Here is a 45,847-nt window from a genome sequence, read left to right as displayed (position 1 = left end):
CGGATAATTAATTTTTATCGCAAACAGAAGGATCAAGGATCAAGACGGATCAAGACATAAATCTGTGGAGTAGCAAAATTCATTTTATCGCTAACAGAGTCTTTGCGAATCATGCCATAAATCTGGATCATGCCATAAATCTGGGATCAAGACATAAATCGGTGCAATCCCAAAACTTGTGGGATGATAAATTTAAGCATAAATATTAGTTAGCCTAAAAGGAAAAAATCTATATTTCTGCTCTCTTGGAGAATAGAATCATATGTTATTCGGTTTTATTTTATGCTTTAAAGTTAAGTTTCTGTTCTTAACTAGAATTTAATATTAGTTTATGTGTCTTATTTTTAGGTAGTTAATTTATATGTAGCTTTTTTTAAGTTATTTAGTAAGTTAACAGTCTGACTTTTTAATTTCCAATTTATACTTTTTAATCTAACAGATGCGACAGAACTTTATGTTGCATATGTAATGAAAAACAAGTAAAAACACCTATTTATTTATCAGAATTAAACTTTATTATTGTACAGCAAAATTTTAAAAAAAGGTAAAGCATTAAAATATATAATTTTAAATCAGTAAATAAATCTGGAATGTTTTTAAATGTAAATTTTTATAGCTGTTAGTAATTGAAAAATAAGCTTTTGGTAAAATTCATGCTTTCTTTTTATTTATTAAATGTTTGAAAATTATAAAAATGAATTAAAAAACTTGATTCATTCACCTATTAATCAAAAAGACAATAGCATAAGTTTATTTAAAAAAAATACCATATGGAAACAAAAAAACTTTTTACACTTTCGAATGATGTAACAAAAGAGAATATCGAAGAAGTAATGCAACAAGTAATTACATTAGAACTTGCTACTATTCCTACGTATTTATCTACCTATTATTCGATAAATAGAGCACAAGATCAAGACAAATTATACGCTAAAATTCATACTCAACTTTCACAATTTAGCGAGCTTACTAAGGCTGAAATTGATGAATTAGCGCAAGAATTGAAACTAGATGTATTGGTTTATTCAAATAAATCAGCAGCTTTAATTATGAGTGTGGTTATCGAAGAAATGCTACATTTAGCACTTGCGTGTAATGTGAAACAGGCAGTTTGTCCAGCCCCACCGGATCTCATGGGGATTGGAAAAGTATTATCGTTTCCAACACAATTAGATGGTCATATTCCAGAATTTCAAATAGATGCTGCGAAATTATCCTTAAAGCAATTGACTACTTTTTTACAAATAGAAAGCCCGGAAAAGTTTGAAGATCCTTATGCCGAAAAACTATTACAAAATACAATTAAATATCACACGATTGGAGGTTTGTATAAAATGATTATAAAGTTTTTAGAAGAGGACTTCCCTGGGCCATACTTAAATAAGCCACAATTGCTTCCTCCAGATAATTTAAGCCCTCCTAGACCATACTATTCTCAAAATTCGATGAATACGGTGCATTATGACAGAGAACACAATCCTCAATTTGCAAATAATGATGCTAGTGGGGGACTAGTTGGTGTACATGATACTCCATCGGCAGTTGATGCTTTAGAACGCATTGTCGATCAGGGAGAAGGGAGAAGTAAAGATAAACCACAACATATTTTAGAATGGGGCGCAAATAAGATGCCAATACCTATGGAAGTTGTAGATGGAAAGGTAGAATTTTGGAAAGGCGATTATGATGAATATGAAAAAGAACTTGCTCATTTTGCTAAATTTCTGGAAGTCTATAGTTTTGGTGTTCATTATCAAAAAAAGTTTCGAAACATTCGGGGCTTAGATGATTTCTTTAGCTATTTTGTATATGATACTGATGCTAATCCTACAGTAGCAGATTACAAAGCTTCGAGTAATGCAGCACTAGTGCTTTGTTCAGAATTAGGGAATGCAGTTTTTGCTTATATTCTTTTAATGATTGAAACCTGTTACCATAAAGACGAAAGTACCCAATATGATTTGTTCATGTATGGCATTCATAAATCTATGATCTGGCTTTTGAGTGGGGTAGGAAATCAGATAAACCAGTACACCTATACCAAAGGAAATCAGGCATACAAAGGAGCTTTAACATTTGAGCCTTTTTTGTTCGAAAAAAGTTTTTTAAGACCCAAAGAGCAGATTATGAACCTAGTTAATAAATTAGCTACTGCAGACCCTACCAATTGGGGTTGGGCAACAAACAGCGAAAACGAAAATTATTTTCCGTCTTTACCAGATGTAGGGTTGGATTATAGTATTGTGACCGATATGCCTAAAGTTCCAAATACACCTTATAGACATTCTCACTAATAAAAATAAAAAATATGTCAGAATTAGTAACTAGAGAGCTTCATGTGTGCATGGGGCTTAATTCATGCAAAAATGCTGGATATTCAGGAAATAATGGTTGTGCAGGCAAAGGCGATTGTTCAACAGCTGTAGGTCATCCTTGCCACACTTTAAATGCTTGCAAAGGACAAGGAGGTTGCGGGATTTTTGGAACCACCGAAGAACTTTGTCATCCCGGAGAAAATGAGTGTCGTTATCAAGGGAGTTGTGGTGTGCCTATTTTGAATTCTCGTTTTATAGCACAAGGTCCCAATAAGGGACTTAGTGTTTGGCAATTGGCAAGAGCACGCTTCGAAGAAAAAAGAAAATCAAGTGATAAGTCATTTGGCGATTCTCCACAAAAATACGGACCAACCGATGAATCTATAAACCTACTTCGCGGTACTACAGGTAAAGATTATTCTTCTTGCGGGCAAAGTGGTTCCAGATCTTGTTCCTATATAAACAATCCAGCAGATAGAAAAGTTGCTGCCGAGTTAAGAGTTTTGAAGATGGAGCAAGAAAGTGCAGAAAAACTACCTGTGACTATTACAAATTGTTCATCAAAAAAGAATGGTCACTAGACTAGGATTACCCAATTTAGGATTGGGTTTAGGACTCAGGAGTCAGCATTTTGAGCATATTCTAGAAAAGAAACCTGCAGTAGATTGGTTCGAGGTAATATCTGAGAATTTTATGGATTCTCATGGACGACCAAGAAATATTTTACATCAAATAGCAGAACAATACCCCGTGGTAATGCATGGGGTATCGCTGTCTATAGGAAGCACTGATCCGTTAAATTTTGATTACCTAAAGAGTTTAAAGCAACTGGCAAGCGAGGTTCAACCAGCTTGGATTAGTGATCATTTATGCTGGACAGGAGTTTTAACAACCAATTCGCACGATTTACTTCCGCTTCCGCTAAATGAGGATTCATTAAAACACGTTTGTAATCGAATCATTCAGGTGCAGGATTATTTAGAACGACCGCTAATTATAGAAAATCCAAGTACGTATGCATCCTTCAATAATTCGACCCTTCAAGAATGGGACTTTTTACGGATAATGACCGAAGAAACAGGTTGCGGATTACTTCTGGATGTAAACAATGTCTATGTATCCTCTTTTAATAATGATTTTGATCCTGTAGAATATATCAACGGGATTCCGCATGATAGAGTAGTGCAAATGCATTTAGCAGGTCATCAAAATTGTGGAAATTATATTATAGACACACATGATAGAGAAGTAACTAATCAGGTATGGAAATTGTTTCAGTTGGCTTATCAATTAGCAAATGAAGCATCAGTTTTATTGGAGTGGGATGGTAATATCCCAGCCTTTGATGTGTATCATTCCGAATTACTTAAATCAAAGCAATATATGGACGCAACATTTGTAGGAACTGAAAATGAGGTTCAATCTATTGATAAAGAACAGGTTTCGAATCCATTGAATATGTTTGCTATGAACAAATTTTTATAGGTGCCAAAGATGGAAAAAAAGGTAAAAATACCATTGAAAGATTTTCAACAATGGATGCAACAGCTTCTACTAGATCCTTACCAACAAACGGGAGTAGATCCTGATAATTTGCTCTCGAATGTATCAAATGCTTCTTCAATAGAAGACGTGATTTGTCATTCTAAAAAACTTACCGCACAAGAACATTTGGCTATTTACCAACGAAGTTATATTGCACGTTTGCGAAATTGTATGTCGCAGCAATTTAGCGCTTTGGAATATGCCTTAGGCGAGGATATTTTTTGTGCTTTCGCTGATGATTATCTTGCTTCAAAACCATCTAATAATTACAATTTATCTTTTTTAGGAGCTCATTTTTCAGACTATCTCGAAAATAATAGACCTGATGCAGAAGAAGAGATTAAAGAAGATTGGATTGATTTCATGATAGAGTTGGCTCAATTTGAATATGCTATTGGTGTTCTTTTTGAAGCTAAAGCCGAAGAGAATTACCAATTAGCTACGATTGATACACCCGAAGACAAATTAAAATTGGTTCCCATATTTTCCTTATTTAGGTTCCAATTTCCTGTGAGAAAGTATTATTCCGAATTTAAAAATGATGGACAACCCGATTTATCTCTTGAAAATGAAAGTTATTGTGTGGTTTTGCGACACAAATTTAAATTAGCGGTTTATGATTTACACAAAGAGCAATATGTTTTTTTAAGTTTTTTGAAAGAACAAACAGATATTGCTATAGCAAAAGAATTGTTTAAAACCCAGTATAAAGAAAATGGTGTTCTATTTGAAGAAGTGTGGAGCAGCTGGAAAAAACGGTGGATAGCAGCTAATTTTTTTCGAGTTTAGATTGACATGTAAAAAAGTTAAATGAATAAATCGGGTAGGAGCTGACTTTAATTTTTTCACTATATTATTGAGATATAGATAAAAAAGGGCAAATTAAGAGTTGATATTAGAATTAAAAAAGAATTCCATTTCATAAATGAAAAGATATTTTTGTGAACCTTGAGATACAATTTAAAAACACGTATTTATACTGATGTCCATATATTAAAATTTTTGTAAATTTAATCTACTGTGAATTAATGACTTTTTGTTTTTTGTTGAAATTTATTTAGCTTATTTCTTATTTAGACAAAAAAATTTAGTTGCATGTTCACAAATATTCTAAGGGCATTAGAAGTGATATACGCAAAAGTATTAAATATCATATGGGTGGTAAGAAAGTTTAAATACATATTATTTTTTGCTTTGGCATTTTTTTGTATTTGTCAAATAAAGGCTCAAATTATTAGGGAAATACCTTCTTATTCTTTGAATGATATTGCTTGTGCTTCTTTTGACAATTATGGTCCTGTTATTTATTTTAACCCTACAATTTGTCAGCAAGCAGGTGAGTTAACTACCCTTTTTTTTAAAGCCCATGAATACGGTCATCATAATTTAGGGCATGTTATACAAAAGATTTGGAACTCCCAAAATCCATATGTGCAACAATGGCTTGATATTACAATGGAGAACGAAGCCGATGCGTATGCTGTTAGATATTGGGTAACTCAAAATAACATAACCATTATTCAAGCATGGGTAAATACGATGTGGATGTATAATAATATAGGTGACTCAACTCATTTACCTTCAAAAGTTAGAGCTGAAAATGTTGTTCAGTATTACTATCAATTAACAGGTCTAAGACTATTTTAAGAACCCTTAACAAATTATAATATGAAACGATTTATTATTACGCTATTTATTATAAATAGCTTTAGCTTAATGTATGGACAGGAATTTAAATTATCGGATTCTTATGTGTTTAAGCCTCAGGATAAAAAGATAAAATTATTAGAGAATTCAAAAAACGCAAAAATCATTGTATTCAAAACGAATATGGCAATTAACACAGATGGAACGCCATTATCGTACCATCCATATGATTTAAGAGCAGACTCATTGGCCCTAAACTTTATAACTAATGCAGTCGCAATTTATCGATTATCTGACAGTAGATGTATCAGTATTCCAAAGAAGGATTTAAGTGAATACCCAAAAAAATATAGAGTCAAAGTAAAATTTGATCCAAGCAAAATTACCGATAAAGAAAAGAAAGAATATACTAAACTTGCCTACAAAGTTTTTGAGGAATGGCGAGATGCAGGTTTTCCTGAAAAGCAAATTGATGGTTATGAAATAATATGGCAAAATGTATTGGTAAATAAAAATGGTAAGCCCTGTATATTCGAAGAAAACAAACAATTTAAAGGCTATTTTGCATCTATGACAGCAGAAGATAATGGTATAAAAAATGACATAAGTGAGTGTTCTTTTGCAAACCAATTAGACCCATTTATAATTCCTTCAATTGTATTAAATAATGGAATAAAGTATGGAGCTTCAAAGGGAGACTTAGTTGTAGCGTATAACCCAGTTACAAAAATTATTGTTTATGGTATTGTTGGAGATAAAGGACCAGGGAATAATCTAGGAGAAGGCTCAATTTTATTAAATATGAAGCTCAAAGGAATAACAGAAATTCCTAAAGGAAAGAATGCAGTTAAAACTCTTGCTATTAGCGAAAATATAATGATAGGTATTATTCCTAAATCTAAGGAATTTAAATTGCTTAGACCTTATACAGAAACTAGTATTACAGATAGAGTTAAACAATGGTTTAATATGCAAGGATATAGTAATCAAGATGGAATAATAAAGCTACTTACTGATAATTGTAAATAAAACTCCATCAACATACAACAGAATTGCAACATTTGAATGATAATCAAAAGAAGGAACCTTAGGTTACATCATTTTTCCTTCTTTCGCATATTCTTTTTTTATTCCCTGGAGTAGGTGATGGAGGTTAATACTTTCGTTTCCGTCTTCCAATGTTCTCAGGCAGGCGTATTGAATGATGTTGACAATATTAGCACCAGTAATGTCATATTTTTTCGAAAGTTCGTTAAGATTTACATCCTCAGAAATTTTAATTCCTTTGGGTAGGTTGTTCTTCCAGAGCTGTAAGCGTTCGCCATAGGAGGGAACCTCAAACTCAATTATAGATTGGAACCTTCTAGTAAATGCCATATCAATATTCGTTTTAAAATTGGAAGCCAGAATAACCAATCCCGGATGATTTTCGATACGCTGTAGCAAATACGAAACTTCCTGATTGGCATATTTATCGTGTGCATCCCTAACATTGGTTCTTTTTCCGAAAACGGCATCGGCTTCATCAAAAAACAGAATCCAGTCTTTATCGGTCGCTTTGTCAAAAAGAGAGGAAAGATTTTTTTCGGTTTCGCCAATGTATTTCGAAATCACCATAGACAGATCAATTCGGTATACGTCTCTTTTAGTGTATTTCCCCAAGAGTGAAGCCGTAAGTGTTTTTCCTGTTCCGGGCGCACCATAAAACATGACTCTGAAGCCTGGTTTTATCTTGGCTTTCATATCCCATTCGTGAAGTAAAATATCATTGAATTTAAGCCAGGTTCCTATTTCATTAATCTGATTGAAAGTAGTAGGATTGAGTACTAAATCATCCCATTCCAATTGGGTTTCGATCAATTGAGCAGGGAAAATACTGCTGAGTTGTGGTTTTAGGATTTTTCCGGTTATGAATTTTTCGATGTATTCATCTTCCAAAATAATTAAACCGCTCAGTTTGGGTTCACCAGCGGGAACCATATCTATTTTAATGATTCTTTTTTGATAAAGAAAGGATAAATTGTGGAGGTAATTATAGAATGAAATTCGGGCATCAAGATCATTTCCTGCAATTAAAAACTGAGCCGTTTCACCTGTTGGTAAGATTCCGCGATGGTTCTTCGTTTTAATTCCGCCAAACTCGGGTAACTCACCGCCATTGGGTAAATATTCGGCAATAATTGAACTTAAAAAATCTGGTTTTATATGCGGAACAAATGCTAATCCCAATAAGAGAATATCGATTTCTGCTAGGTTATTTTCGATAATAAATTCGTTGATAAACCCATTCGAATCGAGTTGATTCAAAATGGGTTTTTCCATTGGATTTTCGACTTGAAAAAGAGTGTCAAGCTGAAATATGAATTGATTTTTTAAGTATGTGAATACATTTTCCATCTTTATACGACTAATGATTCGATTGAGAAAAAATCTATTTTTGATTGCTTATAGTTTCTAATTCTGTTCATGACCGAGTTCCCGTTACTCGAACCATCAGCATTGGTGTTCCCTTCGATAGTTTCAATTACATCGTCATGAACGGCAGTTACAATTCCGGTATGAACCCAATCGTTTGGTGTTTTTTGAATCAGAAATATATCAGCAGGTTTTATTAATGCTGGATTAGTTTTTGCTACTTGATAACGGGTCAATATTTTTTTCTGAATACCAACTGTACCAACAGTATCACAGCTATAGGTTAATGGCATCAGGGTTTTGAAGTTTTCTCCCTTAATGGAAGCTGCCTGATCAATAATTGCCTGAACAAATCCCATACACCAAAACCAAGGAGTTCCTTCATTACCATCCATATAACTTCGCACCCAAGGTCCGGAATTACTTTGATTGTTGATTACAAGTTCAAATGGATGATTTTTAAGATGGTTTTTGGCGGTATTTAGAACTAATTCTCTCAAACTACTGCCAGATACGGGATCTTCAAAAGCTTTCTTGAGCGGAGATACCAGTATATCGAATACGTTTTGATCTACAACTCCTGTTTGAGGTAAGCTTTTGAATTTTTGAAAATTAAACACTGCTTTTTCAGTCGCAGGACCAAAATCACCGTCGATACCCGCTGCGGCTCCTGAGTTTGGATTTTGCATAGCAAATAAATTAAGCCAAGACTGAATTTTCTCAACGTCTTTCTTGTTGTTATTTGCACCTTTTCTCTGTTGAGTCGCTTTAATAAGCAACTCTTTTTGGTAGAATGTTTTTTGCATGATTATTGGGATTTAAGGTTTATAAAATAATTAGTTATAGAGTTTTTCTTAGAGCCTGAAAAAATGTGTTGTGCTAAAATATGAATTGGTTTTATAGATGATTGAATATAAAATCCTTGTGTTTATCTTTTTAAGCATTCAATTAAGTAATCTATGATTTCATTGTTTCCTACTCTTTTAGCAAAGGTTATGGTATCTTCTCCAGATTTATTTTTATACCCTTTTATTTTTGCTCCCTTGCTAATCAGAAATTTTACAAGAGGAATATTCTCGTACGATATGGCAGACATTAAAGATGTTCCATTACCATTGCCATAATTTATATCGGCTCCATAATTTAAAAGCATTTCTATTAAGTCAAAGTTTGTATTTGAATCAATAGCCTTGATTAATGGAGTTTGTAGATTACCATTATCAGAGTTAATTTCTGCCTTGTTTTCAATTAATATTTTTGCTATAATAATATTGTTTCCAGAGCAAGCTATATGTAAGGGAGTGTTCAAGTCAATATTATATAAAGACAGATCGGCATTATACTTGATTAAGGTTTTTATATTATTTGGGCAATTGTAATTTGCAGCATATATAACAGGAGTATTACCATTACTATCTTTTATATTAATATTGCTTCCCAGTTTAATCAAGTTTTTTATAATAATATCTGAATCCTCTACTAAGGCTGCAAGATGTAGTAAAGAGATATCCGTACTATTAAATTCGTCAATATTTATTTTTATATCTTTAATTTTACTTAAAAAAATATCTTCTTTCTTTTGGTAAATTAGCTCTGATAATTCGTCGATACTATTTTTCATAATTTTTATGGGATTATAAACCTACCTTTAGAATGGAGGCTGTTTATTAATTGCATTGATTTGTCATAATCGAACGGGGCAGTCACCACAGTTTTAGATCTGTCTATCATTCTTTTTTTAAAAGATTCATAGTTTCCAAAAAGTTCTTTTCTTCTCTCATCATTTATAAATCTTGCCATTGTTTGTGAAATATGAAAGTCTGGGAATAAATCAAAATCTTCCATAGCCATGAGAATATTCCAACCTTCTTTGTTTGGGTTGAATTTACGATCTTCTGCTTTTCCAAAATCTGGAATTTGAATATCAATGTTGCTGAATTTTTTTGAATCGGCAGGACCTTCACCCCATTTTTTTGTTTTTTCATTATAAACCATATCTCCATATTCGGCTACAACAGATTTTGGATAGCCGTCATATTCTATGTTTTCTACGCCTTTTTCTAGGAATTTCGGATAAAATGATACTTTAACATCATACCATAATACTTTTTTTCCTTTTGACCTAACATCTGAAACAGCTTTGGATTCCATTAGATTATAAAAATTTGTATTTACAGAAGATTTTGCAGGTACAAGATTAGAATCAGTTGCTTTTCCGCCTAGTCCATCATGTAATAAATGCATTTTGACATAGTTTCCAATTTCTCTAACAGAAGCATTAACTTTTACCATTTTTCCAAATTTATCCTTAATGGTTTTTCCTCCTGAAATAATGAAATTTTGTAAATTGGACCAACCTTTCAATGTGGCACCATTGTTTGCGCTTGCATCTTCTCCTTTTGGAGTTTGTTTCGGATCGTTTGTAATATATTTTGCATGAAAGGATCTCCCTAGAACTCCGTTTTGGAAACTTGGAAGCTCAGCAGCTGGAGGTTTAGGTGATGATTTAGTTTTAGCAGTACTTTTTTTATTCATTTGTACATAATTATAATCCCAAGTGTCTCCACCATCAGTTACTGATGAAATATTTATAACAGATTTCTGATCTGTATTGACTTTGTTTTTAATGGCTTTTGCTTCATCAAGGCTAACTTCTCCTTCATCTTTTTCAGTTTCAGTATCAATTTCAGCCAAAGCTCCTGCAACCGGACCAGATGGAGTTGCTTTTTTCGGGTCGCTTTTTCCCATCATCTTATCCAGCATATTCATTCCTGTATCCACAGCTTTATTCACTAACCATGTCAGGGCTTCATCAACCATTTTGCGTACAGAAATAATCATTTCTCCGACGCTTTTTCCAATTCCGGAAAGTCCGGCTTGATTAGCGAGGAATCCAATCACAATAGGCATCGCATCACCCATAGTACGTTCAAGATAATTGGCTGCTGTGGCCACATTCCCTTTTGCGATATCTGCTACACCACTTACAAACGAATTGACTATTTCGAGCATTTCACGCAAGTATTTTATAAAACTTTGGATAGCACTGTATAAAGCTATTGCTCCATTAATAACAGCCATAATTCCTGTTGGGTCTAACATACTCAACAGTTTGGTGGTCATTTTTTTAACAATACGTTCCATGACAAAGTTTTTCACGGCATCAAGAACGGTATTCCATAAATTGCTGAGTTGCTCCTGAATTTTATCCCAAATGGCTGCTATGCCACGTTCCTGAACGTCTTTTATAAATGTCCAGATTCCTTCAAGGGTATTAATCATTCCACGGATTTTGGCTACACGTGCAGGACCAATTCTGGGATGTGCCGCTAGTTTCTCCCATATTTTCTCCATCGATATACCGAGTACTTCAAGCACCCATGAAATCACCCCTTTTAAAGAGAAATCGGTCAGGACAGGAACATTGGCATCCTTCAATTCACTCATTAGCCAGCCGGTAAGACCACCGATTAAATGGGTTACAATGTTATCAAAGAATTGAACAAATCCTTGTTTAATCGCGCGTAGTATATTTTTTAGGAAACCAATAGGATCTTTTTTGATATCTTCAATTGCCTGCATTGCCTTGTTTATGATATTTCCAATGAGGTCAAATGGGAAATTCATGATTTCGAGTATGGCAACAATGACAATCCTTATAATTTCTGCAACAAATACGATAAGACGTCCGATTGGTTCTCCAAATTTTGCAATAATCCGGGTGAAAGCATCAAGAGGATGTATAAGATCATTAATTGTAAACGAGTTCCAGATATCGGTAAAAAGCTGAATAATAGCGGCAGGAGTCATGTTTAAAGAAGCAACAGCCGCTTCAATCTGACCTACAATTCGGGCTATAGCACCCGTTTCAACCATTTGGGTATATTGCTCTTCACCACCTTCCATCAGGCTCATAAAACCTCTGATTAGATTTGGGATTGTGCGTTCAACTTTTTGGTTGGTAAAAGGATCCTTTCCTATGATTACTTTTATCAATGAGTAACCTCTTACGGTAGCGGCTTGAGAAGACAGCCATGCTAATAATGAATCCTTAACAAGTTCCAATACCTTGCGTGCCACACCTGATGCAAAATCCCAAACTTTTTTCAGGAATCCTCCTGCCTGAGTTGCAAGTGTCGAAAGATTACTGGCAATATTTACCAGATTCGAAGGTTTAATAGCATCCCATGCCGCAGTTATGAGTCTGCGAAGTTCGCCTAATAAATAAGTGAAAGTTCCCACCTGAGTGTCGAGCCAATCTGCAGTTTTTTTAAGCGTGCCTTTTTCACGCATTTGCTCAAGTTCTGTTTCTTTCCCTATCAGGATAAGGAAGTCCTCAAGAATTTCTACCGTTGTCGCACTAACTGCCTTATCGCGTAACGGATCGTATTTGATTAATTTTTTGATTAATGACCAAGCCTTATTTTCTGCCAGTAGAGGTTCGGCTACACCAATCAATGCCTCTTTTACCCAGGTGATTACCTGATCTACTGTTGCAGTTACAAAAGATTTTATTTTAGCAATTAACTTTTCAAAATCCTTAGTTATTAAATCAATGATATCGGAGTAAGGAAAGGTTACTTTTTTCCAAATTTCTTCAACCATATTTAAAATACTTTTGGTTGTTAACCCGAGTTCGCTTAATTTTCCATTTACCCAGTCAAAAACCTGTTGTAATATTTTGTATTCCTGAAGTTTGTCGAATATTGCTGTTCCAAAAGGAATAAGCCCCATTAATCCTTCTATTAGGTTAATTGGGGTTCGTTCTATCTTAGTGTCTCGTAATGGATCGTAAGCGATAATAACTGTGAAAAGAGTATAACCGGGTATATACCGTGCCTTATCGATTATCCAGTTGGGAACTAAATCGAGGAACGAACCCTGAATCATCTCCGGAGCAGGAGTTATTTGCTCTGGTTTTTTTCGGATACTTGCTCCTTGTTGAACAGTATGTGTTAATTCATGCGCCAGTAAATACTTGCCATCCTGTGAATTTGGATTGTATTTCCCTTCGTTAAAATAAATATTGTTTCCGGTTGCAAAAGCTTGCGCTCCCAGTTGCTTGTTCATTTGAACAGCAGTTGCGTTATTGTGTATACGTACATTGCCGAAATCGGCTCCAAAACCAGATTCCATTTCGTTTTTTACTTTTCCCGATAGAGGAGAACCACCACCTTTACTACTGTTTAAGGTACTTTCAAGATTAGAGGAATCAGATGGACTTGCATCTGCACTTGCGTTCATTTGCAATTCTTTTTCATCTTCTTTGGCTTGGATTTCCTCTTCTTCTTTGGCTTGAATTTCCTCTTCTTTCTTCTGTATCAGTGATTTTGGAATAAAGCCTTTGTCCTTGGTTTTCGGATTTTCGGCTTTGACAGAATCGGTTTTATTTTGAATGCTATCGACTTTTTCAACTGCATTTTTTTTCTGAATATCTTCTTCTTTTTTTGGTTGTACCAAAGATTTAGAAGTACTTATTTTCTCTTTCGGTTTAGGAGATTCAATTTTGTTTTGTAAAGCTTCGTCTTTTTCTAATTTTAATTGAATAACAGGAATAACTTTCTTGGCTGAAGTTTCTTTTTGAACCTCTTTTTGTAGATTATTCTTTTTCTGAACCTCATTGGTTCGTTTGTTTTGGATAACGGGCGAAGCATGGAAAAAAGTTTCAGGAGCTGCAGTTTGTTTGTTATGGACTACTTTTAATTTTGGCTGACGAACTGGAGAGATTCCTTCTACAGCCATTTTATTCTGTACAGTGGGCGAACCTGTAAAGAAAGGATCAGAAGCAACATTTTTTTTATTAGAAACGACAGTATCCGCCATTCTATCGGCTTCAACTTCATATTTATCATTCGATTTACCAATGTTGAGTTTTGCCTGTATACCAAAAAAATCCTCGCCCTTTCTCGAATTAAAAGAGGAAGAGTTTGAAGAAGTGGATTTTGATTTTGTACTGAATACTGACATTTAATAAAAAATAAACTTATGAATGACGTCGAATAGTTCCACTAACAGTGAATGAATCGTTCATTCCTTTACAATCCCCTGGCATAGTGAAAAATAATTTATGTATATCTTTATGATTCTGCATTGTAAATGTGCCGATAAAATGTCCATTTCCATTGCGATCTATCTGTATCGTTTTTTTTGTTCTTTGAACATGATCGATACTAATTTCCAAAGAGGAACAATTATGAGATTGAACTATCTGGGCAGTAGCATCTATCGTGATTGTAACGTTGGGACATTGTGGAGTACTGAAAAAACCAGCGCTTGCTTCACTCGTAAAAGGTCCTTCATGGAAAGGAACTGTTTCGTCACAGGAGACTTTTTTTTCACCTCCCTTTTGTTCCTCCAGCGTATTGTCTAAAGGACCTATTGTTTCCGGACCAGCAATTTTATCAATGCCATCCGGATTATTTTCTAGTGTTGATTTTTGTACCATTCCAGTTTGCTGAACAGTATGCGTTAATTCATGTGCCAGTAAGTGTTTTCCTTCTTTGGAATTGGGATTGTATTTACCTTCATTAAAATAGACATCATTGCCACTGGTAAAAGCCTGAGCACCCAATTCCTGACTCATTTGGACAGCATTACTATCTGTATGAATTTTTACATTACTGAAATCGTTACCAAAGCCAGATTCCATTTCTCCTTTAGTTCTTTTGTCCAAGCTAGTTCCGCCTCCTTTTGAGTTATCCAGTTTACCTTCAATATCCTTATCGTGAACTTCACTTTCGGTATTTTTTTCTTTTTTCTGAATAGGTTTTTCTTTCTCTTTTTCTTTTTCCTCTTTTTTCTGAACCTTATCTTCTTTTTCACAATCTTTACACTTCGCCTGAACGGGTTTTTCTTCTTCTTTTTTATCAGTTTTTTTTTGAACAGGTTCTTCTTCCTTCATTTCTTTACGCTGTACAGATGAAATTGTTTCCGAAATAGGTTTTTGTTGCACTTCTTCTTTCGACTGTAGAAGCCCGCCTCCTGAAAAATCTTTATTCACCACTTTATCGGCAACTTTGTCTGCTTCAACTTCATAGTGATCCCCAACTGTACCAGTTTTTAGTTTTTTCTGAATCTTAGGGCTAAAAAAACTAGTGTTGGCAGGACTGTCTTTTTTTCGTTGTTCAAATGCTCTCATAACTATAAATTTTTACCATTGGGTATAGATTAATTTTTCTATCCATGGAATTTTAACGATGGTAATATTCCACGGAATTTTTTCTAATAATAAATCTTGTGTTTTTCTTTCGATAGTTAGTTTTGGATTGGATTCACTCCAATCCAATTTGCCTTCTCTTTGAAGAAATTCACTCCTTAAAACTCCTGTTGAAGTATTCTTTAAAGCTGACCAATGGAGCAGGGCAGAAGCTAACATTTCTTCTACTTGTTGTTTGTGTAGTTCCTCAATTTTGACTTCTCTTTGTATGGATTGATGCAATGGTATTCCGCATAAAAACTTCTCAAAAAGCATGGTGTGTTCATAATCATTTTCTCTTTTTGTAGCAGCATAATGTAAAATATGTGCTGCTAGTTCTTTGTTTAAAAGAGTATTGCTATCACCCATTAAACCACAGCTTTTAAGTAGTTCTTTAAAAAATGGATGCAAAATGATTAACCCTGCATTTTGTACATAACACGATTCCGAATTGATTTTTTCTGCTTCAATTTTAGGATTTTCGATTGTAGATTCGGGTTTTACAGCTGATTTTACTTTTTCTGAATTCAGATAATTGTCGTTCATTTTCGTTAATTCATCAGCACTTGCATTAAGAGGGAAAAATGCTTTCAGGTTTTGGATAAAAAGCTCAAAAGACATTTTTACAGATGAGAATTCAGCTCGTTTTTGATGATAAAAGAAGACAAGATCCATCGGTTTTTTTTCATTCGAAACATCAAAAATCAATTGCCAGAAAAGGGATTTAAATTCATACGATTTTTTGTTCAGTAATTGTAATAAAGGGGTTTTAGACAGCATTTTTTGTTGTGCTTCTGAATCTAAGAGGACAGAAGTAAAAAGTACAATTTCCTTATTTGCAAATTGATCTATAATTCGTTTCTGAACTTTTTTCTGTTGAATTAAATTGCGAAACTGAATTTTGAAAACATCGTTTTTAAGATTTTCAAAATTAATTTTTTTGAAAAAGTCTATTTCATCTTCCTTGGAAACCCACCAGGGCATACTTCCATTTTCTATAAAATAGAGCAGCGTTTTCAACTCTTTATCTTCGGGTGATATAGTTTCAATTTTTGATTCTTTTTCCTCTTTATTCGTAGTTGTCTTTTGCAACTCATTTAAAGCTTTTTGAATCTCTTTTTCGATTTGATTTTTTATATCGTTTTTAGAAAAGATACTATCATTTTCCCAGGTATTGGACTGAATAGAAATTTCTAATTTTTCTATTTGAACTATCTTATTTCCGATACTCTCAATAAGGTCAAATTGTTTTTCTAAAACAGGAACGACTTCATCTTGTAGGAACACAGCAAGGCTATTTTTGAAAGAATTAGCCATCAGCATTGAATGGGTATCTATTTCAAAAAGAACTCTTTGGATACTATGTAAATTTCTAGCCATTTTGTTTGGTAGTAAAATTTTTATTCTTAAATTTGTAGTAGACCGAATGGTTATACTGGGAAAAAAGAGTTACCGTACTGCGGTTGCATCTCCCCATTAAAGCTTGAGACGTACCTTGGTATTAGTCTCAAGCTTTTTTATTTGAGGTCATTCGGTTTTCTGATATTTTTCTCGGTAACGGGTGTGATTATTTTTTTTGTTTTGTCTTCACGTGCCGCTTCACGATTTCTTCCTATCAAAATAAAGTAACCATTGGCAGGTTTGTAAAAATAAAATTCTGCTTTTTTAGCATATCTGGTAAATAAGTCTTGAAAATCCGAAAGTTTTATATTTCTTGGAGTATCAATATGAATCATGTATTTACTCACTTTGTCTTCATTATGAATCTTTTTTCTTAAATTCATAAATAATACTAAGGCATCGTCTGTATTGGTACTATTGTCTAAATAATAAGATTGCATTATAGGATTAACCCAGTTTCCGCTTGTCCAGTCTCCACCAATATAGATATGTGTAAGTTTATTATCTATTTCATTGATTTGATTAGCAATTTCTATTAGTTCTTGAGCTACTGTTATTGTTTGTTCATATTGAGTATACACTGGGATTCTATAAAAATCATTAAATACTTTTGGAAATCTTGGGAATTTTTCTGTAACAGGATGGAATCGTAATTTACGTTTTAAATATTCCCATTTACTCCAATCTTGATTAAAGCGACCAAAATCATCATCGTCTTTGTTAATAGGATCGTAATAAGAATGAATTTTTCTATATATATCCGCTTTATGGGAATTAATAATAGAGCAAGTTATTTTATTTGAAGTGTAAATTTTGTCATTTTTGGTTACTCCAGTTTCGGTAAATTTATAGGTAGGAGTATCCCTTGAGAGTGTAATATCTTGGACTTCAAATTCAAATACATCTTTTTCAAGTCTCATAATTCTTAGTTTTTTTTCTTCTTCAATAAAATCAAATAAAAGACCAGTTGGGAATTGAGTATTGAGTGTTTCCATTACCACATGTAAACGACGGGCAAGAATTTGATCTAATGGAATGTTTACTAGAACTCTGTCATTAATTAAATTAACGCCATTTATAGAATATTTTTTTATGCTTAGCCTATAATGTGTTGGCATATCAATTCTCTTACTTTTGGTGCCTCTTGTACTTCTGGATAAATTATTAATATATCGCAATGAACTAATCCAAGGATATAAGCAGCCCATGATTGTACAACATCCCAATCCGCTGTCTGGTTTTATTTTTCCTTCAATGGCAAAATCGGTTATGAATGTATTTCCTGACTTTAACAGCAATAAAGTTCCCCCTTTTTTAACACCAGCTTTGTGCTCGAAGGAATAATTAGTGTTGAATAAGATTTTTAAATCGGCTGCATTTTCGATAATATCCAGAATATAAAAGTCAAAATCCAATCCGTATTCTATTCTCTTGGAATTTAAAAACGTTTTTGCATCGTCGACACTACCGTTTAGATACCCTTCTATTCGATAAAAATCGTAATCATCTGTACAATAAAGGAGTGGAGATTTAATGTAATCGTTGTTCACCAGATTTGTGGTATGATAGCCAAAATTGGTTAGATGTATATAAAGACTACTTTTTTCAAAATCCCAGGCATGCAATAAATTGTCGTCGACATTATAGTAATAGGGAACCGATTTAGCACCTAATTTTCCCATTGCTTTAGAGGGCGTAATTTTAATAGTATTGGCAGTTACCTCATAATTATCCAAAATACTTTTGAGCCTTCTTACTAAAGAGTCAAAATTGCTGAATGTTTTATTTTGATCTAAAGCGGACGCTTTGTAAAATTGATGTCTGTAGTTTTTAAAACGATTGGGATCTTCTACAAGTCCTAATAATAAATGTTTTGGAAATGAATTTATTGGTGGATTACACTCAGATTTAAGTTGGATGAAAAGATCTTTCAATTCTTTGTAAGTCGCCACGATATCTTTTAATAAATCGTATCGATAATGAATATCTGTTGGGACATTGTTTGGGTCAATTGTAAATAATGTATTAATGCGGTTGATGATATCTAAAAGCTGTGTAGAATAACCAAAAGAGGAGAGTAGCGTAGTTAAATTGGCAATTAAATCTGTTTGAAATGTTGTGTCGTTGACAACAGTATTAAAAAGTTGTTTGATTTGATTGGTAGTTGAAGTGCTATTGAATGTAGGAATTACTTTTTTTACACCCAATTCGTCAAGTAAACTGTATTTTTGATAAACATCGTATTTATTGTAAATAGGATCCCTTTCTACAGAGCCGTTTTTGCTAATAATAATGTTAGCATTTGCTTGGCTAACTACCAATACTCTTATATTAAAAACTTCTTCACCCCCTTTGTTAGAACAATCGACGTCATCACACAAGGAAGCGTCTTTAGTATAGTTTTCAAGATATAATATAACAACCTGATCTTTTAAATTAGCGAAATTAGTCAATAGTGATTCGCCACTATCCAAAGGAGTTCCGCTTGGTTTTTCAGGCAGTAATTCCCACATAGGTAAGATCACATTACTAGCGTCTTTAAAAGGAGGGTAATTGGCTTTATCATTATTAAATAATCGGTAGGATTTATAATCAATTTTAGGAAAATCAATCGTGAACAGTTTTTGTTTAATTGCAATTGCCAATGGCTTATTGGTTTCTTTTTTTAATTTCATCAAATCCCCGTCAGTAGTAATTCCATTTCCCTGCATTATCGTTACAGTAGTGTAGCCGGAATCGACTGAAACCTGAAAACCACAAAATATTCCTGTACCGGTAAGAAATATTCTGTTCATTCGATTTTGGTCATCAAAATAATCAATAGTTTCATTGAGTTGATAGTGTGTTAACACTTGATCTTCTACATAACTATGATAATTCCCTGTAATGGTGGTAAGTTTTGTTGCCATGACCTTGTATTTTTATAATGTTCCTAAATTTGTTTTTCCTAATATTATTTTTCCCGAAATATCTTCTTCTTCATCTACACAATTGTACAATGTACCTGTAGGATAAACAGAATTTAATTTGGACAATGATTCGATGAATTTTGGTAAGGCATTTTGTTTGTTATGCGTTTTATCCATCAGAAATTTTTTGAAATCTCTTTCAAAATCGAGCAAGTCATTATCTTTTGGGATGATTTGATCTTTTCGATATCCAATCCAGCAGATTTTACCTAAAATGTGAGATGGAATTTCTTGCCGAATTACGTTTTCGGCAAAATTTCTAAAGTCAATATCCATAAAACGATATGTATATCCAGGTAAAACCACACTAATTTTAAACGAATACGGATTGGGGATACAACAATCACCCGAGCAATCGTCTACGCATATCGGCATGTAATAACTTGCATCAATTACTTTGTTTGGGTCGGGAACTAGCAGGATATGCTCTACCAGAAAAATACCTTCGTCGCTGAATTCTTTTTTAAAGAAAATTAGTAAATCCAGCATTGCCGCTTTTACTTCTTCTAATGTTGGATAGAGTTTGTATTGGCGCGCAATGATTCTGTCTGGATTACTAAGGTCATTAACATGTTCGGGGTTGATGATGTGAAACGAATATTTATGAGTATTCGATTCTATTACTTCAAACGTGTTGATAACAGTATCTTTAAAAGCAATCCCATTATCTCTGTTTTTAAAAAGATCTTTAAACGACTGTTCAATTTCTTTTTTACTGGTTTCGTAAATTTTCAGGATTGAAAAGTACATTTCTTTAATCGCATTCGATTGGTTGTCATAATCTTCGGTTGCAGTTAGTATTATTTTATTGACACTATTTCTTATTCTCCATCTAAAATGATTGGGAAGCATGCCTGGACTGGGATCATAAAGTTGAACAAACAAACCGGATATGTCTTTCCTTTTGATTCCTCTTTTGCCTGTATTCGGATTTTCATCTCCTCTGATTCCTAATAAACCTGCAATTCGGTTTTCCAATCCTGTCACATTAAATGTATTCCACAAATTAGGTATAGGTTGATTAAAATAATTAAACCCACTGCCTCGTTTGCTGCTTATGGTATCGTAATTGATTAAAAAATCGGATTTGTTTTGTAGTACGATTTCATCAGAAGAGGTACTATACAATGATTTCATTAAAAAGGCATATTCTGCAAATCGTTCTGCAAATCGTGCAATAAGATGGTCTTTTATTTGGTTTTGTCTTTTAACGGCATCGTCGAGATTGTCAAATAGTAATTCGTCTAGTTTTTCTTCATTGGAAGATAAATATGCCTCATTTACAATTTCATCAAAACCTGTCATATCCGAAATAGCCTGAGTGAAATAGGTATTTGACAAATTATCGTTGATGGAAAGCAATTCTTTAATCTTGCTTAATTGTTTGAAATAACTAGCCAAAATTTGATCAAAAAAAAGCAAATATCCTTTTAATTGTTTGGCTTTGGCCTTTCGTTCAATGCCAGCAGATTCTGATAAGCCAATTTCGCCAATACCATAATTTTCAGGAAAATTATTTGTAATACTGGTATAAAAATCAGAAGCTGTAATTTTACCTTGAGGTATTTTTAGTTCCCTGTTTTTAGCCGCATCTTGTTGTGAATAAGAAAGGTCTTCTTTTAATTCATTTAAATATTTTTTTGCTTTTACTTTATTAACTGTAACCGGCAAAACTCCTTTGCTAAAATTCAGTACACTTTTATTACAAAGGATTGGTTTTTTGTTAGGCTGGATGCAAATGTTCCAAACGCTTCCTTCCGTTTCTATGGCTTCACAATTGTTTAAAGAGATGTCCTTGATTACGATTACGCCTTCTATATTCATGATAATTTGCATAATGTCAGAAAGACGGACCTCAGTTCTCAACGAAGAATTTTCTAATTCGGTAGTATCAATAAATCCTTTATCCAAAAAAGGCCCTTCAAAAATCTGATCACTTGAATAGCCTTTTTCAAACATTTCGGCTAGCGAATAATATTTAATGGTTGGCGATAAGTATTTTTCAAGTTCCAAAGTGATTAATGCATGAACATATTCTTCGTTGGCTTCGGGCTCGATTTCAATTAATGCACAAACGGCAATAGGCTGAATTTCTACTTCCCGCACTTCCAAAAGATCTTCACAAAGGTTTCTGTTCTCGTGAAATTTTTTGATTATTTTAGTTTTAAGCAGGTCTTTCTGAGCTGGATTAATTTCATCAAAATCAACTAATATGTTATAATATCCTTTAATTTCAGATTCTTTGATAAAGCTATCTAAGGTTGTAATGAAATCTTTTTTGTTAAGCGAAATTTTTGCTTCTTTACAGTTGACATATAATTTTTTGGTTGTTTGCTGAAGCCAGCAATTTTTGATTCCAGGGTCGATATCAATTAAAATTTTTCGGTAATCCAGAGCTGTTACAGCTTGCATTGGTAATATTTTAGAAGCTGTAAAAAACTGTTGATCAATAGGATTGGATTTATTACTTAATAAATTTTCAATAGGCAAATTGATTCTCATACCCAAATCGGTAATCGCATAAGAAAGTACTTCCATGATCGTAATCCCAGGATCATGGGTATTATAATCGGTCCAAAACTGGCTTCCTAATGATTCGATGTACTCGATTCCTTTTTTTCGAAGGAAGTCAAAACTCATGTCATCATTAGAACTGACGTTTTTTGGGATGCTGATATGTTGATTTAAAGTTGACATTCTTCTTTTGGTTCTATGGTTTTAACAGTACATTGTTTGATATCGGTGCTGATTAAATGGCTTTTTGCCGAAACTAAAATCGATTTCGGATTGGATGGAACCACAACTTTATCTGATAAGGCTCCATTTTTCAATAGTTTTACATCTTGCAGAAAATCAACATAGCCCAATTTTTCGATATAATTAATCAGCAAACTTGAGTGAATCGTGACTCCAAATGTGACTGGGATATTCTTATCGAGTGCCCAAGGCGATAAAAACTTGATAATATCTGTATTGAGTTCTTGCGAGTAGAAATTTTCATCATAACCTAACTTGAATTTTACTTTTAAATCAACTTTAACTTCTTCATAATTTGGATTAATGACATAAGTGGTTACGTGCATCGAATTCAATTGATCAATATGGCTTTTTACTTTGTTAAGCGTCGCTGTACTTACTCGTGGTTGGTAAATGTCGAACACGTTTTTGTTTACCGTGTCCGGAATTACAACCAGAGTCACATTTCCAGGTGATTGATAAGATGTATTGCAGGTATGATTCAGGCATTTAACTTTGTATAATTCCGGAAACTTCTGCAACACGATATGTTCGTAATCCCACATTGTGATTGCTCTGTTTTTATGTCTGAGGCGTTCACTAATTCTTCTGTAGTACTCTTCGTTGGACTCTTCTGGTTTATGATCAAAACTGTTGTAAGGCTGCGTAACCGATTTTACATTGCTCATCCTTTGAAGCAATTTGGAAATGGTTCCAGCTTCTAATCCATTTTTTAGATACGATAAATCATTGGAGTTATTTTGAAAAGTTGCCAAAACTGCTTGCGAATGAATCCCGATTATTTTACAAACTACATCGTATTTTTTATGCATTTTGGCTTTAAGCCAAATATATTTTTTAGGGAGACGAGAGTTGTTTTGAGTGGCTTCTTTAGGTAAATTGAATTTCAGGATTCCTGATTGTAATAAGTTGTCGGTTTCATTCAGTAAAATATCCGAATAGTTAAGAATGCGCCATTCGTTATTGCCCAAAACCGACCATTCTATTTTCTGTTTTCCGATAAAAGAAGGTGTTTGAGGATTTTCACTTCCTTCCGATACCTGAAAAAGCAATGTGATTTGTTGCAATTCCAGTACATTTTCTAATCCTATAAATAATTCTCCTCCTTTACAATAGGTAGGAATCAAATACGAATTTTTATTGTCTACATAGTCCAATATCGATTTTAAATAACTGTGTTCTTCAGTGTATCCAAAAGGATGAATGTGGAATAATTTGGCCTGGTTATTATCATAAATAGTTTTTAATGTATCCAATCCAGTTGCTATGAATTTGGTAGTTTCAGAAGCGGTATAATTAAGGACGAGACTTTCAGCCAGCGGTGTATAAGGTTCATTTGGGATTACTACATTTTCGTCTTTGGTAGAAAACGCAAGTACATAAATTTTGGAATATAAATTATGCAGAAAAGATTTGTTCAATGTTAATTTTAACTGACCATTTTTCTTAGTATTATAATCGGTATTACTAATGTCAAAGGTTGTTTTAAACGCGGGAGTGCCATTAAACAAGGTTCTGACAGGACTGTTATCCTTCCAGATATTATTGGTTATAATGGACAATATATATTCAAAATAAGTATTTAATCCTACGATTGCGTCGTCAGGTTTAAACGTGCTATTATCAGAACTATTTAACACACTATTCTTAAAAGTCTGTGTAGTAATTGTATTTAGAGCTGAATTTTTGTAAGCTTTATAGTGCTCTACAAAACTAGTTGGAGTGTTTTTCCAGGTGATATCAACATTGATATTATTCCAGTTTTTAGCAAAAGCTTCACTGTATTTGATGTAAAAATTAGAACCTTTTACGGGCTGGGTAGAAAAAGGATAAAATGGTTTTGAAGAATTAATACTGCCATTATCATTCTCCAAAACTGTATTTTGAACATTTTGAACATCTATATTTATAGTGATACTTTCTAATATGTTTTGAGCTAATGATTTGTATAAATCATATGCATTGTCTTTTGTAGTATCCAAATAGAATTTTGCAACAGGTAAATCGGTGGTAAATTCTTCGCCATATACTTTGGGATCATAAGCTGTGATTGCGTCTACATTTTCATCAAGGAGAAACGCAATTTTCATAATTTTTCCGTTAGCGGAAGTTGTATAGGGACCACCTGACTTTATCGGTAATGATTCTGGAATTTTGGCGGCTTGAAACCATTTTTTGGCAGTGGTTAACTGAAGGCTTAAACAATCTGTTATAGCAACCGAAGTAATAGGAGTGATATTATTTTGAAAAGAAAAGCTTATTTGAACACTACGTTTTCCTTCCGCCAAAGATAGAATAGGAGAGGCAACGGCAAAACCCAGGGTTGCATTTGGTAATTCAGGCAATAGGCCTTTGTCGTTGATATAACCAAAAGGCCACCATTGCGTATTGTTTTTATCTGGAAATGCTTTTCCTAAACCGTCATAAGAATTAGCCATTGGACTGGCGATTATTTTTTTTGTAGCTTCGTCATTATATACATTTTTCAATAAAGAAACGATCGTTTTATTGGCTATCAATTCGTTGTTTGAATAATAGGCTCTGGTTTTTCCAGAAGTATCTTTACCACCGTCAAAACCAGTTTTGGCTTCAATTTTTTCCTGAATAGCATTTTTTGCTAATTCAAAAATAAGATATACTTTATCTGGAGTAGGAGGTAACTTGTCTATATTTAAGACCTGATTATAATAAAAATCAAGATGACGTTTTGTGAGGTCGTTGAATCTTTTCTTGCTGTTTTCTAACAACATTAAAAAAGTAAGGAACAGAGTTAAATGCGGTGTAATAGCATACTCTTTTTTGTTTTCTGCAATTAGATCAACAAGCTCTTTTTTAACCCGATCCAGTTTCAATTGATTTTCTATGGATGGGTTTTTACCATTTAATTCAAAAAAATCAAAAAATGCCTTCCAATCGCTTGAAGATTTTTCAGAATTAGAAGTTTCGAAATAGTTTACATATTCAGAAAAATTATAGGCAAATAAAATCCAGTCACTTAGCTCAAAATCATTAAGGCGAATGTTTTCAGGTTGTAATGCGTTGAGATAGCGTTGCTTTTGGTCGCTGCCATTAGAAGTCAAAACACTCAATATAGTTGTACAATTACTCATCTTTTAACAATTTATAAATCGGTTCCTTCTTGTTTGTAAAATGGATAAACCATATTTATTCTCGAATTGGTAGCCCGTACTATAAAATCAATTAGTACTAATAGTTCTCCACTCAAATCGTCACCTTGTGTAATGTCAATTTTTTCTACATCAATTCTTGGTTCGTGATACAGGATGGCTGTTTTAATGAGCTCAGAAACATAGGTTTTTAATGTTAAATCCAATGAGGTAAACAATAGTTCGTCTGTATTGCAGCCGAATTCGGGATGCATGATACGTTCACCAATTTTAGTCGAAAGTAAAATCTCCAAGCTGCTTTTAATGTCGTTTTCATCCGTTAGCATTGTTACAGCTTTGGTACTTGCTTTAAATTCAGGAGGAAAACTCCATCCGATACCTAAAAAATCTTGTTCTATTTCCATAATTAACCAATTAATACAGTTGCTAATCCGGCTACTATTGTGCCACCATGTGCGGTTGGATCACCCATTCGTGCTGCAGGTTTACCTCCAATTAAAACCGTTATCGAACCTGCAGCGATGATATCTGGTGGCCCCGTACAAGTAGCCATGTCGCCTACACATGCAGCAGGAATTCCGCCAATTAATACAGTCGGCGCACCAGCAGGCAAAATAGGACCTCCTACATGTGGAACCGATCCGGTAAACATTGGGCATACGTGCATATCTGTAATCCTGGCGGCTGGAGCTCCCATAATTTTAATTTATTTGTACTATACTTCCTTTTACAATAGTGAGTGCGCTTGATGATAGTTGTGCGCCTGCACTTCCCTCTGCTTTCAATTGAGCTTTAGCCTTTAATGAAACATTAGCCCCTTCAATTGTTACATCACCCGATGCAGTTAACGCTATGTTTCCGGCACTTTTCATTTTTATTCCATTGCTGTCAATGGTGATTATGTTCGAATTTTCATCTTCGATTATAATAACACCTTGGTCTTCATCAAGTGTTATTTTTTTTCCGGCAGGAGTTTCAATTCCAATAGATTTTTTTTTATCATCAAACAAAACTTTCATCTTGCTTCGGGTTACAATTCCTTTTTGATTATTATCGTCAGAAGCTACAATTGGAGCAGGTTTTCCGCTGCTGTGAAGCATTCCCAAAATGATAGCATTATTAGGATCTTCATTGACAAAACCAATAATTACTTCATCTTCTATTTCAGGTCTAAAAAAAATACCTCTGTTATCTCCTGCATCGGGAGAAGCTACACGACACCAAATACCTTGTTCTTTATTGTTGATAATAGGAATTTTAACCAAAATGCGATCTTCACTATTTGGATCTTTTTCTAGTTGAGTGACAATTCCAATATGAAGTCCTTTTATAGCAGGGTTGATTCCCGAACCTGTTGGTGTGTGAATGTCGAACGTTTCAGAAAACCACTGAGGATTTAATCCGAATTGTGCATCAATAGTCCAATTTCCTTCGGTTAGTTCATGAAAAACACCAGTGACATAAGCATTTCCGTTAAATCGATTACCAACGCCTTCGAGAGTGATTATAGTGTTGGGCTTCACAGTAGATATACCTTGAAATTTGACTCTCCCACGGACTTTGGATAATTGCTGAAACAGTAATTTGGCGTCGGCCCAATCTTGAAGTTCTACTTCGGTAATGGTACCGCCGTGGCGTAATTCTAGATTTTCAAGTTCGATAATTTCAGATAAATCAGAAGTAGAAAGGTTGCCGTTTAATTTCACGCTTGGATCGTTGGCTTCTATTTCGACTAACTCTTGATTGGTGTAATCCCAACTGTAGGAAGAGACTTTGGCAAATTGATTTCGAGCATCAATTTCGGCATCAAAATCAAGCAAAGTGGCTCCAAAAGTAACCGTTTCAACAGATGATGAGGTTAAGTTGGGTTTACGGATTGTAATTTTCCCATTCTCTACAAAACAAAGTTTCCCATTGGCTTGTGCTCTCGAAACTATGAAATCCCAATCGGAAGTATTGTATTGAATTAGTTCTTTGTGGCTAAAATTGGTAGCCTCGATGTCTTTTATTAATCCGTACGCTTTAATAATTTCTTCAAATGCTTCGCTGTCTTTTACATCATAAAAATACTTGCTTTTTCTCCCGATGGTAAGTTTTACAGCTTCGTCTTTACATTCGATAATGAGCAAAGAAAAACTGCTTTTTATTTTAATCGAATGCTTGATAATGATTCCTTTATAAATGGTTTCTTCATCACTGTGATAACCAGCTTTTATTTCAATTTTTTTACCTGGAATCAATAGATCTTCGTTACTCAGTTTAAAATCTCTTTGAGAAGCTTCCCCGTCTATCAGGACAATTTGGGCCATAGGAATCCTGTTGACTTCATTTTGTACCACAATGCTTTTTACTTGATAGGTTTTGGATAATTCTTCCCCTTCAATTAAAATTTTAAGCGTTACTAAATCGGTGCTTTTACTGGTTTGTATGACTCCGCTATTGTTCATTAGGATTGTTTTTGTAATGGTGGAAAAAATAGTTTTTTCCCTGTTTTTAATTTTCTGAAATCGATAATGTTATTAACTTTTGCAACTTCTAGATAATACTTGGAATCGCCGTAGATATTGTAGGACATCAAGGGCAATGTATCGCCTTCTTTTACGGTTCTGTAATGGGTTAAATCGGGCGATTTATTATTTTCTTTTGCCGCTCTTAAATTGTCTTCAACAAAACCTTGAAATTTTGCTTTTGCAATTGCTCTAATTGGAGTTCCGTCGGGTTTAAAGAGTTTAAATTCTATATCCATTTCTGTCAATGAACCTTTAAAAAGCAATGTTCCCCAAGAAATAATGAGGTAATTGGGTTTATGTTTGTCACCATTGTAATCCAAAATAACTTTTTTGAATTTCTCAATGTCTCCAATGATACCATCAATGGAACTTTCGTAACCAGTGATTACTCCGGATCGATCAAAAACAAAATCGAGTTCGAGATTTTCAGGTAACTGTTTGTTGAATTTTGGAGGAACACTACTTGTGCCGGAAGCTTGGGTTTTATCCGATTCAATTTTATAGTGAAACGTGTATTTTTCCGGATTCATCAGCGTAGAAAATTGACCATCAGCAATCAAGTGGTTAAATCCAGGGTCACTAAAAGCAACAATTTTTAGTTTTTTTAATTCTCCTACCATGATTTAGCGTTCTTTTTTACGTTGGATGATTTTCATTACTTGCTCTACACATTCGGCTATTGCATCATCATCCTTGCTTTCTGAAGAACTTGGAGAAGCTGCCGATTTAGATCCTTCGTTCACGTTTATTTTAATGTGAAGCTCTTTTATTTCTATGGGCATAACTAAGTTTTAATTAGGGTGAAATAATTGTAGGTAAGCTCAAAGCTTTCAACAACGAGCTTGCTTTCTTGGGCATTAAAATCTTCAACTGCCCACTTTACAGGATAGGCATGAACAACATTCCATGAAATCAAAGGTTTGTGTTCTTCATTGAGTAATTTAATTGTTAGGTTTACGGGTTTGAAAGAAAAGTTTTCAATGGCGTCCCTGCACCAACCGATAACGACAGAATCAATGAGGATTCCTCTTTTTAAAGTGAGATTTGGATATTTTGTCTTTACAGGAAGTTTATGTTTGAATCTATTTTCTCCACCTTCGGATATTTCTTCGGTTTCAAGATCAACAGACAAGCCAGAAACGGATTGAAACTGATGGTCTTTTTCTTTCGTACCAAGACCTTCAAATTCAACTAAAAAATGAAAACCAACAGGCGGATAATAGTTAGCCATGACTAATCATTTTGAATGGATAAACCTTCGTGAACCAATTCCATAGATTCGATAGCGATTTCATTTCCATCGGCTTTTAAATCAGATGATTGAATCTTAGCAGGCCAAGCATTTTTTACTTTCCAGGTAATCACGGGTTGGTGTTCTTCGTTAAGTAATTTTATCGTAATATCCCTTCTTTGTATGGTGTTTAGTTTTACTGTGTTCCACCACTTGTAATACTCATTATCGTTTGCAAACGTTCCTCTTTTTAGTGTGATGTTGGAGAATTTTTGCATGCCGGGCATTTTAATCTTGCTGTATTCGGGACTTGCTCCTTGGCGGTATTCTATAACTTCAGTTTCTACATCTAATCCAGAAACTTCTGTAAATCCTATTTTTGTTCCACCCCAGTTAACTGAGAAATGAAACTTTGGTAGCGGATAACTCATGATTTATATATTTTTAAATGTTGATATTTAGTTAAGATTCCTGCATTTTGTGAGAGAAACGCAGAAGGATAAATTCTGCCGGACGAACTACTGCCATTCCTATTTCGACTATCATTAATCCATCTAGAATATCCATAGCCGACATGGTTTGTCCCAATCCAATCTTAACATAAAAAGCATCTTCATATTTAGCTCCTGCCAATGCTCCTGCTCTCCATTGAAGAATTAGAAAATTCTCTATCATGGCTCTCACTCTTATCCAGGTATTGGCATCGTTAGACTCAAAAATAAACTGTTCGGTCGCTTTTTTTATGGATTCTTCGGCCATAATAAAGAAACGTCGAACCTGTACATAACGCCATTCTTTATCGTTTCCTGCCAAGGTTCTAGCTCCCCAGACCAAAGTTCCATTACCAGTAGAACTTTTGATAGCATTGATAGATTTACCGCCAATGGTATCAATATTTAGGTTGCCTAGGTCATCATTGGTTATTTTTAGCGTTGGTTTTATCACATAATTAATCCCCACATTGGCAGGCGCTTTCCAAACACCTCTGTCGGAATCGACACGTGCGTAAATTCCAGCCACAGAACTACTAGGAGGAAGGGTAAGAGGAAGGGCCAAAATCTCTGCTTTTATGGCATTATATGATTTGTTGTCTAAACCTTCAATGTCACCTAGGAAACGACCATTCATTGCGCCGTTGTTAGTGTCTTTAGAGATAACAGTAGTAATTTCGGTTTTGATATCTTTAATCAATTGAATCATGGTTTTGGCAGGCAATGGTTTATTAAAGACATCAGTTCCAATGGTCAGGGTATCATCCGGTAATTTAGTAATAGAACTTGGGACAGAAATTGTAAATAAATTTGCAATCTCACTGGCGATATTACCTACAATTGTACCTAGTGCTGAGCTTGTTTTTGAGGCAAGCATCTTTGCAGTCAAGTCTTCTAGGTTTGTTTTTACACTTTCAATTTTATCGGAACCTTCAAATAAGTTTACAAATCTTCCTAAAGCTTGCCCAAGAGGAATTTCAGAACCGGAATTTTCATCTTTAACAGATGCAGTTACTGAATTGGCTGCATTTTTAATTTTTTGTTTTTCAGAAATTAATGAAGTTAAATCGGTAGTTAATGCAATCAACGTTTTTGCGAATTCATCTTTTAAATTAAGGTCATAATCAGCAGCAGGAGGTATGGCAGCAAGATTAAAACCATTTGGGTTAGGAGAATCTATAAATAAAAGTACATTAGCTATTTTTCCTTTGACGGTGTCATCATTTGCAGGTATTGAAATTTCATTACTAATGCTAAGAATACTTGAAATGGTTGGTGAAATTTTTAGTAAAGAATTGTCAATATCGTTTGATGCTGTGCTTATCGCATCGGGAACATTGGTAAAATGGTTGATTAAAATATCATCTTCATTATATCGGTAGTTTAATATAGTCTCCAAGTATGGATAATAAGCTGCACCATATTTAAGGTAATCTTTCTCTAGAGATAATCCGTCTCTTAGTGCTTTTGAATCCGCGCCAATATTTGTAGAACTTTGAGTATCAATAATGGTGAACCGGTCCTGCATATCATGGCATTGTATTAAGGCATTTGCATATAAAGGACAGAATTTATCTGGAGGCAATGCTTTTGCATCAGGAAATAATATCAATGTTGGTTCGTCTTCTGCTTTTAATAAATCCAATCCAGCCTTAAGATCATCAATAAAAACTAGCTTTGCATTACCATTTATATCTTCATATTTACCTACAGATATAATATAACAAGGCCCACCACCATTTGCAAAATACATCTGAAGCGAATAATACATTAAGAATGGTCTTGGATCACTAGGCTGATTCACCACAATATTTCTTTCGGTTACATTGTTAGTTACCACATCAGTTACATTTACAGAGATTGAGTCTTCGGGATATGCCAATCCAAAATAGGTTTCATAATCCAGTAAAGACGTGATTCGGGTAGGGATTCTGTCTAAATCGTCCTCAATCTTGTTCATAGCTTTCTCAGTATAGCCTATAAAAGCAGGAATCGCTGTTTCTACCTGAGCTACAGAAGGCGGAAACTTTACGATTTCCTCAATATACACTCCAGGCGTTTTGTAAGTTGTTGCCATAATTGATTTGTTTTTAATTATTAAATAAATATTTCCGAACAGTAATTACCACTGATTTTTGTTATTGATTTTACAGATGGGTTAGGGTATTGATTAGCCTCATTTTGTGAAGGATCAAAATCATTAGTTGGATTAATTTCTACAAAGCCCGAATAGGTTAACGGTTTCGGTAGAATGGTTACAATCTCAGTTCCTGTTTTCCGGTTGATGTATTTCCAAAGCGTTTTTCGATTGTCAAAATTAATTTTAAAACTCGGACTTAACATTTTGCCTGAACTGGCTATAATATCCTGCGAATTATCACCTTTTAGCGTTAATGAAACAAGCCCAAAGACACCTTGTTTTTCTAATGGTTGAAGTTTTGAAATTAAATCTATAGTGGTTTTTTCGGATACTAAATAATCATTAGAAATCAGGATATTGTCATTGATATCTGGAATGTATTTAAAATCAACGGGTTCACTTAAAGGCTTTACATTGCTAAATAAAAACATTCGATTGAGGGTAAATTCCAAATCAGTGTAATTCTCAAATTGATAATCATTGATGGTGATTATAAAGTCCAATTTCAAATCAAGAGGGGTTTTTATAAATGATTCGTTTTCAATGCCTTCCTTGGATTTAATATATACTCTAAAACCCATTTTGGTTTTCTTGAGTATCATTTTGTAGTTTTTTAACTGCGTGTTGGTTTCTATGGTTGGTATTATAGTTGTAAATGAATCGCTATCGAATTTTTGGAGCATTTTTTTCTGATCATCTGTAGACATTCCTGTATAAGCATCTTTACCGTTATTCAGAAAATAATTGTGAAAAAGCGTTATTTCAAATAACAATCCATATGTAGTATTAAAACTCATGATTGCTCTATTGTTTTTGTTACACCTTCAACCTTACTGATAAGTTGTCCTTCGCCTTGCGTAATATTGCGTTCTATTTGTATCATGCTTACTTTGTATAAAGCCGATGGAAATTGTTTACCACCTAATGTTCCCCAGATATAGTTTAACTCTTCAAAAGTGGGAGTGTAGAGCTCTACAGAGAATCTGAAGTTGTCGATATTGGTCATTGCAACATTGTTTCTGTCGTAAATAGTGTTGGATTGAGTAAATAGTTTTTTCCCTTGGAAGAATGCAATAATTTTTGAAATATCATTAAGCGAGTTAATGTATTTAGTTCTATTGGCGCTAAAAAGCAAATACAGATTTAAATTAATAACGCTATTTTTATAAACTGTTTTAGCGTTTTCAATAGAATGATTGGGGAAGTTTTTTAAAGTCGCTTCTTCGTCTAAATTGATTAGGGTAAGTGCTACTTTATCTTCTAAGTTTGTAGATACATCATCGTTTTGAGACTCCAAATGAGCGATATTTTCTGCCACAATTGTTTTCTCTAAACCGATTTCATCGAGATAGTTGTTTACTTGCTCTGCAATTATCTGAATAACTTCAAAAATCATCTTGTGATAAAGTTTTAATACATTCTAAATAGTATTGCTAATTTGATTGCCTTATACATAATGAACATACTTTGAGAAAAGAAAGTACAATTCAATTTTTTGTTCTTTTAAAAGCAGTACTTACTTGCTTGCTTTTTTAAACATAATTCCTATTTTGTTTTTGATTTACTTCCTTATTTTACTGTATTGAATAAGTGTTTTAGGCTTTTTTTCATGGTATCTCGCTTGTGAAAATGCCATGTGAAATTTTATTAAAAAGGATCATTTTAAGGCGCAGATTGAAAATAAAAGTTAAGATTTTTGGTTTTGCTCTAAACTTGTAATAGAGACCAAGGCTTATAGAATCGTCCAAGTTAGAAAAAAGAAAGGGTATCAGAAAAGGGGGAAAACACCCTTTTTTTATCAGTTCAATATTTTGTAAGTAGCTAATTATTAGTTAGTTATGTTTTGTTTTAAGTTTTGTTTTAATTTTTTTGTAAAAGTGAACGTCAAAATTTATAAAACTGTCAAAATTTTAATGAAGGAAAAATCTAAAATGTTCAATTTTTGGATTTGAGAAGAAAAAAGTTGTTGAGGGAGAGTAATTAACAACACGATGTGTGTTAAACGACAAAAAGCCAAACGCTGTAAATTAATTTTAAGAGGTTGTAATTTAAAAGGGAATAGCTTGGGTTTATTCCCCAAGCTATTTTTTTGTATTTTACTAATTCAAAAAAGTAAAATTTAGTTTTCCGAAAGAGTTTCAGAAATTTTCTCCCCCAATGCTTTTAGTTTCTCAAAGGTTTCATCAGAAACTAATTCCTTATCAATACTTATCTTTAATTTTTCTCCCTTTAATATAAAAGAGTATGCCGTTTCGCCTTTGCTATCTTTTTTCCAAATTTTGGTGCCCGCATCAGTAGTAAATAAACTTTTGTCTAAGTTGTCAGACAATAATTTTTCCAGTTTTTTAGTTTTCCAAGCATCAAAACTCGCTTGTAAAGAATAGCTGTTATCCGAATCTGAAACAGATACTGTGGTTTTTGTTGTTTTTGTTTGTTTGGAAGGGGTTTTTACAACCGTTGTTGTGTTTCCCGAAGTGGCAATTGCTGTTTGTGCCTGAGCCAAAGTGCCCCAAGTAAGCAGGGCTATAAATAAAATGCTTTTCATAATGTAAATGCTTTAAAATTTTATTCGTCTTTACTATTAAATTTAAATCCCAGACCTCTTACGCTGGGAATAGAGATGTTTGGATCTTCACTAAAATATTTTCGAAGACGACTGATAAAAACGTCCATACTTCGTCCGGAAAAGAAGTCATCATTGCCCCAGATTTCCTTTAGAATATCTTCACGTTTGACCAGTTTGTTCTTATTGGCATATAAAAACCGAATTAGGTGCGCATCCTTTTCGGTAACTCGGTGTATAATTTTTTCATGGGAAAGCGTATAGTTATCTCCATCAAAAACATAGGTGCCGATAGAAAATACCAAGGCTTCGGGAGTATTACCGGTAACAGGTTTTTGGCTTCGCTTCAAGATGTTTTGAATTCGTAAAATTAATTCTTCTACTTCAAATGGTTTCACTACATAATCATCTGCACCAAGTCGTAATCCTTTGATCTTGTCTTCCTTCATGCTTTTTGCTGTTAAAAAAAGGAAAGGTGTTTCGGGATAATTATCAATAATATTTTCAGCGAGTGTAAATCCGTCCATTTGAGGCATCATAACATCCAAAACACAGATATCAGGCTTTGTATCTGAAAAAAATTTCAAAGCTTCCTTACCATCCTTTGCCCAAGTAACCTTGAAGCCTGAAAATTCAAGATATTGCTTTAATATAGAAGCATAGTCAAAATCGTCTTCTGCTAATAAAATATGCTGTTTCATATTGGAATTGTAATTATGAATAAAGATCCTTTGTGCTCTTCGCTTTTCACCCTGATGGTCCCGTTATAGGTTTCTACCAATTGTTTAATATAGAATAATCCAAGACCAAGACCCTTACTATTGTGAATGTTTCCTTTTTCGACTCTATAAAATTTATCAAAAATAGAAGCCTGCTCTTGAACTGGAATGCCTTTTCCATTGTCTTTTACAGAAAGGATAAAGTTTCCTGCTGTAATCCTTAAATCAGCCTCAATTTTAAGGGCGCCATATTTCACGGCATTGTCCAAAAGATTTATCAGAATCGTATTTAGGTGAAAACGATCCATTGGAATACTAAAAGCTTCTTTTTGACTTGTAAATTCAATAGTTACATCTGGTTTTGAAAGCCTGAAATCGTCAATCATATCCTTGATTTCTTCACTAGTAACGTGAATGATGTCTTTATTGGCAATTGGCATGACAGAGACTTCTGTTACCTGTCGAAACAATTTTTGCAGTCTTTCATTTTGCCTTGCAATCATTGCCAGTGTGTTTTTATAATGTTCTGGACTCATTTGCTCGTCCTTTCGCTGCAATGTTTTGATGGCAATATCCATCGTAGCGAGTGGTGTTTGGAATTCATGTGTAATATTATTGACAAAGTCCGTTTTTATATCGGCAATTCGTTTTTGAGTGATGAGGTTTTTTAATGACATATAGTATAAGAAAACAACAAAAGCCATCAATATCACCGAAAAGAGTAATAAGCCCGCCATTTTAGAAATAATTGTTTGCTGCAACTCATCAAAACTATAGTAGCGGTTACTCTTTACAATCATTGAAAGTTCATCATCATTATCTTTAGTCTCCCAGCGTCCCATAGAAGAGAGGATATGGTTCTTTTTTAAAGTATCATTGGCTAATACCAATATTTTTCCTTTAAATAAAGTATCTGTTTTTCCATGATTTATCAGTATAATTGAATTGACATAAATAGAATAATCAATATCATAATCTTCTGGCTGCACCATCTTTTTCATATAAGCGTTCATAGCTCTAAATAGTGAATCTTTGTTGGTATTAAGGTATTTGTTTAAATCGGGCTTTGTTGTATTTCCTTTTTTATACTCTTTTACATATTCTCTTACATATTTTTTGGAGCGTCTTGTCCATACATCGTTCAGATTCTCCCATTCTTCGGTATCTTCCAAGCGTGCGATTTGTTTTTTAATAGCAATATTTATTTCCTTTTCATTTAATTGGTAGGTATTGTAGATAAAATAGCCTTGAATTGTAGCCAAGGCGATTACCGTAAAGATACAGGCACCAATTAAAAGCATTATTTTTCTTTTCATCTGTCTTTAATGTTTTGATTCACAAAGGGAATCCATTTGTTTTGTTAAGGCAAAGCTATCGCATTTTAGGCTTTTTTAGTTTAAATATACTAGCGTTAACCCTACGTTAACCAAATTTATAAACAATAAGTCAGATAAAACCGTGCTAGGACCGAAATGTCTTTTCCTAAAAGCATTTTGTGTTTACAATCTTCTTTTCACCTTCTGGTGTTTAACCCTTCATTAACCCTCTGTTAACCATTTTTAGAAAATGATTTGCGGAGTTTTGTATCAAACAAATCATCAATGAAAAAATTAATCATGTTACTGTTGTGGGGTTCTTTTGCGGGTTATTCGCAAGAAGTTTCCCTTTCTGGAAAGGTAGTCGACGGCTCTCATCAAGCCGTACCTTTCGCAGATGCGCTGCTTTTGCAGGCAAATGATTCTGTGACCTACAAGGCAGCACAAACAAATGAGCTTGGAGAGTTTCGTTTTGGAGGCATAGCAAAAGGTGATTACCTGCTCAAAGTAAAAACAATCGGTTTTGAAGAATATTCAAAAAAGATAACAATCCAAAAAGATACGCTTTTGGGCGTACTTTCTTTAAAAGAAATTTCAAATAATCTAGATGGTGTGACGATTACCTCAAAAAGACCCATTGTAAAACGCCTGACCGACAGGCTAGAATTCGGGGTAGAAAATTCATCGCTTTCTTCAAATAATGCCTGGGAGATTTTAAGTAAAACGCCTGGTGTAATGACAGGTTCTGCGGGAGCAATAAGTATTCGCGGCAGCCAGAGTATTCTAGTAACCATTAATGATAAGAAAGTTTATTTAACCGGGGAAGAATTAAAGCAGTTTTTGGAAAATACCAGCGGAGAAGAAGTGAAATCAATAGAGGTTATAACCAATCCACCTGCAAAATACGAAGCGCAGGGAAGCGCCGTTTTAAATATCAAACTAAAAAAGAATCTTTCATTAGGTTATAAAGGTTCTGTTAATACCGCATACGTGCAGTCGATGTATCCCAAGGGCATTGCGTCTATAAATCAATTTTATAAAGGAAAAAAATTGTCTCTGGCAGGAAGGTATGGCTTTGGTTCTGGTGTATATGTCAATGAAGGGGTAGATGTAGTACATTATTTAAAAGAAGACGGTTCGGTTGATTCCCGCTGGGAAAGCATCATGAGGCGCAAGTCTAAGTCTCTGGAACAGCATTCTTATCGCCTTCAGGCATCTTATGAAATTGATTCGCTAAACACAATCGCTGTTGGCGGTACCGGATTTATAGGAGTGAAGCAGCAGGGAGAATTTACAGTGCCAACATTTATTTATGGAGCCAATGGTGCTCTTGATTCGCTTTATGTAACCCGAAACAACCGCAGAAACCCGTTAAGGAATAATGCCTATAATATTTCCTTCGATCATTTGTTTAGTCAAAAAGAAAAAGTATCGGTTGCGGCAGATTATACCAAATATTGGCGAGAGGAACTTCAGGATATCACTTCTGCATTTTCGCTTCCCGAAGAAAATCCGTATCGCACGTCACGCTTTATCAGTGATAATGTGCAAGATATTCAGCTTTTTTCTGCCCAAGCCGATTATTCGAATGAAAATAATGGTACTCTGGAAGCAGGATTAAAATTTGGAAATGTAAAAGCCCAAAGCAACCTCGATTATAAAGATGAAATCGATGGCAGTCTTGTGAATAATCCAAATAGAACCAGCCTTTTCCTTTATGACGAGTCTATATTGGCGGGTTATGCGAGTTATAACAAAGAATTTGGGAAGTGGAGCCTCAAGGCAGGGTTACGCGGCGAATATACGGCACTGGAAGGAAACTCGGTTACGACTTTTGAGGTCAATGAACAACATTATTTTAAGCTTTTTCCAACATTTTACGGACTTTACAAGGCGTCTGAAGGGCATGAAATAGGTTTTTCTTACGGTAAGCGTATTACACGACCACAATACAGTAAGCTGAATCCATTTCGTTCTTATTACAATTCCTATTCTTATTTTATGGGTGATCCGAAATTACTGCCCACAATTAGCCACAACATCAATTTTCTTTATACGCTGAAAAATAAATACAACTTTGATCTTTTTTACCGCCTTGAAAAAAATCCTTCGATGGAAATTTCTTATCAGGATTATGAAACCAATATGCTGGTGTATCATTTTACGAATATTAAAAAAGATTTTGCCTTTGGACTAGAGTTTAACACCAACCTCACTTTGTTTGATTTCTGGGAATCTGGAATCCAGGCAGGATTGAGCTATGTCGAAGACCGTTTCCAGGGCAGGGATGGTAATTTCTATAAAAACGGAAAGCCTACTTATAACACCAGCATTAGCAACCGTTTTGTACTCAACAAGAAGAAAGACCTAAACGCAGAGCTAAATTTTCAATACAATTCTTCTTCTGTACAGGGAACTTTTGTTTTCAGTCAGACTTCAAATCTTTCTGCTGCTATCCGCAAGAAAATATGGAATGGTAATGGGGAAGTATATGCGATTATTTCGGATATCTATCGCGGTGAAAAAGAAACAGTTGTTACAGATTATGCAAACCAGTACAATTACTTTAAGTCTTATGGCGACAGCCAGAGTTTTAGATTGGGACTCCGTTATAATTTTGGAAATCAAAGTTTGGTAAACAAAAAGAAAGAAGTCCAAACCGAAGAGCAGCGACGATTATAGCCAAAAAAGAGCGGTAATAGGATTTTTATTGTGTTTTATTGGTCTTGTTTTAAAAAAAAAGTTATTTTTGTTAAACTTTTGATATTGCAGTAATTATGTCTTTATTTGATGTTATTTAAACGTATTGTGCATTCAGGAATTTGTTATTTTGTAGAGTAGATTAGCGTTGTGATTTTTTTGTCAAACAACAATATTTAAAATGCATTTTTAACTTAAAATTTGTTTTTATGAAAATACTTTATTTGATTTTGCTGCTTAATTTAGGTTTTTTCCCCGTCTCCAATAATGACAAGTCAACAGATTTTTCTGTGCTTGAAGCTGAAAGATTTAATAGTCAGTTGGATGGACTTAAAAGCATGATAAACGGAAATCCTAAATACAATTCTAAGGTTGCTTTTTTTATAGACATGAAGATTAAATCAGGCATGAACCGATTTTTTGTTTATGATTTAGAAAATAATAAAATCTTAGACCAAGGACTAGTCGCTCATGGATCAGGATCTGAGACAGGAATTAATGGAGGTTTAAAATTTAGTAATGAACCAAATTCGAGATCTACTTCTTTAGGCAGATATTTAATAGGTAAGAATTATAAGGGAATGTTTGGAAAAGCTTATAAATTATATGGTTTGGACGAAAGTAATAATAATGCCTATAAAAGAGCTATAGTACTACATTCTTATTCTGCTGTTCCATACGATGAGCAAGATTATTACATCAATCACAGTCAGGGTTGTCCTATGGTAAATGAGTTATTTTTTAAGAGAATAGAAAAAATAATAGATAGTTCTAAATCGAGTATTATTTTGGATATCTATTATTAAGTGAGATAGTAGTTTTATACTTAAAATATATTTACAACGAATATATAGCCCTATTATTGGTTTACAATAATAGGGCTTTTTGTATAATAATTCTTTCTATAGATTTTATGCATTCAAATATATAAATATCCAATTTTTGAAAAAATACATCTTTGATAACTTGATGCTATTTTTTACATCGAAATAGATTCTACTTGAAAAGAGTTATTGTGTCTGCTAAATTTTCTTTATTAATAAATGCAGTAATGAACTCTTGGACTTCATTGGTGTTTTCGTGAAGAGTCTCAAAAGAGTTAATGTGAAAATCATCATCTTGATCCAGAATATGTATAATCTCTGTATATCCCCTCGAAATTAAGCTGCCTTTTAATTTAATTATATTAAACTGTTGTTGACCATCTAACTCTTTTCGAACTTTTAGTTTTATAGCTTTTTCCATTTTAAATATTTTTAAATTAATAAATTCAAATTACTTATTACCAAATATAAAAATTTATAAAGTTAATATCTACGAAAAAGCCAAAACATAATACATTATTTATTAACACATTAAATGCTGTTATTTATATAGTGCAGTTGATAAGTTTGGGATATAGTTAATTACTTATTTAGACTTAGTTACAGACTACACAGAAGGTCCGTGTAGAATTTCCCTCATCTTGATTAAGGTTTATTGTAAGACAAAAATATATATATCATATTTGGGTCTAAAGAATTATAAATCACAGGCTTTCAGTTTTGGATTTTAAAAATCTATTCTCATCCTCTAGTTTTTCGATATACTTTTTCATTATAGATAATGTAAATTCATGATATTCATTATAATGAAGACCTGTATTATTGGCGCTTTCATCATTTTTTAATATGTATATACCATCTTCTGGTTCATAGATAGTTTCAAGGTTGGTGTCTAGAATTTTCATCAAACTATTCCATTCACTTTTAGTCATTTTTATGGTGCCAGATTCTCTGCGACTATATTGTGACTGAGTGATACCTAATTGATAGGCTATTTCCTCTTGTGTTTTATTTATTTCGATTCGTCTATTGATTAGCTTTTGTTTGATCATACTTGGTTAATATGTTTTGGTTGTTTTTTTTGTTTTTATGGCAATTGCCTAATATTATCTTACAAGCGTATTAAAACAAATATACATTAAGAAGGAATTTTTTTATTAAATCATCGAACGATAAAAAACACTACAAAAACACATCAATGAGTTTATTGCTTGTAAATAAAGGGCTCTTTCAAACAGATATGCTGTAAATGGCATAAAATATACGTTATATGGAATATTAAATACGATGTTTAATTTCCATATTTGATAAAATTATTCTTAATTAATTATCATATAATCTGTGCGCAGGATTAATATTGAGATTATGCAGGGATTGTTTTAAAAATAATTCAATAATAATGTAAAAAAATAATTATGAAAACTCTTAAAATGAGCCTTGCAAATGCGCAAGGAAAATTATCAAGAATCGAAATGAAAACTATAATGGCAGGTAGTGGGGGGTTTTGCCCTGAAGGTTATTTCCCATGTAATTGTAATGGAATCTTAAAAGGTTGTTACGATACTGCGTCATCGTGTTTTCATGCATGTTAATTAATTATTTTATGCTATTAACCATTACTTGTAAAACTGTTATTTCAAGATCAGTTTCGAGTAAAAATTTTTAAATGTTTAACAAAAAACAAAAATTATGAAAACACAAAAAATTAGCCTTGCAAACATACAAGGTAAGCTTTCAAGAAAAGAAATGAAAACTGTTATGGCTGGAAGTACAGGTTGTCCTTCGGGCTATTTTCCTTGTTATTGTAATGGGGCATTATTAGGATGTGCTCAAAGTATTGGGAGTTGTTATAACGCCTGCTAATTAGTATTTAAGCTATAGGCACTATTTTAATAGTGCTTATAGTCTTTATTATATCGGATAGTTTAAAATTTAATTGCTTATAAAAATAAATAATATAGTTAAAGACAATTATGGGGAAAATATATTTCATTATGATATTACTTTTTTCTACTATATCTAATGCTCAAACGGTTGAACTTCAAGGATATTTTGAGGATGTAAAAGATTCTACAAAAATATCATTTAACAACTCAGTAGATAAAAATTATAGAAATTTTTGGATGGATTGTGAATCTGCAATAATTTTAAATAATTCATTCACAAAATATTTCCATTTTAATGGTACTGGAGCATTTACAATTAATTCCTCATTATGCACGCCGAGAATAGAACTTATAGTTGATGAAGACAGTAAAATTAAAATGTTTGTTAAAAAGAAAGAAGGAATATATGATATTACTTTTAAAGGCGATAACGCTTTAGGATTGAACGAGTTAAATAGGTCTGAGTTATTTAAATTTAAAACACTATATCCATTAGTCGAGAATTGTTTTATAGATACAAAAAGCGCTTCAGATTTTATAAATAAGCTTTTAATTCTTCGTAAAGAATTACTAGTTAATATGGAGGATCTTTATTCAAAGAACGAGATTACCAGTTTGTTTTATGAGCGAATCCAAAATGAAGCAGATTTACAGTTGCTTTATGCTGCAAATTTCAAAATAGAAAGTTATAAAGAGGATTTGAAAATTAAAAATGATCTAAAATTATCAGACCAGGATTTAAATGAGATTATTGTAAGATTGGATGAAATGTATAATGCTTTTGATCAAAAATATGAAAAGTGTAACGGGATACACAGAGTAGTAGTCATTCCTCAAAAAAGCCTAAATATTTCAAGAGGGATATTAAAAGGTTCAAAACACGATATCGGACTATGGGATACACACCATGATTATTATAATTATGCTCCACTAGATTCTCAAGAACTATTACTAGTAAATAATATAAACTTTCTTGGCTTTGAGAAGGGAGGATGCTCTTTTGAAAAATTTAAAGATAAATTTCCCAAAAGCCCTTATTTATTAAGATTAGAAAAACTTAATAATGATTCCAATAATTCTGCCATTTTGCCTTATACCTATGCGACATATTTAACCGGTTCTGAAAAAATAAACATAAAAAGTACTACTCAATATGTTGAATTATCGGAATTAATTAAAGAAAAATTTCAAGGGAAAAGTGTATTTGTAGATTTATGGGCAACATATTGCGCTCCTTGCAAAAAGGAATTTGCTTATGCTGCAGATTTACATAATTTTTTAAATGAAAACAAAATTGATATTATTTATATTTCTGTAGATCCCAAAGGCGTTGAACAAAAATTGGTAGAGGATATTCAATCTTTTAAACTATATGGAAACCATTATTTTGCTTCTGGTGACATTTTGAAGTCATTACAAAAAATATTAAACGAGGAAGTCATTGCTATTCCACGATATTTATTATTTAACTCAAAAGGAGAGCTAGTAATAAAAAACACAAAAAACCCATCTGAGCAACAAGTACTTTATGATGAAATTTTAACAGCTTTAAGATAATACAATTATATGAAAGAAAACTTTAATTACCTTTTCCAATATTTGGAAAAAGAAAGCATATCTATTGACAAGTCTGAATTTAGCTTTCAGATACAATCTCATCCAAATTATCCTACTTTGTTATCAATTGTAGATACTTTAAGTTTTTTTAATATTACTAATGGAGCTATCCATGTTGACTTTTTAGATATAGAGTGTCTGTCGGGTCGTTTTGTAGCTCTTTTAAATGAAGATCAAAAGTTACCTGAGCCTTATTTTCTTGAAAGGAATGGGGATGACTATTTTTATCTAAAAGAAAAAAAGGCAATTAAAATTTCTAAATTAGAACTAGAAAGAATATGGAATGGGATAGTACTTTTGGTAGAAAAATCAGAAACGGATACTGAAGTAAATCAAATAAAAAAGAGTTCCTTTTGGGTTTTACCATTTTTATGCTCAGTTTTATTTTTCCTTTATTTGTCCCAACTTAGAATAAATTGGGAAACCAAATTATTCTTCGCCTTCCCTGTAATTGGAATTATATTTTCTATCGGCGCACTTAAAGATTTGTTTGGAACAAAAAGCGAGTTGCTCAATAGTTTTTGCAATATGAAACCTACAACAAGTTGTTCTACTGTAGTAGCCTCTAATAAATGGAAAATTTTTGAGATTATTAATTTTAGTGATTTGAGTATGATATTTTTTACTTCTCAATTTTTGCTATTATTTTTATCATTGTTGTTAGGAGATACAATTACCTATTTTGCAATTCAAAAAATATTGCTTTTAGCAGCAATACCTATTTTGCTTTTGTCTTTATATTATCAAAAGGTCGTAGAAAAAAAATGGTGCCCTATTTGCTTGGCTATAACAACTGTTATTTTGCTGGAAATCATTTATTTGTTCCTTTTGGGGAGTGTTACCTTTATTTTCTACACAACGTCATTAATTATATTTGCGCTAGTCACTTTATTGGTAATTACGGCATGGTCTAGTTTGAAAAAAAATCTTTATAATCAAAAAGAACTAAAAGAATATCAATTAAAATCGATTCGATTTGAACGCAATTATGAGATTTTTAAGAATTCATTATTTTCAAAAGAAAAAAACGATGTAATTGAGAGCCCAATTATACTAGGAAATAAATATAGTAAAACCATAATTACCATCATATCAAACCCTTTTTGTGGACATTGTGAAGGAGTGCACGAAATAATTGATGCTATTTTAGAAAAATACCACGAAGAGGTTCAAGTACAGATTATATTAAAAACAAATCTTGATAAAGAAAATGAAGACGCTAAAAAAATGTTTAGAAGTTTGATTAATATTTATATGCAAGATGGGGAAAGTCGTTTTACTAAAGCGCTTAATAAATGGTTTGAAAGTAAAAACCTAGAGGAATGGTTAAGCTTGTTTTCTGGAAGTGCAACATCTGAATTTGATACAATATTTAGGTCTCAAAACAGGTGGTGTGAAGATAATGATTTTAGTTTTACTCCAGTTATTTTTATAAACGGGTACGAATATCCACAAAGTTACGATAGAAAAAACTTGACGTTTTTTGTTAAGGATATAATTGAAGATGAGTTCTAAATAATATTAATACAATGAAATTAAAATCTATAGCCGTTATTACTTGTTGGTATGGAGAATATCCTTGGTATTTCCCATACTTTATTCACTCTTGCGGATTTAATCCAACAGTAGATTTTTATATTATTACCGACAATGCCGATTTAATCCCTAATAAACCTAGTAATGTAATAATTATATACAAAACATTAGAAGAGCTAATCAATAGTGCCTCAGAAAAATTAGGTTTTACAGTAAATATTGATTTCCCATATAAACTCTGCGATTTTAAACCTTCTTATGGTTTCTTATTTCCTGAAATTATCGAAGGATACGACTTTTGGGGACAAAGTGATTTGGATGTCATTTATGGAAATTTGCGGGATTTTATGACAGGAGATATGCTTGAAAAATTTGATTTTATTAGTGTTCGGCATGACTATACTACAGGATGCTTTGCTTTATATAAAAACAATGATTTAATGAATACTTTTTTTAAGAGAAGTAAAGATTATAAGATGGTATTTTCTAGTTCAATGCATTATTGTTTTGATGAATGCAATTTCGCTTGGGACGCATTAACCGAAGGAGCATCAATATTTGACCTTGATACAGAAATTGAGAGTTTTACTCATCTTATTAAAAGGGCAGAAATGGATGGGGGAATAAAGGCTCATTTCGATTTTATTCTTCTCGAAGGATTAATAGGGAGAATAACGTTTGATAATGGACGAATTTTTTATAAAAATCAATTTGAAGGAATAATGTATCATTTATTTTGGTTTAAAAAAGTATTTAATTTAAATGAATTAAAGAAAAAAATTCCAAACAAATATTATATAAGTAAATCAAAAATATATCATTCCAGATAAAGTAGAAAAACAAGAATTAAAATTGAAGAAATTCCCCAACTATAAACAAGCAGATTTTAAGGACTGTGGTCCAACTTGTTTGAAAATTATTGCAAGACATTACGGTAAAACT

38 protein-coding genes are annotated in these 45,847 nt (G+C 33.2%); 14 read left to right on the top strand and 24 right to left on the bottom strand.

The annotated features are described in order from the left end of the window. Positions 1–770 precede the first annotated feature (770 nt). The 6 genes from OIU83_RS22165 to OIU83_RS22140 all read left to right on the top strand — a co-directional run bounded on the left by OIU83_RS22165 (position 771) and on the right by OIU83_RS22140 (position 6,536). Entirely contained in the window at positions 771–2,294 is a 1,524-nt protein-coding gene (locus OIU83_RS22165) for a ferritin-like protein (protein ID WP_264208456.1), read from the top strand. Positions 2,295–2,308: 14 nt separating this feature from the next. After that, positions 2,309–2,896: a hypothetical protein gene (locus OIU83_RS22160; RefSeq protein ID WP_264208455.1), complete on the top strand. Its 588-nt coding sequence runs from the start codon at positions 2,309–2,311 to the stop codon at positions 2,894–2,896. Further along, a complete protein-coding gene (gene bufB, locus OIU83_RS22155) occupies positions 2,886–3,800 on the top strand; it encodes an MNIO family bufferin maturase (protein ID WP_264208454.1) in 915 nt (304 codons plus the stop codon). Before OIU83_RS22160 ends, bufB begins: the two co-directional genes overlap by 11 nt. A gap of 9 nt (positions 3,801–3,809) precedes the next feature. After that, positions 3,810–4,649: an HvfC/BufC N-terminal domain-containing protein gene (locus tag OIU83_RS22150; protein ID WP_264208453.1), complete on the top strand. Its 840-nt coding sequence runs from the start codon at positions 3,810–3,812 to the stop codon at positions 4,647–4,649. Between the two features lie 306 nt (positions 4,650–4,955). Next, on the top strand, positions 4,956–5,507 hold the full coding sequence (locus tag OIU83_RS22145) for a M48 family metalloprotease (protein ID WP_264208452.1): 552 nt from the start codon (positions 4,956–4,958) through the stop codon (positions 5,505–5,507). Between the two features lie 21 nt (positions 5,508–5,528). Next, positions 5,529–6,536: a glycoside hydrolase family 75 protein gene (locus OIU83_RS22140; protein ID WP_264208451.1), complete on the top strand. Its 1,008-nt coding sequence runs from the start codon at positions 5,529–5,531 to the stop codon at positions 6,534–6,536. Between the two features lie 63 nt (positions 6,537–6,599). Here the strand turns inward: OIU83_RS22140 and OIU83_RS22135 are convergent, their stop codons facing one another. The 22 genes from OIU83_RS22135 to OIU83_RS22030 all read right to left on the bottom strand — a co-directional run bounded on the left by OIU83_RS22135 (position 6,600) and on the right by OIU83_RS22030 (position 36,342). Continuing rightward, positions 6,600–7,904 (bottom strand): ATP-binding protein, encoded by a 1,305-nt coding sequence (locus OIU83_RS22135; RefSeq protein ID WP_264208450.1) that lies wholly within the window; start codon positions 7,902–7,904, stop codon positions 6,600–6,602. Between the two features lie 2 nt (positions 7,905–7,906). Further along, positions 7,907–8,728 (bottom strand): peptidoglycan-binding protein, encoded by an 822-nt coding sequence (locus OIU83_RS22130; RefSeq protein WP_264208449.1) that lies wholly within the window; start codon positions 8,726–8,728, stop codon positions 7,907–7,909. A 122-nt stretch (positions 8,729–8,850) separates the two neighbouring features. Next, positions 8,851–9,543 (bottom strand): ankyrin repeat domain-containing protein, encoded by a 693-nt coding sequence (locus OIU83_RS22125; RefSeq protein ID WP_264208448.1) that lies wholly within the window; start codon positions 9,541–9,543, stop codon positions 8,851–8,853. A gap of 5 nt (positions 9,544–9,548) precedes the next feature. Beyond that, entirely contained in the window at positions 9,549–13,889 is a 4,341-nt protein-coding gene (locus OIU83_RS22120) for an eCIS core domain-containing protein (RefSeq protein WP_264208447.1), read from the bottom strand. A gap of 16 nt (positions 13,890–13,905) precedes the next feature. Next, positions 13,906–15,060 carry an eCIS core domain-containing protein gene (locus OIU83_RS22115; protein ID WP_264208446.1) on the bottom strand — a complete coding sequence of 385 codons (1,155 nt, stop codon included), beginning with the start codon at positions 15,058–15,060 and terminating at the stop codon, positions 13,906–13,908. Between the two features lie 12 nt (positions 15,061–15,072). After that, positions 15,073–16,497, bottom strand: coding sequence for a contractile injection system tape measure protein (locus tag OIU83_RS22110; protein WP_264208445.1), 1,425 nt, complete (start codon positions 16,495–16,497; stop codon positions 15,073–15,075). A 137-nt stretch (positions 16,498–16,634) separates the two neighbouring features. Continuing rightward, entirely contained in the window at positions 16,635–19,427 is a 2,793-nt protein-coding gene (locus tag OIU83_RS22105; RefSeq protein WP_264208444.1) for a hypothetical protein, read from the bottom strand. 12 nt (positions 19,428–19,439) lie between these two features. Continuing rightward, complete coding sequence (locus OIU83_RS22100) at positions 19,440–22,184, bottom strand: hypothetical protein (protein WP_264208443.1); 2,745 nt, start codon at positions 22,182–22,184, stop codon at positions 19,440–19,442. Further along, a complete protein-coding gene (locus tag OIU83_RS22095) occupies positions 22,172–25,354 on the bottom strand; it encodes a baseplate J/gp47 family protein (RefSeq protein WP_264208442.1) in 3,183 nt (1,060 codons plus the stop codon). The genes OIU83_RS22100 and OIU83_RS22095 overlap by 13 nt, the downstream gene beginning before the upstream one ends. Positions 25,355–25,365: 11 nt before the next feature. Beyond that, a complete protein-coding gene (locus OIU83_RS22090; protein WP_264208441.1) occupies positions 25,366–25,776 on the bottom strand; it encodes a GPW/gp25 family protein in 411 nt (136 codons plus the stop codon). Positions 25,777–25,778: 2 nt separating this feature from the next. Next, positions 25,779–26,069, bottom strand: a complete 291-nt coding sequence (locus OIU83_RS22085) for a PAAR domain-containing protein (RefSeq protein ID WP_264208440.1) — start codon at positions 26,067–26,069, stop codon at positions 25,779–25,781. 4 nt (positions 26,070–26,073) lie between these two features. Beyond that, positions 26,074–27,819, bottom strand: coding sequence for a type VI secretion system tip protein VgrG (gene vgrG, locus OIU83_RS22080; protein WP_264208439.1), 1,746 nt, complete (start codon positions 27,817–27,819; stop codon positions 26,074–26,076). Continuing rightward, on the bottom strand, positions 27,819–28,502 hold the full coding sequence (locus tag OIU83_RS22075; RefSeq protein WP_264208438.1) for a CIS tube protein: 684 nt from the start codon (positions 28,500–28,502) through the stop codon (positions 27,819–27,821). Before OIU83_RS22075 ends, vgrG begins: the two co-directional genes overlap by 1 nt. Before the next feature lie 3 nt (positions 28,503–28,505). Continuing rightward, positions 28,506–28,664 (bottom strand): DUF5908 family protein, encoded by a 159-nt coding sequence (locus tag OIU83_RS22070; protein WP_264208437.1) that lies wholly within the window; start codon positions 28,662–28,664, stop codon positions 28,506–28,508. 2 nt (positions 28,665–28,666) lie between these two features. Continuing rightward, positions 28,667–29,113: a phage tail protein gene (locus tag OIU83_RS22065; RefSeq protein ID WP_264208436.1), complete on the bottom strand. Its 447-nt coding sequence runs from the start codon at positions 29,111–29,113 to the stop codon at positions 28,667–28,669. A 2-nt stretch (positions 29,114–29,115) separates the two neighbouring features. After that, positions 29,116–29,544, bottom strand: a complete 429-nt coding sequence (locus tag OIU83_RS22060) for a phage tail protein (RefSeq protein WP_264208435.1) — start codon at positions 29,542–29,544, stop codon at positions 29,116–29,118. Between the two features lie 31 nt (positions 29,545–29,575). Beyond that, complete coding sequence (locus OIU83_RS22055) at positions 29,576–31,681, bottom strand: phage tail sheath C-terminal domain-containing protein (RefSeq protein WP_264208434.1); 2,106 nt, start codon at positions 31,679–31,681, stop codon at positions 29,576–29,578. Between the two features lie 20 nt (positions 31,682–31,701). Beyond that, positions 31,702–32,541 (bottom strand): hypothetical protein, encoded by an 840-nt coding sequence (locus OIU83_RS22050; RefSeq protein WP_264208433.1) that lies wholly within the window; start codon positions 32,539–32,541, stop codon positions 31,702–31,704. After that, the gene (locus tag OIU83_RS22045; protein ID WP_264208432.1) at positions 32,538–33,140 is read right to left on the bottom strand and encodes a DUF4255 domain-containing protein; all 603 of its coding nucleotides are present in this window, start codon (positions 33,138–33,140) and stop codon (positions 32,538–32,540) included. Before OIU83_RS22045 ends, OIU83_RS22050 begins: the two co-directional genes overlap by 4 nt. A gap of 723 nt (positions 33,141–33,863) precedes the next feature. After that, positions 33,864–34,289: a hypothetical protein gene (locus tag OIU83_RS22040; RefSeq protein ID WP_264208431.1), complete on the bottom strand. Its 426-nt coding sequence runs from the start codon at positions 34,287–34,289 to the stop codon at positions 33,864–33,866. 20 nt (positions 34,290–34,309) lie between these two features. Continuing rightward, positions 34,310–35,008, bottom strand: coding sequence for a response regulator transcription factor (locus OIU83_RS22035; protein WP_264208430.1), 699 nt, complete (start codon positions 35,006–35,008; stop codon positions 34,310–34,312). After that, on the bottom strand, positions 35,005–36,342 hold the full coding sequence (locus OIU83_RS22030; RefSeq protein WP_264208429.1) for a sensor histidine kinase: 1,338 nt from the start codon (positions 36,340–36,342) through the stop codon (positions 35,005–35,007). The genes OIU83_RS22035 and OIU83_RS22030 overlap by 4 nt, the downstream gene beginning before the upstream one ends. A 300-nt stretch (positions 36,343–36,642) precedes the next feature. Here OIU83_RS22030 and OIU83_RS22025 point away from each other — a divergent pair, with 300 nt between their 5' ends. Next, positions 36,643–39,024, top strand: a complete 2,382-nt coding sequence (locus tag OIU83_RS22025) for an outer membrane beta-barrel family protein (protein ID WP_264208428.1) — start codon at positions 36,643–36,645, stop codon at positions 39,022–39,024. A gap of 227 nt (positions 39,025–39,251) precedes the next feature. Further along, complete coding sequence (locus tag OIU83_RS22020; protein WP_264208427.1) at positions 39,252–39,848, top strand: murein L,D-transpeptidase catalytic domain family protein; 597 nt, start codon at positions 39,252–39,254, stop codon at positions 39,846–39,848. Between the two features lie 190 nt (positions 39,849–40,038). Here OIU83_RS22020 and OIU83_RS22015 read toward each other — a convergent pair whose 3' ends face one another. Together OIU83_RS22015 and OIU83_RS22010 are read right to left on the bottom strand one after the other, a co-directional pair. Then, positions 40,039–40,287: a hypothetical protein gene (locus tag OIU83_RS22015; protein ID WP_264208426.1), complete on the bottom strand. Its 249-nt coding sequence runs from the start codon at positions 40,285–40,287 to the stop codon at positions 40,039–40,041. Positions 40,288–40,570: 283 nt separating this feature from the next. Further along, positions 40,571–40,918 carry a helix-turn-helix transcriptional regulator gene (locus OIU83_RS22010; protein WP_264208425.1) on the bottom strand — a complete coding sequence of 116 codons (348 nt, stop codon included), beginning with the start codon at positions 40,916–40,918 and terminating at the stop codon, positions 40,571–40,573. A 363-nt stretch (positions 40,919–41,281) separates the two neighbouring features. On the opposite strand from OIU83_RS22010, the gene OIU83_RS22005 reads away from it, so the two are divergent. The 6 genes from OIU83_RS22005 to OIU83_RS23650 all read left to right on the top strand — a co-directional run. Next, positions 41,282–41,458, top strand: a complete 177-nt coding sequence (locus tag OIU83_RS22005; protein ID WP_264208424.1) for a hypothetical protein — start codon at positions 41,282–41,284, stop codon at positions 41,456–41,458. A gap of 97 nt (positions 41,459–41,555) precedes the next feature. Continuing rightward, entirely contained in the window at positions 41,556–41,729 is a 174-nt protein-coding gene (locus OIU83_RS22000) for a hypothetical protein (protein ID WP_264208423.1), read from the top strand. Positions 41,730–41,860: 131 nt separating this feature from the next. After that, positions 41,861–43,309, top strand: coding sequence for a TlpA family protein disulfide reductase (locus OIU83_RS21995; protein WP_264208422.1), 1,449 nt, complete (start codon positions 41,861–41,863; stop codon positions 43,307–43,309). A gap of 9 nt (positions 43,310–43,318) precedes the next feature. Further along, the gene (locus OIU83_RS21990) at positions 43,319–44,884 is read left to right on the top strand and encodes a vitamin K epoxide reductase family protein (protein ID WP_264208421.1); all 1,566 of its coding nucleotides are present in this window, start codon (positions 43,319–43,321) and stop codon (positions 44,882–44,884) included. Between the two features lie 14 nt (positions 44,885–44,898). After that, a complete protein-coding gene (locus OIU83_RS21985) occupies positions 44,899–45,735 on the top strand; it encodes a DUF6625 family protein (RefSeq protein WP_264208420.1) in 837 nt (278 codons plus the stop codon). A 22-nt stretch (positions 45,736–45,757) separates the two neighbouring features. Then, positions 45,758–45,847: cysteine peptidase family C39 domain-containing protein (locus tag OIU83_RS23650; RefSeq protein ID WP_404827721.1), on the top strand; the 90-nt coding region annotated here is incomplete at its 3' end.

The sequence above is a fragment of the Flavobacterium shii genome (genome assembly GCF_025847235.1).
GTDB lineage: Bacteria > Bacteroidota > Bacteroidia > Flavobacteriales > Flavobacteriaceae > Flavobacterium > Flavobacterium shii.
Note: the sequence above shows the minus strand (reverse complement) of the source record. Positions and strands in the feature narration are given on the sequence as shown.

Bases quoted from the DNA above. Each gene is read 5' to 3' on its own strand.
- OIU83_RS22090 (WP_264208441.1), bottom strand. From the start codon at position 25,776: ATGGAAATAGAACAAGATTTTTTAGGTATCGGATGGAGTTTTCCTCCT.
- OIU83_RS22085 (WP_264208440.1), bottom strand. From the start codon at position 26,069: ATGGGAGCTCCAGCCGCCAGGATTACAGATATGCACGTATGCCCAATG.
- OIU83_RS22105 (WP_264208444.1), bottom strand. From the start codon at position 19,427: ATGGCAACAAAACTTACCACCATTACAGGGAATTATCATAGTTATGTA.
- vgrG (WP_264208439.1), bottom strand. From the start codon at position 27,819: ATGAACAATAGCGGAGTCATACAAACCAGTAAAAGCACCGATTTAGTA.
- OIU83_RS22070 (WP_264208437.1), bottom strand. From the start codon at position 28,664: ATGCCCATAGAAATAAAAGAGCTTCACATTAAAATAAACGTGAACGAA.
- OIU83_RS22115 (WP_264208446.1), bottom strand. From the start codon at position 15,060: ATGAGAGCATTTGAACAACGAAAAAAAGACAGTCCTGCCAACACTAGT.
- OIU83_RS22125 (WP_264208448.1), bottom strand. From the start codon at position 9,543: ATGAAAAATAGTATCGACGAATTATCAGAGCTAATTTACCAAAAGAAA.
- OIU83_RS22110 (WP_264208445.1), bottom strand. From the start codon at position 16,497: ATGGCTAGAAATTTACATAGTATCCAAAGAGTTCTTTTTGAAATAGAT.
- OIU83_RS22010 (WP_264208425.1), bottom strand. From the start codon at position 40,918: ATGATCAAACAAAAGCTAATCAATAGACGAATCGAAATAAATAAAACA.
- OIU83_RS22120 (WP_264208447.1), bottom strand. From the start codon at position 13,889: ATGTCAGTATTCAGTACAAAATCAAAATCCACTTCTTCAAACTCTTCC.
- OIU83_RS22130 (WP_264208449.1), bottom strand. From the start codon at position 8,728: ATGCAAAAAACATTCTACCAAAAAGAGTTGCTTATTAAAGCGACTCAA.
- OIU83_RS22140 (WP_264208451.1), top strand. From the start codon at position 5,529: ATGAAACGATTTATTATTACGCTATTTATTATAAATAGCTTTAGCTTA.
- OIU83_RS22160 (WP_264208455.1), top strand. From the start codon at position 2,309: ATGTCAGAATTAGTAACTAGAGAGCTTCATGTGTGCATGGGGCTTAAT.
- OIU83_RS22060 (WP_264208435.1), bottom strand. From the start codon at position 29,544: ATGAGTTATCCGCTACCAAAGTTTCATTTCTCAGTTAACTGGGGTGGA.
- OIU83_RS22135 (WP_264208450.1), bottom strand. From the start codon at position 7,904: ATGGAAAATGTATTCACATACTTAAAAAATCAATTCATATTTCAGCTT.
- OIU83_RS21995 (WP_264208422.1), top strand. From the start codon at position 41,861: ATGATATTACTTTTTTCTACTATATCTAATGCTCAAACGGTTGAACTT.
- OIU83_RS22100 (WP_264208443.1), bottom strand. From the start codon at position 22,184: ATGTCAACTTTAAATCAACATATCAGCATCCCAAAAAACGTCAGTTCT.
- bufB (WP_264208454.1), top strand. From the start codon at position 2,886: ATGGTCACTAGACTAGGATTACCCAATTTAGGATTGGGTTTAGGACTC.
- OIU83_RS22045 (WP_264208432.1), bottom strand. From the start codon at position 33,140: ATGATTTTTGAAGTTATTCAGATAATTGCAGAGCAAGTAAACAACTAT.
- OIU83_RS22020 (WP_264208427.1), top strand. From the start codon at position 39,252: ATGAAAATACTTTATTTGATTTTGCTGCTTAATTTAGGTTTTTTCCCC.
- OIU83_RS22150 (WP_264208453.1), top strand. From the start codon at position 3,810: ATGGAAAAAAAGGTAAAAATACCATTGAAAGATTTTCAACAATGGATG.
- OIU83_RS22025 (WP_264208428.1), top strand. From the start codon at position 36,643: ATGTTACTGTTGTGGGGTTCTTTTGCGGGTTATTCGCAAGAAGTTTCC.
- OIU83_RS22030 (WP_264208429.1), bottom strand. From the start codon at position 36,342: ATGAAAAGAAAAATAATGCTTTTAATTGGTGCCTGTATCTTTACGGTA.
- OIU83_RS22005 (WP_264208424.1), top strand. From the start codon at position 41,282: ATGAAAACTCTTAAAATGAGCCTTGCAAATGCGCAAGGAAAATTATCA.
- OIU83_RS22165 (WP_264208456.1), top strand. From the start codon at position 771: ATGGAAACAAAAAAACTTTTTACACTTTCGAATGATGTAACAAAAGAG.
- OIU83_RS22145 (WP_264208452.1), top strand. From the start codon at position 4,956: ATGTTCACAAATATTCTAAGGGCATTAGAAGTGATATACGCAAAAGTA.
- OIU83_RS21985 (WP_264208420.1), top strand. From the start codon at position 44,899: ATGAAATTAAAATCTATAGCCGTTATTACTTGTTGGTATGGAGAATAT.
- OIU83_RS22035 (WP_264208430.1), bottom strand. From the start codon at position 35,008: ATGAAACAGCATATTTTATTAGCAGAAGACGATTTTGACTATGCTTCT.
- OIU83_RS22065 (WP_264208436.1), bottom strand. From the start codon at position 29,113: ATGGCTAACTATTATCCGCCTGTTGGTTTTCATTTTTTAGTTGAATTT.
- OIU83_RS21990 (WP_264208421.1), top strand. From the start codon at position 43,319: ATGAAAGAAAACTTTAATTACCTTTTCCAATATTTGGAAAAAGAAAGC.
- OIU83_RS22000 (WP_264208423.1), top strand. From the start codon at position 41,556: ATGAAAACACAAAAAATTAGCCTTGCAAACATACAAGGTAAGCTTTCA.
- OIU83_RS22075 (WP_264208438.1), bottom strand. From the start codon at position 28,502: ATGGTAGGAGAATTAAAAAAACTAAAAATTGTTGCTTTTAGTGACCCT.
- OIU83_RS22050 (WP_264208433.1), bottom strand. From the start codon at position 32,541: ATGAGTTTTAATACTACATATGGATTGTTATTTGAAATAACGCTTTTT.
- OIU83_RS22015 (WP_264208426.1), bottom strand. From the start codon at position 40,287: ATGGAAAAAGCTATAAAACTAAAAGTTCGAAAAGAGTTAGATGGTCAA.
- OIU83_RS22040 (WP_264208431.1), bottom strand. From the start codon at position 34,289: ATGAAAAGCATTTTATTTATAGCCCTGCTTACTTGGGGCACTTTGGCT.
- OIU83_RS22055 (WP_264208434.1), bottom strand. From the start codon at position 31,681: ATGGCAACAACTTACAAAACGCCTGGAGTGTATATTGAGGAAATCGTA.
- OIU83_RS22095 (WP_264208442.1), bottom strand. From the start codon at position 25,354: ATGAGTAATTGTACAACTATATTGAGTGTTTTGACTTCTAATGGCAGC.